Genomic DNA, 57671 nt, shown 5'->3' with positions numbered 1-57671 from the left:
CAATCGCCAGGTTCAGCGGCAGCCCGTACTTGTAGTTTTCGTACATGATGTCGGCGCTGTCGCAGGTTGGGCCGGCGATGACCACTTCTTCCATCTCGCCTTTCTTCTCGGTCCAGATCGGGAACTTGATGGCTTCGTCCATGGTTTCGATCAGGCCGGAGAATTTGCCCACGTCCGTATACACCCAACGCTCGACGGCGGTGCGCGATTTGCGTGCAACCAGTACCACTTCGCTGACCAGGATACCGGCGTTGGCGATCAACGAACGGCCCGGTTCCAGGATGATTTCCGGCAGGTCGTCGCCGAAATCTTCCTTGAGGAAGCGGATGATTTCTTCGGCGTAGGTTTCCAGGCTGTTGGTGCGGGTGATGTAGTTGGCCGGGAAGCCGCCGCCCATGTTGATCAGCTTGAGATGAATGCCGTCTTCTTCCTTCAGGCGCTCGAAGATCACTTTGACCTTGGCGATCGCCGCGTCCCACACGCTGATGTCGCGCTGTTGCGAGCCGACGTGGAAGGAGATGCCGTAAGGCACCAGGCCCAGGTCACGGGCGAGGATCAGCAGGTCCATGGCCATGTCGGTCTGGCAGCCGAATTTGCGCGACAACGGCCAGTCGGCCGTGGTTGAGCCTTCGGTGAGGATACGCACATACACTTTCGAACCCGGCGCGGCTTTGGCGATGTTGCGCAGATCGGCTTCGGAGTCGGTGGAGAACAGACGCACGCCCTTCTCGTAGAAGTAGCGGATGTCCTTGGATTTCTTGATGGTGTTGCCGTAGCTGATACGGTCCGGGCTGACGCCACGGTCCATCACTTTATCCAGCTCATAGATAGACGCGATGTCGAAGCTCGAACCCTTGTCTTTCAACAGGTCGATGATCTCGACGGCCGGGTTGGCCTTGACCGCGTAATAGACTTTGGCGAATTCGAAACCGGCGCGCAGGTCATCGTAGGCCTGGCTGATCATCGCGGTGTCGATCACCACGAACGGGGTTTCTTGCTTGTCGGCGAACGCCTTCATTTTGTCAAAAGTGGCGCGCGCGAAATAATCTTCGACGTTGATCGACATGCTGGGGACTCCTAAGGGCAAACTAAATTGATCAATGGGTGCAAATGAACGTCCTCCGTATCCCCACTTTGGTTCGCCTACTTCCCAAGGCATGTCGCCGAAAGCAAAAAGGCCATGGGAATAACCGCTTCCCTTGGCCTTGCTGTCTCGTCGTCAGTACTTGAGCCGGATGGATCGTTTCCAGCATGGACGTTCGGCGCGAACTTTAGGACGTGAGGGGACATAGATCAACTAAAAATGTCGCGTTTTTGCACGCGTTCGTCGCGAGGTCGCGTGCAGCTACTTATGTAACCGACAGGTGTGACGGATTGATGTTCCCCGGATGGGGCAATTTGAGGTGTTTCAGGCACAGTGAAGATCCAATGTGGGAGCGGGCTTGCTCGCGAATGCGGTGTATCAGCCAATGCATCCTGTGACTGACACTCCGCCTTCGCGAGCAAGCCCGCTCCCACATTTTGACCGCAGCGCGTCAGGTCATGCGAGTGCAGTCTCGGCCGGCGACACGATGCTGGTCTTGCCCCCACGCGACTTACCGGAGCTCAGGTACTCGGCGATCGACTCCTGGGTCACTTCACCGAGGAACACCCGCTCAGCGTCCATCACCGGCAACCACGAACGGTTGAACTCGTACATACGCGACAACAGGATGCGCAAATGCTCGTCATACGCCGCCGTGGCGTTGAACTCGCGCAGGTATTGGCCGCACGTACCGGTCTGACGGTGCAGGTCGCGGCGTCGTACATACCCCAGTGCCTTGTTCTCGGCGCAGGTGACCACCACATAACGGCGGTCCGTCTCGTCCATCAACTCCAGCGCTTCGGCCACCGGGGTTTCCGGGCTTACCGACGGGGCGTTGTCCGCCGCGTCTTCGGCTTTCACCAGGAGCAGGCGCTTGAGGGTGCTGTCCTGGCCGACAAAGTTGCTCACGAACTCGTCAGCCGGGTGTGCCAGTAGCGTGTCCGGGTGGTCGATCTGCAGCAGCTTGCCGGCACGGAAAATCGCAATCTTGTCGCCCAGCTTGATCGCTTCGTCGATGTCGTGGCTGACCATGATCACGGTCTTGTTCAGCGCCCGTTGCATCTCGAAAAACTCGTTCTGGATCATTTCGCGGTTGATCGGGTCGACCGCACCGAACGGCTCGTCCATCAGCAGCAACGGCGCATCCGCCGCCAGCGCGCGGATCACGCCGATGCGCTGCTGCTGGCCGCCCGACAATTCGCGTGGGTAGCGATGCAGGTACTGCTTGGGTTCGAGCTTGATCATGCTCATCAACTCGCGAGCACGGTCATGGCATTTCTGCTTGTCCCAGCCGAGCAGCTTGGGCACCACCACGATGTTTTCTTCGATGGTCATGTTCGGGAACAGGCCGATCTGCTGGATCACATAGCCGATGTTGCGGCGCAGGGTCACTTCGTCGAGGTCGGTGGTGTCTTCGCCATTGATCAAAATCTTGCCCGAAGTGGGCTTGATCAAGCGGTTGATCATTTTCAGCGTGGTGCTCTTGCCGCAGCCCGACGGGCCGAGGAATACGCAAATCTCGCCTTCGTTGACGGTCAGGCTTACGTCGTTCACGGCGGATACGGTTTTGCCGTTGCTTTGAAAAGTCTTGGTCAGGTTTTGAAGTTCGATCATTTGAGCAGTCCTTTTGGAGTCAGCGAGCGTTGCAGCCATTGCAGAAGCAGGTCGGCGAAGATGGCCAGGAGACTGACCAGTACGGCGCCAACGATCAGCATCGACATGTCACTGCGGCTGATGGAAGCCAGAATAAGTACACCCAGGCCACCGGCGCCGATGGTGGCGGCGATGGTCATCACACCAATGTTCATCACCACGGCGGTGCGTACACCGGCGAGGATCACCGGCACGGCGATCGGCAGTTCGACCATGCGCAGGCGCTGGCCGAAGGTCATGCCGATGCCTTTGGCGGCTTCGCGAATGCCCGGCTCAACGCCGGTCAGTGCCAGGTAGGTGTTACGCATGATCGGCAGCAGCGAGTAGAGGAACACGGCGGTGATCGCCGGCATCGGCCCCAGGCCCTGGCCGAACTTGGAGTAGAACGGCAGCAGCAGGCCGAACAAGGCAATCGACGGCACGGTGAGCAGCACCGTGGCGCTGGCTTGCAACGGGCCGGCAAGTGACGGGAAACGGGTCATCAGCACGCCCAGGGGCACGCCCACGACGATTGCCAGGATGACCGCAATGCCGACCAGCGTGATGTGCTGCCAGGTCAGGTGCAGGACCTGGGCCCAATCAAGATGGGAAAAGGCGTTTAAAAATTCCATGTCTTCTCCTCTTATTGGCTGATGGGATGCTGGCGCAGAAAATCTGCGGCCACGGCGGATGGGCTTTCATGGTCGACGTCGACCCGCGCGTTCAGCTGGCGCATGGTTTCGTCGTCGAACAGCGCGGCCAGTGGTTTCAGGTCGGCGGCCAATTGCGGGTGCGCGTCGAGATAAACCTGACGCACCACCGGCGCGGCGGTGTAGTCCGGGAAGTAGTGCTTGTCGTCTTCCAGCAGCTTCAATTTGAAGGCATTCAGGCGACCGTCGGTGGTGTAGACCAAACCCGCAAACACCTGGCCATTACGCAGCGCGGTGTAGACCAGGCCGGCGTCCATCTGCCGAGTGTTTTTGCGCGTGAGGTTCATGTCGTACAGCTTGACCATGCCGGCCAGGCCGTCGGAGCGGTTGGCGAACTCGGTGTCCAGGGCGACCAGGCGGTTTTCCTGGGTGTGTTGCGCCATGGCCTGGGTGAGGTCGCTGATGCTGTTGATCTCAGGGTGTTCCTTGGCCACTTTTTCAGGCAGTGCCAGGGCGTAGGTATTGCTGAAGTGCGACGGAGAGAGCCAGACCAGGCCTTTTTTTGCGTCGAGTTCTTTCACCCGAGCGTAGGACTGTTCGCTGTCGAGCTTCTCGTCGATATGGTTGTAGGCCACCAGCGACACGCCGGTGTACTCCCAAATTAAATCCAGCTGCCCGCTTTCCTGGGCACTGCGCGCCAGGTTACTGCCCAGGCCGCCGGTCACGCGGGTGTCGTAGCCTTTGGTGCGCAGGTATTGGGAGGTGATTTCGGCGAGCAGGGTCTGTTCGGTGAACACCCGGGCGCCGATGCGAATTACTGGTTTTTCGGCGGCTTGCGCAATGCCTGCAAACAGCAGGACGCAGCTCAATATCAAGGTCAGTTTTTTCATGTGATTTCCTTTGCCAAGCCTTAAGACGCACGCACTCCGCGTTCCAGCCAGAGGCGGCTGGCCATGGTCACCAGACCGTCGAGCAGCAAGGCCAGCAGCGCGGTGCACGCGGCGCCGAGCAGCAGTTGCGGCTGATTGTTCAGGGCGATGCCGGGGAAAATCAGGCTGCCCAAGCTGTTGGCGCCAATCAGGAACGCCAGCGGTGCGGTGCCGACGTTGATCGCCAGGGCCACACGCACGCCGCCGATGATGATCGGCACGGCGTTGGGCAGTTCCACCCGAAACAGCACCTGGCGCGGCGTCATGCCGATGCCGGTGGCGGCTTCTTTGAGTGAGCCTTGAACGTTTTTGAGGCCCTCGTAGGTGTTGCGCACGATGGGCAGCAACGAGGCGAGGAACAACGCGAAGATGGCCGGGCCACTGCCGATGCCGAGGACGCCGAGGGCGATGGCCAGTACGGCCAGGGGAGGGACGGTGTTGCCGATGTTGAAGATCTGCATGAAGCGTTCTGCGCGCCCGACCATGTTCGGTCGGCTGAGCAGGATACCGGCGGGGATGCCCACAACAAGGGCGGCCAGCATGGAGACTAGAACGAGGATCAGGTGTGCTTGCAGGTAAAACAACAAATCGTCGCGGTACATCTCGATCGTGTTGATGCCGATCCAGTGGACCAGCAGGGCCAGGAGTGCGACGACAACCGCACCTCCTATCAGCCCTTTGCCATAGCGAATAGCCACAGGCGGACTCCTTTTTTTCTTTTGTCGGCGAACACATTCTCCGGCGGCAATGCCATTGCTGGCTGCCTTCGAATAGGTTCGCGAAAAGCAGCTCGCCGATACCGGCAACGCGGTATGCGATCGAGCCATGAGCGCAGCCTCGTCAGGCTAACTTGCTGATTTTTCAGCCCCTGTTCCGAGTGCGGTAGCAGGGGAGTGGACGTCTCTACCTTTTAAAAGGTTCCATACTTGGCAGCATTTAGCCACCCCCAATCGGGTGAACGGTGGTCCGGCGCCTGGGGTTTGCGCTATACTCGCCGCCCTTTTTTGACTCACCTGCCAGGCGATTTCCCATGACCCACCAGGCCGCCGAAGTCGCGAAACGCCGCACTTTCGCCATTATTTCCCACCCCGATGCCGGTAAAACCACCATCACCGAGAAGCTGTTGCTGATGGGCAAGGCAATCGCTGTGGCCGGCACGGTGAAATCCCGCAAATCCGACCGCCATGCGACATCCGACTGGATGGAGATGGAAAAGCAACGGGGTATTTCCATTACCACGTCGGTCATGCAGTTCCCGTATCGCGATCACATGGTCAACCTGCTCGACACCCCGGGCCACGAAGACTTCTCCGAAGACACCTACCGCACCCTGACTGCGGTGGACTCGGCCTTGATGGTCCTCGACGGCGGTAAAGGCGTTGAGCCACGGACCATCGCGCTGATGGACGTGTGCCGCCTGCGTGACACGCCCATCGTCAGCTTCATCAACAAACTCGACCGCGACATTCGCGACCCGATCGAGCTGCTGGATGAAATCGAAGCGGTCCTGAAGATCAAGGCCGCGCCGATCACCTGGCCGATCGGTTGCTACCGCGACTTCAAGGGCGTGTACCACCTGGCTGATGACTACATCATTGTCTACACCGCCGGCCACGGTCACGAACGCACCGAAACCAAGATCATCGAAAAACTCGACTCGGACGAAGCCCGCGCCCACTTGGGTGACGAGTACGACCGTTTTGTCGACCAGCTCGAATTGGTGCAGGGCGCCTGCCACGAGTTCAATCAGCAGGAATTCCTCGACGGCCAGCTGACGCCGGTGTTCTTCGGTACGGCTCTGGGCAACTTCGGTGTCGACCATGTGCTCGACGCCGTGGTGGATTGGGCGCCGAAGCCCCTGGCCCGGGTTGCCAACGAGCGCACCGTGGAGCCGGTCGAAGAGAAATTCACCGGCTTCGTGTTCAAGATCCAGGCGAACATGGACCCGAAACACCGCGACCGTATTGCCTTCATGCGCATCTGCTCCGGCAAATACGAAAAAGGCATGAAGATGCGCCACGTGCGCACCGGCAAGGACGTGCGCATCGGCGACGCCCTGACGTTCTTCTCCTCCGAGCGTGAACAGCTGGAAGAGGCGTTTGCCGGCGACATCATCGGCCTGCACAACCACGGCACCATCCAGATCGGCGACACCTTCACCGAAGGCGAAGCCCTGGGGTTCACCGGTATCCCGCACTTCGCCCCGGAACTGTTCCGCCGCGTACGCCTGCGTGACCCGCTCAAATCCAAGCAACTGCGCCAAGGTTTGCAGCAGCTGGCGGAAGAGGGCGCCACCCAGGTGTTCTTCCCTGAGCGCAGCAACGACATCATCCTCGGCGCCGTCGGTGTGCTGCAGTTCGATGTGGTCGCCAGCCGCTTGAAAGAGGAATACAAGGTCGAATGCTCCTACGAGCCAATCACCGTGTACTCCGCGCGCTGGATCGATTGCAGCGATAAGAAGAAGCTGGAAGAGTTCTCCAACAAAGCCGTGGAAAACCTGGCGATCGACGGCGGTGGTCACCTGACCTACCTGGCGCCGACGCGGGTCAACCTGGCACTGATGGAAGAGCGCTGGCCGGATGTGAAATTCCGTGCGACGCGCGAACACCACTAAGGTCCGCGCGGTACACCAAAGGGCGTAGCTGTCATGGCTTCGCCCTTTTTTGTGCGCGCGCTGCCGACCTAATGTGGGCGCAGGCAAGCCAGCTCCCACATTTTGATCTTCATCTGTCTGGGCCATTGGCGCGAACCCCGCATCCGGACTAGCGTATTCAAATACTTCACCCATTCACCGACGGATCCGGAGGCGACCTTGCGTATAACTCAACGTGCCGTCCAGCTGATGCTGCTGGCGGCTTTGGGCCTGGCCGGCACAGCGGCGCTGGCGGATACCGGCACGCCACAGTGGAAAGACACTGGCCCGGTCACCAAGAAAAAGCAGAAGGAGGTCAACTCCGGCAGCTGGCAGCCCCAGGCTCAGCCCGCGCCCAAGGAAGATCAAGAAAACCCCTACAACGAAGGTGAGGACAGCGAAACCTACGATGACGGCGATACCTGAGGCCTGATTGGCATAAACCCGAGAACGGAACTAGCTTCATTCACAGCGCCGGTCGAACACTGGCGCACGTGTTTCACTGACTGGACGGAAATCGACCATGACTATCTTTCAACGTTTGGTGCTGTTGCTGAAAGTGTTGGTGATGTTATCGCTGGGCGCTTCATCGGCGTGGGCCAGTACGGCCGTGCAGAGCCAGGCCCCAGGCTATGTGGCGGCGAAGACGGCGCAGGTGGGGGGTTTGCAGTTGGCCAAGAGCGAGGCAGAGCCTGGTGATGAAGACCAGGGCGGTTCCAAGGATGACGATGACCAGCAAGCGCCGTCAGATGACGATGACACCCCTGAAGGTGACAGCGATACCTGAGTCGAGATGAAAAAAGCCCCACCTGCCGGACTGATGCGCAATCCGACGGGTGGGGCGGTAGAACTCCTCTAAGTCGATCGTTCCCGCGCTCCGCGTGGGAATGCATCCTGTGACGCTCTGCGTCACGCCTCAATCGAGCGACGGGACGCAGAGCGTCCTGGGCGGCGTTCCCACGCAGAGCGTGGGAACGATCCAGCGATCTCGTTATGCCACAAACTGCTCCGCGTAGTGGCAAGCCACCTGACGGTTATCCAATGCGCGCAACTGCGGCTCCTCACTGCTGCACCGCGCCGTGGCATACGGGCAGCGCTTGTGGAACGCGCAGCCAGGCGGCGGGTTCAGCGGGTTGGGCAGTTCGCCGACGATCTTGATCTTCGGCTTGTTCGGGTCCGGGTGGATGGTCGGGGTGGCCGACAGCAGCGCCTGGGTGTAGGGGTGCAGCGGGCGGGCGTAGATGTCTTCCTTGGGGCCGACTTCCACCGGGCGGCCGAGGTACATCACCATCACGTCGTCGGCGACGTGCTGCACCACTGCCAGGTTGTGGGAGATGAACACGTAGGCGGTGTTGAATTCCTGCTGCAAATCCATGAACAGGTTGAGTACCTGGGCCTGGATCGACACGTCCAGCGCCGAGGTCGGTTCATCCGCCACCAGCACCTTGGGTTGCAGCATCATGGCGCGCGCCAGGGCGATGCGCTGGCGCTGGCCGCCGGAGAACATGTGCGGATAGCGCTGATAATGCTCAGGGCGCAGGCCCACTTGCTTCATCATTGCCTGCACTTTCTCGCGGCGTTCGGCGGCGGACAGGTTGGTATTGATCAGCAGCGGCTCGCCGAGCTGGTCACCGACCTTCTGGCGCGGGTTCAACGAGGCGTAGGGGCTCTGGAACACCATCTGCACGTCTTTGCGCAATTGCTTGCGCTGGGCCTTGTCGGCGCCGGCCACTTCCTGGCCGGCGATTTTCAAGGAGCCCGAAGACGGCTCTTCGATCAGCGTCAATGCGCGGGCCAGGGTGGATTTGCCGCAACCCGATTCGCCTACCACGGCGAGGGTCTTGCCGGCTTCCAGTTCAAACGACACACCATTGAGCGCGCGTACCAGTGCATGGCCCTTGAACAGGCCACGGGACACTTCGTAGTGACGGGTGAGGTCGCGGGCGGTAAGAACGACGGCCATTACGCCACCTCCTGGTTCAAGGGGTAGAAGCAGCGCGCGAGGCTGTTGCTTTTCGGGTCAAGGCCGGGGCGCTGGGCGCGGCAGGATTCCTGCACGTAAGGGCAGCGCGGCGACAGCAGGCAACCCTGCGGACGGTCATAACGACCGGGCACGATACCCGGCAGCGTGGCCAGGCGCGTGGCGCCCAGGCTGTGCTCGGGAATCGCCTTGAGCAGTGCTTCGCTGTACGGGTGCGCCGGGATGTCGAACAGTTGCGGCACCTGGCCGACTTCCACGGCCTGGCCTGCGTACATCACGCACACGCGCTGGGCGGTTTCAGCCACGACCGCGAGGTCGTGAGTGATCAGCACCAGGCCCATGTTCTGTTCTTTTTGCAGGGCCAGCAGCAGTTCCATGATCTGCGCCTGGATGGTCACGTCCAGTGCCGTGGTCGGCTCATCGGCGATCAGCAGTTTCGGCTCGCCGGCGATTGCCATGGCGATTGCCACACGCTGGCTCATACCACCGGACAGTTGGTGCGGGTAGGCATCCATACGGCTGGCAGCGCCTGGGATCTCTACTTTTTCGAGCAGTTCGATAGCGCGCTTGCGTGCTTGCTTGCCGGACATTTTCAGGTGCAGGCGCAGCACTTCTTCGATCTGGAAACCCACGGTGTAGCTGGGGTTCAGCGCGGTCATCGGGTCCTGGAATACCATCGCCAAGTCTTTGCCGACGATCTGGCGGCGCTGGCGGTTGCTCAGCTTGAGCATGTCCTTGCCGTCAAAGTTCAGCGCGTCGGCTGTGACGATGCCGGGGTGCTCGATCAGGCCCATCAGCGCCATCATGGTCACGGATTTACCCGAGCCCGACTCGCCAACGATCGCCAGTACTTCGCCTTTGTCGACCGAGATGTCGAGGCCATCGACCACCGGTACGGCGGTCTTGTCGCCGAAGCGCACGTTGAGATTCTTGATTTCTAACAGTGACATGGGAATCTCCTCAGGCGGCGTTCTTGAGTTTCGGGTCCAGCGCGTCGCGCAGGCCGTCACCCATCAAGTTGATTGCCAGCACGCTGAGCAAAATGGTCAAACCAGGCAGGCTCACCACCCACCAGGCGCGTTCGATGTAGTCACGGGCCGAAGCCAGCATGGTGCCCCACTCAGGGGTTGGCGGTTGTACGCCAAGGCCGAGGAAGCCCAGGGCCGCGGCATCGAGGATCGCCGAAGAGAAGCTCAAAGTGGCCTGTACGATCAGCGGCGCCATGCAGTTGGGCAGCACAGTGATGAACATCAGGCGTGGCAGGCCGGCGCCGGCGAGGCGGGCGGCGGTCACGTAGTCACGGTTCAACTCGCCCATCACCGCGGCGCGGGTCAAGCGCACATACGAAGGCAGCGACACGATAGCGATGGCGATCACGGTGTTGATCAGGCCAGGGCCGAGGATCGCGACGATGGCTACAGCCAGCAGCAGCGATGGCAGGGCCAGCATGATGTCCATCAAGCGCATGATGGTTGGGCCGAGCAGGCGCGGGAAGAACCCGGCGAACAGACCCAGCAGGATGCCCGGAATCAGCGACATCACCACCGATGACAAACCGATCAGCAACGACAGGCGCGAGCCCTGGATCAGGCGCGAGAGCAGGTCACGGCCCAGTTCATCGGTGCCCAGCAGGAACTGCATCTGGCCACCTTCCAGCCAGGCTGGCGGGGTGAGCAGGAAGTCACGGTATTGCTCGCTCGGGTTATGCGGCGCTACCCACGGGGCAAACAGCGCGCAAAACACCACCAGCAACATGAACAGCAGGCCGGCAACCGCGCCTTTGTTCTTGGAGAAGGCTTGCCAGAATTCTTTGTACGGGGACGGGTACAGCAGGCTTTGATCGACTGCTGACACTTGAGTAGGTGTGGTCATGGTCATGATCTCAGCGCTGGTGACGGATGCGTGGGTTGGCGAAGCCGTAGAGGATATCCACCACGAAGTTCACCAGGATCACCAGGCAGGCGATCAACAGGATGCCGTTTTGCACCACCGGGTAGTCCCGCGCGCCAATGGCTTCGATCAGCCATTTGCCGATGCCGGGCCACGAGAAGATGGTTTCGGTCAGTACCGCACCGGCCAGCAGGGTGCCGACTTGCAGGCCGACAACGGTAAGCACCGGAATCAACGCGTTACGCAGGCCGTGCACGAATACCACGCGCGCCGGCGACAGGCCTTTGGCCTTGGCGGTACGGATGTAGTCTTCGCGCAGCACTTCGAGCATCGACGAACGGGTCATCCGCGCAATCACCGCCAGCGGGATGGTGCCGAGCACGATAGCGGGCAGGATCAGGTGGTGCAGGGCATCCCAGAATGCGTCCGGCTCGTCAGCCAGCAGGGTGTCGATCAGCATGAAGCCGGTGCGCGGCTCGATGTCGTAGAGCAGGTCGATACGCCCGGAAACCGGGGTCCAGCCCAGGCTCACCGAGAAGAACATGATCAGGATCAGGCCCCACCAGAAGATCGGCATCGAATATCCCGCGAGGGAGATGCCCATCACCCCATGGTCGAACAGGGATCCTCGTTTAAGGGCCGCGATCACCCCGGCCAACAGGCCCAGGATACCGGCGAACAACAGGGCGGCCATGGACAGTTCCAGGGTCGCAGGGAAGAGGGCGGTGAATTCGGTCCACACGCTGGTGCGTGTGCGCAGCGATTCGCCGAGGTCGCCGTGGGCGAGCTTGCCTACATAGTCAAAGTATTGCGCATAGAGCGGCTTGTTCAGGCCAAGGCGTTCCATTGCCTGTGCGTGCATCTCGGGGTCGACACGGCGTTCGCCCATCATGACTTCTACGGGGTCGCCGGGAATCATGCGAATTAACGCAAACGTGAGCAACGTGATGCCGAAAAACGTGGGGATCAATAACCCCAATCGGCGGGCAATAAAACTAAACATCTTGTTGTGTACCTCAATCAGCCGGTTAGGCAGGTTCGGCACCGTCAATGTCGACGGTGCCGAGCGTCTTCTCTTATTTACTTCACCTGGGTGGTGGCGAAGTTATTTGTGGTCAGAGGGCTTTGGGTAAAGCCTTCGACGTTTTTGCGCATGGCGGTGAACATTTTCGGGTAAGCCATGGGAATCCACGGTTGGTCTTTTTCGAAGACATCCATGGCTTGTTCGTAGAGTGCGGCCCGTTTCGAGGGTTCCTCGATGGCGCGCGCTTTGTCGATCAAGTCCTGAAACTCTTTGTTACACCAGCGGGCGTAGTTTTCGCCGTTTTTCGCTGCGTCGCAACTCAGGTTTGGCGTGAGGAAGTTATCCGGGTCCCCGTTGTCCCCTGCCCAACCGGCGGAAACCATGTCGTGCTCGCCATTTTTAGCGCGTTTGAGCATCTCGCCCCATTCCATGACCTTGATGTTCACCTTCAGGCCGATCTGCGCCAGATCCGCCTGCATGCGCTGGGCGCCGAGCATCGGGTTCGGGTTGGTCGGGCCGCCGCCATTGCGGGTGAACAGGGTGAACTCGGTGCCTTCCGGTACACCGGCTTCCTTGAGCAGGGCGCGGGCCTTGTCGAGGTCACGCGGCGGGTTTTTCAGCTTGTCGCTGAAACCCAGCAGGGTTGGCGGGTACGGGCCGGTGGCATCGATGGCGTTGCCTTTGCCGTACAGGGATTCGTTGTAGCCTTTTTTGTCGAACGCGATGTTGATCGCGTGACGCACCCGCGCGTCGCTCATGTACTTGTGGGTGGTGTTCAGCGCAGTGTAGGCGGTGGTCATCGCCGCCAGCTCCGCAACCTTCAGGTTCGGGTCGGCCTTCATGCTCGGCACGTCATCCGGTTTCGGATACAGCGCGATCTGGCACTCGTTGGCCTTGAGCTTCTGCAAGCGCACGTTGTTGTCGGTGGTGATCGCCAAAATCAGCGGGTCAGCCGGCGGCTTGCCACGGAAGTAGTCCGGGTTGGCCTTGAAACGCACCTGCGCGTCTTTGGCGTAACGGGTGAAGATGAACGGGCCGGTGCCGATAGGCTTGGCGTTCAGGTCATCGGTCTTGCCGGACTTGAGTAACTGGTCGGCGTATTCGGCGGAGTGAATCGAGGAAAACGCCATGGCCAGGTCGGCCAAAAACGGTGCTTCAGGACGTGTCAGGGTAAAGACGACGGTGTGATCGTCGGTCTTCTCTACGCTCTTGAGCAGTTCCTTGAAGCCCATGCTTTCAAAGTACGGGTAGCCCACGAGGGACTTTTTGTGCCAAGGGTGATTCGGGTCCAGCTGGCGCTGAAAGCTCCAAAGCACGTCGTCGGCATTCATGTTGCGCGTGGGTTTGAAGTAGTCGGTGGTGTGGAACTTTACATCGTCACGCAGGTGGAAGGTGTAGGTCAGGCCGTCAGCGCTGATCTCGGGCAGGGCCTTGGCCAGTGCCGGTACAACTTCGGTGGTGCCGGGCTTGAAGTCCACCAGGCGGTTGAACATGGTTTCAGCGGCGGCGTCAGCGGTGACAGCGGTGGTGTACAGCACCGGGTCAAAACCTTCCGGGCTGGCTTCGGTGCAGACCACCAGCGGTTTGGCCGAAACGCCGATCGCAACGCTCAGCAGCGCAGCGGCAATGGCAGCTTGTAGCGGGAGCATTTTCATTCAGAGCCCTCTGCAATCGATTAAACCAGACAAGCGTAGACGGCGGGCTCGTGATGAGCCCGCCGTCTACCTGGCGCTAATTAAAGAATGTTGAACGGGATGGTGGTGACCAGACGGAACTCACGGATGTTGCCGTCAGCCTGGTTGGCGCTGGCACGGTGAGTCACGTAGGTACCACGGATGGTGGTGGCCTTGAGTGGGCCGCTTTGCAGGGCGTACGAGGTGCCGATGCCGTATTCCTGGTGTTTCTCGCCATCCTGGGACTGGATGCCGTTGTAAGCGAAGCCGGCACGGCCGCCGTCGCCGGTGTAGTGAGTGCCGTCGATGCCCCAGCCGCGAGCCGAGTAGATGTTGAACTTCAGGCCCGGCACGCCGTATTCGGCCATGTTGATGCCGTAAGCGACCTGGAACGATTTCTCGTTCGGACCGTTAAAGTCGGACGTCAGGGAGTTGGCCAGGTAGATGCCGTTGGTTTCGTGCAGGTAGTCGAAGTATTCGTTACCGTTAACTTCCTGGTACGAGAAGGTCAGGCTGTGAGCCTGGTGAGTCAGGCCCAGCGACAGCGAGTAGGTGTCGTTGTCGATCTTGCCCATCAACTTTTTGCCTTCGTCGACGGTTTTGTAGTAGTTCAGGCCGGTGGTCAGGGCCAGGGTCTGAGCATCACCCAGTTCGTGGGTGGCGCCGAAGTAGTACTGGTTCCAGAAGTCTTTGACTTGAGCGCCGAAGAAGCTGGTTTTCAGGCTCTTGAACGGCTGGTAGTTCACACCGGCGGTGTAGACGTGATCCGCTTCCTGACCATTGCCGTATTCACTGCGGAATTTCGACAGGCTCTGTTCGGTACGTGGCGACACGCGGTCGAAGTAAGCGCCCTGGAACGACAGGTTGCTGAATTCTTCGCTGTTCAGGGCGAAACCTTCGAAGCTCGATGGCAGTGCACGGTTGCCGATGGTGTCGACGATGCCGCTGCTGAAGTTCTGGCGACCGGCGGTCAAGGTGGTGTTCGACACACGGAACTTCACGTTGGCCAGGCCCAGTTTGCTCCACTGATCGACTGCATCGCCGTCGGAGTCGGCCAGGGTACGGTTGGAACCACCCTTGATGTCGCGCTTGCTGCGGTCCAGCACGATAGCGTTGTAGGCCGCGACTTCGGTAGCGACGCCCACGGTGCCTTGGGTAAAGCCTGAGCTCAGGTTAAGGATGGTGCCCTGTACCCAGTTGGTACGGTAAGCATCAGTGCGCGCTTCGCCGTGCTTCTGGTAGGTGAACTTGCCGCCACGGAACTTCTGTTCGTTGGAGAACCAGTTACGGGTGGTACCGCCCAGGCTTGCGCCGTCGACAAAGCCCTTGGCCTCGCTTTGGGCGCTGGTGCCGGCCAATGTGGTGGGGACGAAGTCCTGGCTCTGGGTTTCCGCAAATGCGGTGGCCGTGATGCTGCTGATGGCCAGGGCCAGAAGCGCTTTGCTGCTCAGTTTCATGGGTGGAGCTCCTTTGGTTCTCTTTTTAATGCCGGTCTTTTTAGGTGAACCGGCTATTGGGTGTGTAACTCGTTCAAGCTAGTGCAAACGTTTGCCGTAGGATAAATCCCAACAAAAGGCTGCACGTTTGCCACGGAGCCGATTTGGCTCCGCACCATCCGGTTATTTTCTTATGGGTTGAGACTGACGCCCGAAAACACGTTGCGGCCGAAGGGGCTGACTTTGAAACCTTCGACTTTGGCGCTTAACGGCTGGTTGACCGTCGAGTGGGCGACTGGCGTGATCGGCACTTGCTGTTTAAGCAATTGCTGCGCCTGCTTGTACAGAACAGTCCTTTGTTCGCGGTCGGTCACGACCTTGGCTTGCTTGATCAGCTTGTCGTACGCCGGGTCACACCACATGGAGTAGTTGTTCCCGCCGATGGCGTCGCAGCTGTAGAGGGTGCCCAGCCAGTTGTCCGGGTCACCGTTGTCGCCGGTCCAGCCGATCAGGCTGATATCGTGCTCACCGTTCTTGGTGCGCTTGATGTATTCGCCCCATTCATAGCTGACGATCTTGACCTTGAGGCCGATCTTGGCCCAATCGCTTTGCAGCATCTCGGCCATCAGCTTGGCGTTGGGGTTGTACGGGCGCTGCACCGGCATGGCCCACAGGGTGATCTCGGTGCCTTCTTTAACGCCGGCAGCCTTGAGCAGTTGCTTGGCCTTTTCCGGGTTGTAGGCGGCGTCCTTGATGCTGTCGTCATAGGACCACTGGGTCGGCGGCATGGCGTTGACCGCCAGTTGGCCCGCGCCCTGGTACACGGCATTCAGGATGCTCTGCTTGTTCACCGCCATGTCCAGCGCCTGGCGCACTTCGAGCTGGTCGAAGGGTTTGTGGCGCACGTTGTAGGCGATGTAGCCGAGGTTGAAACCTGGCTTGGTCAACAGTTGCAGGTTTGGATCGGCCTTGAGCGCGTCGACGTCAGCGGGGCGCGGATGCAGGGTGATCTGGCACTCGCCGGCCTTGAGCTTCTGCACTCGCACCGAGGCGTCGGTGTTGATGGCAAAAATCAGTTGGTCCAGCTTGACGCGACTTGGGTCCCAGTACTGTTTGTTGCCCACATAACGGATCTGCGAGTCTTTCTGGTAGCGCTGGAATACAAACGGCCCAGTGCCGATCGGCTTCTGGTTGATGTCGCTGGGTTTGCCCTCTTTGAGCAACTGTTCGGCGTACTCGGCCGACAGGATCGAGGCAAAGCTCATCGCGATGTTTTGTACAAACGCGGCGTCGACCGTGTTCAGGGTCATCACCACGGTGTAGGGGCCGGTCTTCTCGACCTTGGCGATGTTCTTGTTCAGGCTCATCCCGTTGAAGTACGGAAACTCGGTGGGGTAGGCCTTGCGAAACGGGTATTCAGGGTCAAGCATGCGGTTGAAGGTGAACAGCACATCGTCGGCATTGAAGTCGCGTGTCGGCTTGAATTCCTTGTTGCTGTGGAACTTCACCCCTTCACGCAGGTGAAAGGTGTAAGTCAGGCCGTCTTCGGAAATATCCCACTTGGTTGCCAGCCCAGGCACCACGTCAGTCGCACCTTTTTCGAATTCAACCAGGCGGTTGTACAAAGGTTCCGCCGCGTCGTTGTCGGTGGCGGTGGTGTACTGCGCGGTGTCGAACCCTGCCGGGCTGCCTTCAGAGCAGAACACCAGGCTCTTCTTTTCGGCAGCTTGGCCCATCGTGGCCACAGCCAGCAGGCTGGTGCCAAAAATTGCGGATAGAACAGTGGTATGGCGCATGACGATCCCGATCCTTGTTTGTTGTTGTCATCAGCGAGCAATCACCCAGGCGTCAGGCCTGGTGGACATCACTGATCCCACACGCAGCAAGTGCCTTTCCTAGGTTGGCGCTTCTGCTGTCCTACGACGGTATGGGTCGCGGAGCTTGCAGTAAATGCGCCAAAACGGATTGACCTTGTAGGTAACGGATGCACAAGTCGCAGTTCATTGCTGTAGGAAGGCAATGTTGCGGTTGTGGTCTGTTTCCTACGGTCTAGGCGGATGCAATAACGGCGACGTTATGAAACGTCGCCGCTACTGAGTCTTACTTGCCGCTTACACTAACGCCGTAGAAGGAGTTCAAGCCAAACGGGCTGATCTTGAAGTCCTGCACGGTGTTGCGCATGGGTTGATACACCGTCGAGTGCGCGATAGGTGTCATCGGGACTGCATCTTTGAGGATATGTTGCGCCTGCTTGTACAGCTCGGTGCGTTTGGCGACGTCCGATGTGGCTTTGGCTTCTTTGACGATGCCGTCGAATTTCTTGTCGCACCATTTGGAGAAGTTGTTACCGGCCAGCGAGTCGCAGCCGAACAGCACGTTCAGCCAGTTGTCCGGGTCACCATTGTCGCCGCTCCAGCCAATGATCATGGCCTGGTTCTCGCCGCCTTTGGAGCGCTTGAGGTACTCGCCCCACTCGTAACTGACGATGTTGACCTTCAGGCCGATCTGTTTCCAGTCGTTCTGCAGCATCTCGGCCATCAGTTTGGCGTTCGGGTTGTACGGCCGTTGAACCGGCATGGCCCACAGGGTGATCTCGGTGCCTTCTTTAATGCCGGCTTCCTTGAGCAGTTCCTTGGCCTTGGCTGGGTCGAACTTCGTATCCTTGATGGTGGTGTCGTAGGACCACTGGGTCGGCGGCATGGCGTTGACGGCCAGTTGGCCTGCGCCCTGGTACACGGAGTCGATGATCTGCTGCTTGTTCACCGACATGTCCAACGCTTCACGTACACGCAGGTCGGCCAGTGGGTTGGCGGCGGTCTGCCCCTTGATCACCGGCATGACGTTGTAAGCGATGTAGCCCAGGTTGAAACCGGCCTGGTGCGGCAGTTTCAGGTCCTTGTCTTCGCCCAGCGCCTTGAGGTCGGCCGGACGTGGGAACAAGGTGATCTGGCATTCGTTTTTCTTGAGCTTCTGGATGCGCACCGACGGGTCGGTGGTGATGGCGAAGATCAGGTTATCGATCTTCACATCCTCAGGTTTCCAGTAGTCCTTGTTGCCGGTGTAACGAATGTTCGAATCTTTCTGATAGCTCTTGAACACGAACGGACCAGTGCCGATTGGCTTCTGGTTGATGTCCGCGGGCTTGCCTTCCTTCAACAGTTGAGCGGCGTATTCGGCCGACTGGATGGAGGCGAAACTCATCGCCAGGTTCTGGATGAAGGCGGCGTCCACAGTGCCAAGGGTGAACTTGACGGTGTGGTCATCGACTTTCTCGATGTTCTTGATGTTGGTGTCCATCCCCATGTCCGTGAAGTACGGGAACTCGGTGGGGTAGGCTTTACGGAACGGATCGTCCTTGTTGATCATGCGGTTGAACGTGAACAGAACGTCATCGGCATTGAAGGTACGGGTCGGCTTGAAGTACGAAGTGGTGTGGAATTTCACGCCATCACGCAGGTGGAAGGTGTACGTCAGGCCATCCGGGGCCACGTCCCAGCTGGTGGCCAGCCCAGGAATCACAGCGGTGCCGCCGCGTTCGAACTGGGTCAGACGGTTGAACATGGTTTCGGCCGAGGCATCGAAGTCTGTTCCGGCGGTGTACTGGCCTGGGTCGAAACCGGCCGGGCTCCCTTCGGAGCAGAACACCAGGTTACTCGCCGCATGGGCGAAAGGAGCAGCGGCCATAAGGCCAGCACTCACTAAAAGCGGAAGGACTGCGTGTTTAAGCATGTTGGCCTCATGATTTGTTGTCATTTTTGGTGGTGAGGGCGACCTCGTGAGTCGGCCTGCGGATACTTATGCAGGGGCCATACCCATTGCAAGATGCTGAACCGTTGCAAGAGGCAAACTGTGGTACGAACGTACAGGAATGTCGCATTTATGAAAGTTTGTACATAAATGCATATATATAGAGGGTTTTTTCGGTGCATCGAGCGCACCAAAAAAGCCCAGCCGAGGCGTCTGGCGCACTCGGTTGGGGCGCTCTTGTTACTTATCTAGACTGACACCGTAGAACGGCGTCAGCCCAAACGGACTGATTTTGAAGTCATGCACTTCTTTACGCAGTGGCTGGAAAACCGTCGAGTTCGCAATAGGCGTTATAGGTACCTGTTCTTTAAGAATTTTCTGTGCCTGTTGATACCACTTGATGCGTTGCTCGCGGTCGTTGCTGACCTTGGCCTGCTGCACCAGTTTGTCGTAGGCCGGGTTACACCATTTGGCGTAGTTGCTGCCCTTCACGGCGGCACAACTGTAGAGCACGCCGAGCCAGTTATCGGGGTCGCCATTGTCACCGGTCCAGCCGTAAATCATCGCGTCATGCTCGCCATTTTTGGCGCGTTTGATGTATTCGCCCCATTCGTAGCTGATGATGTTGGCTTTGATACCGACCTTCGCCCAGTCTTGCTGGATCATTTGCGCCGACATGCGCGCGTTGGGGTTGGAAGCCCGCTGGACGGTCATGGCCCACAAATTGATGGTGGTACCTGGTGCAACCCCTGCTTCTTTTAGTAGCGCCCGGGCCTTGGTCGGATCGTAGGGCGCATCCTTGATAGTCGGGTCATAAGACCACTGCGCGGGTGGCAGTGCGTTTTGCGCCAATTGTCCGGCGCTTTGGTAAACAGCCTTGATAATTGCCGGCTTATCGATGGCCATGTCCAGCGCCTGGCGCACCTTGAGCTGGTCCAGCGGAGGATGCGTCACGTTGTAGGCCAGGAAACCCAAATTGAAACCGGCCTGTTGCAGCACGCGCAGGTTGGGGTCTTGTTTCATTATTTCAATGTCGGACGGGCGCGGGTAACCGCTGACCTGGCATTCCCCGGCCTTGAGCTTTTGCAGGCGCGCGGCGGCGTCCGGGGTGATGGCGAATACCAGGTTATCGAGCTTCACATCCTCAGGTTTCCAATACTGTTTATTGGCCACGTAGCGAATCTGCGAGTCTTTCTGGTAGCGCTTGAACACAAATGGCCCGGTGCCTACGGGCTTTTGGTTGATTTGCTCGGCCTTGCCCTCTTTCAGCAAGTGGGCGGCGTACTCGGCCGATTGCACCGAGGCGAAGCTCATGGCCAGGTTCTGCACAAACGAGGCGTCGACGTTGTTCAGGTTGAACTGCACGGTGTGCTCGTCGAGTTTTTCGACACTTTTGATCGTGGTGTTCAAACCCATGTCGGTGAAGTACGGCGATTCGGATGGATAAGCCTTGCGAAACGGGCTATCGGCATCCAGCAGGCGATTGAAGGTAAACAGCACGTCATCTGCGTTGAAGTCGCGGCTCGGGGTGAAGTAGTCAGTGGTGTGGAACTTGACCCCGTCGCGCAGGTGGAAAGTGTAGGTCAGACCGTCTTTGGAGACATCCCAGCTTGTTGCCAGGCCAGGTTCTACCTCGGTACCGCCGCGCTTGAACTGGGTCAGGCGGTTAAAGACGGTTTCAGCGGAGGCATCAAAGTCGGTGCCGCTGGTGTACTGGCTGGGGTCGAAGCCGGCGGGGCTGGCTTCGGAGCAGTAGACCAGGGTGCTCGCGGCGTGAGCCATGGGCATGCAGGCCAAGAGGCCGGCGGCGAGTAGCAACGGTTTTAAGGTGATTCTGTCCATTAAAGACCCCTGAAGTGGCAAGCCTGTAAAAGCTGCCCGAACGAAAACGGCGGTCACCGAGGTTACCGCCGTTCAGGGGATCAGGTAAGGGCTGGTTTATTCACCGGCTCCGGTTGGGGTTTGACGGTTACTTCAATGCTGGATGGAGCATTGCTGTCGATCGTATAGGAGCTGTCCAACTCGTTACCCTCTCGTATCGTGAACGTTCTCTTGATCGTTACCTCTACGCCGGGAACGTGTTCTATATCCAGGTCCCCGTTATTGAGGTGCCCTCTGGAAATGATCTGAACCTTGGCCTCGTTCTTGGAACTGTCGTATTCAATGTGATACTGAGTGTCGTCGGCGCCGAAGCGGTAGCCCTCTTGCAGCATCGAGCCATCCGTATTCAACTCGATGATAGCGGGTGCTATGGAGCCCTGATGGGCTACCTCGGAAATGCGGGCGCGCAAGTCGGCGTCAGGGATGGCATCCTCAAACTGTTTCAGCCGTGCTTTCCTGATATTTTCAGCCGAGTCTGCCACGGCATCCAACGGTGCGGTACTCAGCAGCCCGTTTTCGGTGCGTGTGACGATGTAAGTATTACGATTTACATCCAGGACAAAGTTGGGTGAGTACTCGCTGGTACTGTGTTCCGTAACGCGTGCTTTTTCTCCTGGCTCAACGGAAAAATCAGTCTCGTCGATTTTCCAGGACACATTGAAGTTCGATTTGATTTTCCCGTTCTCTTCGTAGTTTCGGGTGGCAAACTCATAGTGCGTCCGTTCATTTATTTTCAAGAATTCATCGACTCTTTCAGCCGCGTTAATTTTTTTTCCCTCCAGATCGAGGAATTGATTGGCAAACGAAGGTGGCGACTTCAGGTCATCACTGAGCGTGGGTGAAGGTGTACGATCCCAGAACCATTTTCCACCACCCTCCACCCCGATTTTTTTCCACACGCCCGCTGCATCAGGCTTGGCAACAATCCCGCTACTCACCAGTTTTGTTGGATCCTTTGGATCTTGCACGCGTAACAAGTAACTTGTGCCGTCCAGGGCATCGGGCTCATCGGCTGCGAAATACGCCTTGCCCCTGAACTCCACTTCACGCATCCCCGCAAAGGTCAGGGAAGGCTTATCGGCTGCCGGGACGCTGGGTGCACTCGCTGGTATAGCTGAGCCGGTATCAACATCGTTAGATGTTTGTGATTTTCGCACCAGTTCAAAATCTGTTGTCAGCTCGTTGTAGTTCCAGCTGTAGTGCCCGGATGATGAGGGATTAACGGCTGTCGGGATGTCGCCAAGGCCGGCCTCTACCACGGCAGGTGTGATTTCGTGCACCAGCTGCAGGCTCGATATCACCGCAGCAGCGGTGCCGCCAACGCGATCTTCGGCGGTCTTGCCATAAATGGAGTCATGAATACCGAAGAAAATGTTGCCCGCATTACCAAGGACGGGCACGTAGCCGAAGGTGCGTCCCCACAACTCTTTGGCTTCCTTCCACGTTTGCTGCGAAGAACCAAATACCTGGGTTTGATCGGCCCACTTTGCATTGTTGGCGTTAATCTCCTGATAATCCCTTGCAATGCCGGATTTCAGGTCTCCAAAATTTAAGTAATAACTTTCTTTGCGCGACTGGGTGTAATTAAATGTCTCCCTGACGGAGACTTGTTTATCGCTGAGAAGGTTATGACGTCCGGGGTAGTGCGCATGATTACCCGCAATCAAGTTGTCGAGGACGGTGCTCGCCGGTGGCCAATGAGCATCTTTCCCACCTTGTTTGTCTTCGCCATTGAAGCTGGCCAGTAGTGCTTCACGATTGTTTTTGGCCCAGCGCGCAAATTCATCATCTCCCTTCAGCTCACTGACCGTACCGTTTTTCAAGTCAATCATCAGGCCTTGATTGGGGCGGGTGTCATAATCGCCGTGATAATTGACATAAGGGATAAACGCATAACCGGCCAGTGGGTAGCCGTATATATTTGGGATGACCACATTGCCGTTCTTGTCGAGCGTGCGATCAATCGCTGCTCGACCTTCAGGTGTCAGCGCTTTATAAATAGCCTTGTCGTTTCGCAGGCTTTGTAAGGTGCCCTTGACGACATAGGCATCGGCTTTGCCCGAGCGCTTTGCCAATGCACCCGACTTGTCGCTCATGGGTTTGGCGATGTCATCTTTCCAGTGGTCTTGAAGCTTTTTGCCCAGGGCCTCCAAATCGTTAATTTTGCTCCGGTCTTCTGGCTTGATTTCCATTGTTTGGAAGTTGAGTAGGCCGCCGGCGGCCGGCCTATCGTGCTTTAGAGCGCCCGCTGCAATCTCCCAAGCAAAATAAGTGCGTGTGTCGGTGTTGGTCTTGACTTCCGGCTTCCATTTTCCAACGTATGAGTTAAATGTTACCGTTATTTTCTCATGTGGATCCAAGCCGGCAGCCAGTAACCCGCCGCTAAAGTAACCGGCAGGTTCCATGAACTGACGAGTCTTCTGGAACCGGATATTGCTTTCACCTTCTTCGCCACTTTCTATGTTCTTGATTTGCGTTACTACACGACCGGCGAAGGCGTCGACCCGCTGTAGGCGCTCCTGTTGCGTATAGCTTGCCGTGGGCGGGGGAACGGTGATTGACCCATAAATCACCCCTTTGGCGAAATCAAGCTCATGGTTGGGGGTTGGGGCGGTGCTCGGTTTTTGCCCCGGGCCTGAAGTTTCCGCTCCTGGACCGGTCAGCGCACTTGGGCGTGTATTTTCCGCTGGCGGCGTGACGACAGGTTTCGGATGTGTATTGGCAGGGTTGGTATAGGGCGACAGCACGGGCGGGCGTATATTCATGATCGGGGCGCTTTACTCATGAGTTATCAACAATAGTTGCATGACGCGAAATATCAGGGCCGGCATTACGCACGCCGCGACATTACGATATGTCATGACTTATGTGGGTTCTGAACACGCTTGTTTTACCTCTGATCGACTTATGTGCTTACGGTTGCGTAATGGCATAAGCCAAAGAGGAAAACTGATTTACTCGTACATCCGCTAAATGGAATTTACGGGTTAGAGTTTGAAAGCATCAGTTGCTTGTAACTGGGTGGTTTAATACTTGCGCAGGGTTCCACGGCAGGCGGGTACGTTGTACGAAAATAACCTCTATAAGGCGCGGCCTACGGCGTTTGGGAAAAAACTGACAGCTCGCCGTCCTCCAAATTAAACAATCAAAAAAAAACGGTGCGAGCCATCAAGGCTGCACCGTTTTTTAATCGTAAGACTTACTGCAGGACTTCAATCACCCCATCAGCACTCATGCTGACCTGGCTGGTGCCCGCTTCCACTTCCGGTGTGGGGGCCGAATCCGCCATGGCTGCCTTCATCATCATGCCGCCACGGGCGTAAGGCATCGGGTAACCGTTGGTGTTGAAGTTAAGGTTGACGATCTTGTAGCCCTTGCCGCCCAGTGCATCGGTGGCCAGTTGCGCGCGGGCCTTGAATGCGGCAACCGCTTCTTTAAGCAACGCGTCTTCGCTGGACTTGCGCGTGGCATCCGCGATGGCGAAGTCCATATTCTCCATTTTCAAGGTATTGAGCAGCTCGCCGGTGAGCTTGGACAGGGCAGGGAAGTCGGCACTTTCCAGGCGCAGTTCGGCGCGCTCACGCCAGCCGGTAATCTTCTGGTTCTTGTTGTCGTAGATCGGGTAGCTGTTACGGCTGCCTTGACGCAGGGTCACAGCCTTGACTTCGCGCGCCTGGCCCAGCGCCTTGTTCATGGTGGTGGTGATTTCTGCGGCGAGTTTGGCCGGGTCGGCGTTTTGCGACTCGGTGTAAAGCGTCACGATCATCTTGTCGCGAGCAACCTCCTGGCTGACCTCGGCGCGCAGGGAAATCTGGTTGTAGTTCAGCCCTTCGGCTGCCAGCGCAGGCAGGCTGGCCAGGGTGGCGACGCCGAGGGTGATAACAGCTGCACTGCGAGTGAAACGAGACATGGAAGCTCCTTGAGGTAGTCGTGTTGGTTAAGACTGTAGACGGTGGCATCGGGTTCTTCGGGTTTACACATTCGCTACAAGTGGTGGTGGTGCCGACGAACGGTCATTTGGCCGGCCTGCGTCAAAGAGCCACACGCGCCGTGCCAGCGGGTCTGCTTCGTTTATACTCGTGCCGATCCGCCTGCAGCGCTCACCGGGAGAGCTCATGCTCGCCGCCGTAAAACTGACTTCCGCCACACGCCAGAACCTCTGGCGCCTGACGTTCATCCGTACCCTGGTACTGGCCGCACAGGCCGGCTCCGTCGGGCTTGCCTATTGGTTCGACCTGCTGCCGCTGCCGTGGCTGCAACTGGGTGTGACCCTGGCGTTTTCCACGGTGCTGTGCGCGTTCACCGCCATCCGTTTGCGCACTACGTGGCCGGTGACCGAGTTGGAATATGCGCTCCAGTTGGCCTGCGACCTGTTTATCCACAGTGTGTTGCTTTATTTCTCCGGTGGTTCCACCAACCCGTTCGTTTCTTATTACCTGGTGCCACTGACCATCGCCGCCGTGACCTTGCCATGGCGCTACTCGGTGGTGCTGTCGGGAATTGCGCTGACGCTCTATACCTTGCTGCTGGCGCAGTTCTATCCGCTGCAAACCTTTCCCATCGCCCGCGAAAACCTGCAGATCTACGGGATGTGGCTGAGCTTCGCGCTGTCTGCTGCGGTGATCACGTTTTTCGCTGCACGCATGGCCGAAGAACTGCGCCGTCAGGAAGAACTGCGCGCTATTCGCCGCGAAGAAGGCCTGCGCGACCAGCAATTGCTGGCCGTCGCCACTCAAGCCGCCGGCGCCGCCCACGAATTGGGCACACCATTGGCGACCATGAGCGTGCTGCTTAACGAAATGACCCAGGACCATCACGACCCGGTGCTGCAAGAAGACCTCGGTGTGTTGCGCGAACAGGTCAAGCAGTGCAAGCAGACCTTGCAGCAACTGGTGCGCGCGGCCGAAGCCAATCGCCGCCTGGCGGTAGAGATGCAGGACGTGACCCAGTGGCTCGACGAAGCCCTGAACCGCTGGCACCTGATGCGTCCCGAAGCCAGTTACCGTTTTCATCTATTAGGGCAGGGCAGTGTGCCGCGCATGGCGCCGCCGCCGGACCTGACCCAGGCCTTGCTCAACCTGCTGAACAACGCCGCCGACGCTTGCCCCGAAGGCCTGGGCGTACAGCTGGACTGGGACGCGGAAAACGTCACCATCAGTATTCGTGACCACGGCGCGGGCGTGCCGCTGGCCATTGCCGAACAGATCGGCAAACCGTTCTTTACCACCAAGGGCAAAGGCTTCGGCCTCGGCCTGTTTTTGAGCAAGGCCAGCGTGACCCGCGCGGGCGGCTCAGTGAAGCTCTATAGTCATGAGGAAGGTGGCACGCTCACCGAGCTGCGCCTGCCCCGTGTCGCACGAGGAGATATCGATGAGTGACGAGATCCAAGTCGAAGGCGAAGAACTGCCGCACCTGTTGCTGGTAGATGACGACGCCACCTTTACCCGCGTGATGGCGCGCGCCATGAGCCGTCGTGGCTTTCGCGTGAGCACCGCAGGTTCGGCTGAAGAAGGCCTGACCATCGCCCAGGCCGACCTGCCGGACTACGCCGCGCTCGACCTGAAAATGGACGGTGACTCCGGCCTGGTGTTGCTGCCCAAGCTGCTGGAGCTGGACCCGGAAATGCGCGTGGTGATCCTCACCGGTTACTCCAGCATCGCCACCGCCGTCGAGGCCATCAAGCGCGGTGCCTGCAATTACCTGTGCAAGCCGGCCGACGCCGACGACGTGCTGGCTGCCTTGCTCTCCGAGCACGCCGACCTCGACACCCTGGTGCCGGAAAACCCGATGTCGGTGGACCGCCTGCAGTGGGAACACATCCAGCGCGTGCTGACCGAACACGAAGGCAATATCTCCGCTACCGCCCGCGCGTTGGGCATGCACCGACGTACGCTGCAACGCAAGTTGCAGAAACGCCCGGTACGGCGCTGAACAAAGTCTGAACAATCCGCTTCAGGCTGCACGGAGCCCTGAACCGATCGTCTATGATCGGTTCAAACGCCTGTCACATTTTCTTACAGAGCCTGAACGATGAATCAGAACGCTGAGTATTCCGCGGTCAACGACGCGGTGCGTGGGCATTTTTTTCGCCGAACCTGGGCGCTGATAGCGCCTTACTGGCGCAGCGAAGAGAAGGGCAAAGCCTGGGTATTGCTGGCAGCAGTGATTGCTCTTTCGCTGTTCAGTGTGGCCTTTTCGGTCTGGATCAACCATTGGTACAAGGACTTCTACAACGCCCTGGAGAAGAAGGACACGGCCGCCTTCTGGCAACTGATCGGCTATTTCTGCATGCTCGCCGCCGTGGCGATTGTCGCTGCGGTCTACCGCCTGTACTTGACTCAGATGCTGACGATTCGTTGGCGTGCCTGGCTCACCGAAAAGTATTTCGCGCGCTGGCTTAGCCACAAGAACTACTACCAGCTGGAACAGGGCGGTTATACCGATAACCCGGACCAACGTATTTCCGAAGACCTCAATAACTTCACGTCGACGACGTTGAGCTTGAGTCTGGGGCTGCTGCGCAACGTCGTCAGCCTGGTGTCGTTTTCGATCATTCTGTGGGGCGTGTCGGGCAGCATCGAAGTGTTCGGTATCACCATCCCCGGCTACATGTTCTGGTGCGCATTGCTGTATGCCGCCGTCGGCAGTTGGCTGACGCACCTGATCGGTCGTCGTTTGATCGGTCTTAGCAACCAGCAGCAACGTTTCGAAGCAGACTTGCGCTTCTCCATGGTGCGCGTGCGGGAAAATGCCGAAAGCATTGCTTTGTACAATGGCGAGCCAAACGAAAATCAGCGTTTGAGTGCGCGGTTCGGCAAGGTTTGGCACAACTATTGGGACATCATGAAAGTGTCCAAGCGCCTGACCTTCTTCACCGCCGGTTATGAGCAGATCGCAATCGTCTTTGCGTTTATCGTGGCGGCACCGCGCTATTTCTCCGGCAAGATCGAACTGGGCGAGCTGATGCAAATCAACTCCGCATTCGGCAATGTGCAGGGCAATTTCAGCTGGTTTATCACCGCTTACTCCGATTTGGCCAGCTGGCGCGCGACCAGTGACCGTTTGCTGAGCTTCCACCAGGCCATGAGCGAAAACGAGCAACGTGCTCCGGCCATTGATGTGCGCCCGCAAGGCGAGCAACTGGTGGTCAAAGACCTGGGCATGGACCTGGTCGACGGCCGCCATCTGCTCACCGACGCCGACATGACCGTAGAGCCTGGCCAGCGCGTGATGCTCAGTGGGCGTTCCGGTAGCGGCAAAAGTACGTTGCTGCGCGCCATGGGCAACTTGTGGCCGGCGGGCCACGGCAGCATTCGCCTGCCGGCGGCGCGTTATCTGTTCCTGCCGCAAAAGCCTTACTTGCCGATTGGCAGCCTGAAGGCCGTGTTGAGTTATCCACAAGACGACAGCACCTACCCGGCCGAACGTTATGCACAGGTCCTGGAAACCTGCCGCTTGCCCCATCTGGTCAGCCGCCTGGATGAGGCCAACCACTGGCAGCGGATGCTCTCACCCGGTGAGCAGCAGCGTCTGGCCTTTGCCCGTGCCTTGTTGTTCGCGCCGCAGTGGATGTACATGGACGAAGCCACCTCGGCCATGGATGAAGAGGATGAGGCGAGCTTGTATCAAGCGTTGATCGATGAGCTGCCGGGGTTGAGTATCGTCAGTGTCGGCCATCGCAGCAGCCTCAAGCGTTTTCATGGGCGGCATGTGCGGATTGAGGGGGGGCTGTTGCAGGAGCAACCCGTCTCCTGAGGCGAGCTCGATCAAAATGTGGGAGCGGGCTTGCTCGCGAATGCGGTCTGTCAGTTGCAGTTGTTTTGACTGATCCACCGCTTTCGCGAGCAAGCCCGCTCTCACAGTGGATCTCCACTGTTCTTGAGAATAAGCACCCACAAAAAAGCCCGGCTGATCATCGATCAGCCGGGCTTTTTATTGCTTGAAAATAACTTACTTCTTCAAGCCGTAATGCTCGTCCAGCATGCCTGGGGCGTTCGGCGTTTTTGGCGCGTAGTCCCGTGGTGGCTCCTGATTTTCCCGCGGTGGCGTCAAGCGCTCCCGTGGGGCTTGCGGTGCATCGGAATGCAACGCGGCCAGCAGGCGCTGGCGGGTGATGTCGTCGAGGGCGAGGCGGTTGGCGCCATCGGCGAGATGATCCTGTACTTCCTGGTAGCTCTGAGTGAGCTTCTTGACCAGGGTCGCGGTGCTGTTGAAGTGGGTAACAACCTCGTTCTGATAACTGTCAAAACGTTCCTGAATGTCATCCAACTGACGCTGCGTGCGGTTAGGCGCGGCATTCGGCAGCAAGCGGGCAACCAGGAATCCAATGGCGACACCGGCAACCAGGGCAAGAGTCGGCAACAACCAAACTAAGAGCGAGTGTTCCACGAGTCCTTCCTCTATAAACGGCTTTGCTTTACGTTAACGGCTCAAACCTGCGCTGTATACCGCGATTAAGCTCGCAATGATGCCATGCACAGACTTTTAGCTAGACGAGTCGACCCTTTGAGAGGTCACGGAGTTCATTCCTTGCTCATGCGTGAAACCCCCGTTTTGATCGCTGGCCCGGTAGGCCAATTGGAAGCCTTGTACCTGGATCACCCCGAGCCACGTGGCCTGGCGCTGATCTGCCACCCTAACCCGGTGCAAGGTGGCACCATGCTCAATAAAGTCGTTTCGACCCTGCAGCGTACTGCCCGCGATGCTGGTTTGATTACTTTACGTTTCAATTACCGTGGCGTCGGCGCGAGCGCCGGTACTCACGACATGGCCAACGGTGAAGTGGACGATGCCGAAGCGGCGGCTACCTGGCTGCGGGAAAAACACCCCGAGCTGCCGATTACCCTGCTCGGCTTTTCCTTCGGCGGCTATGTCGCGGCCAGCCTCGGTGGCCGCCTGGAAGCCAAGGGCGAAAAGCTTGCGCACCTGTTTATGGTCGCCGCTGCGGTGATGCGCCTGCGTGATAGCGATGTGCTGCCCCAAGGTTGCCCACTGACCCTGATCCAGCCGGAAACCGACGAAGTGGTCGACCCTCAACTGGTCTACGACTGGTCCGCCGCCCTCAAACGCCCCCATGAGCTGCTGAAAGTGGCAGAATGCGGACACTTTTTTCATGGCAAGCTCACCGATCTCAAGGATCTGGTGCTGCCGCGCCTCTCGAATTGATAGCAGTCTGATAAGCGATTACCCATGACGACTCGTACCCGTATCCTCACCGGCATCACCACCACCGGCACGCCGCACCTGGGCAACTACGCCGGTGCGATCCGCCCGGCGATCCTCGCCAGCCAGGACGCGAATGCCGATTCCTTCTACTTCCTGGCCGACTACCACGCCCTGATCAAGTGCGATGACCCGCAGCGCATCCAGCGCTCGCGCATGGAAATCGCCGCGACCTGGCTGGCCGGTGGCCTGGATGTGAACCGGGTGACCTTCTATCGCCAGTCCGACATCCCGGAAATCCCCGAGCTGACCTGGCTGCTGACTTGTGTTGCCGCCAAGGGCCTGCTCAACCGTGCCCACGCCTACAAGGCCTCGGTGGACAAGAACGTCGAAAGCGGTGAAGACCCGGACGCGGGCATCAGCATGGGCCTGTACAGCTACCCGGTGCTGATGGCGGCGGACATCCTGATGTTCAACGCGCACAAGGTGCCGGTGGGCCGTGACCAGATCCAGCACGTGGAAATGGCCCGCGACATCGGCCAGCGTTTCAACCACCTGTTCGGCAACGGTAAAGAATTCTTCACCATGCCCGAGGCGTTGATCGAAGAAAGCGTCGCCACCTTGCCGGGCCTGGATGGCCGCAAGATGTCCAAGAGCTACGACAACACCATCCCGTTGTTCACCAGCGCCAAGGACATGAAGGACGCCATCTCGCGGATCGTCACCGACTCGCGCGCGCCCGGCGAAGCCAAGGACCCGGACAACTCGCACCTGTTCACCTTGTTCCAGGCATTTGCCAGCAAGGCTCAGGAACAAGAGTTCCGCGCCGAGCTGCTGCAAGGCCTGGGCTGGGGCGAAGCGAAGAACCGCCTGTTCCAACTGCTCGACAGCCAACTGAGCGAGCCGCGCGAGCGTTACCACCAGTTGATGTCGCGCCCCTCGGACATGGAAGACCTGTTGCTGATCGGCGCCAAGAAAGCCCGCGCCGTGGCCGCACCGTTCCTTGCCGAGCTGCGTGAAGCCGTGGGCCTGCGCTCGTTCGTCAACCAGGGCGCCGCGCCGGTGGCGGCCAAGAAGAAAGCCGCGAAAGCTGCGCGATTTGTAAGCTTTCGTGAAGACGACGGTAGTTTCCGCTTCCGCCTGCTGTCGGCCGAGGGCGAGCAATTGCTGTTGTCGCGCAATTTTGCCGATGGCAAAACAGCGGGCGCAGTGACCAAGCAACTGCAAAACGGCGACGCGCTTGATCTACGTACTGAGGCCACAGGCTTCAGCGTATGGCTGGACGGTGCGGCCGTGGCCGATAGCGCTGACTTTGCCGACGAAACGTCGCGCGATGCAGCCATCGCCGCCTTGCGCGTTGCGTTGACCCCCATCGAGGATTAACCCGACCAAGGGTTGATTGCCATTATCCAGGGCCGTCGTTACAGTGACGGCCCGTTTTTGTTGCCTTGCTAACGAAATTATGACGCCCCTAGAACGATATCAAGCTGATCTGAAACGCCCTGAGTTCTTCCATGACGCGGCCCAGGAAAATGCGGTGCGTCATTTGCAGCGCCTGTACGACGACCTGGTCGCGGCCTCGCACAACAAGCCAGGGATGTTCAGCAAGCTGTTTGGCAAGAAAGACCACACGCCGGTCAAAGGCCTGTACTTCTGGGGTGGCGTGGGCCGTGGCAAGACCTACCTGGTCGACACCTTCTTCGAAGCACTGCCCTTTAAGGAAAAGGTGCGTACGCACTTCCACCGCTTCATGAAGCGTGTGCACGAAGAAATGAAGACGCTGCCGGGCGAGAAAAACCCGCTGACCATCATCGCCAAGCGCTTCTCCGACGAGGCGCGGGTCATCTGCTTCGATGAGTTCTTCGTCTCCGACATCACCGACGCCATGATCCTCGGTACCCTGATGGAAGAGCTGTTCAAGAACGGCGTGACCCTGGTCGCCACCTCGAACATCGTGCCTGACGGCTTGTACAAGGACGGCCTGCAACGTGCGCGCTTTCTGCCGGCCATCGCGCTGATCAAGCAGAACACCGAGATCGTCAACGTCGACAGCGGTGTCGACTACCGTCTGCGTCACCTTGAGCAGGCTGAACTGTTCCACTTCCCGCTGAACGAAGCGGCGCATGAAAGCCTGAAAAAAAGCTTCCGCGCGCTGACGCCGGAATGCACCCAGGCGGTGGAAAACGACAAGCTGATGATCGAGAACCGCGAAATCATCGCCCTGCGTACCTGCGATGACGTGGCCTGGTTCGAATTTCGCCAGCTGTGCGACGGCCCGCGTAGCCAGAACGACTACATCGAGTTGGGCAAGATCTTCCACGCGGTGATCTTGAGCGGCGTGGAGCAGATGAGCGTTACTACCGATGACATCGCGCGGCGGTTCATCAACATGGTCGATGAGTTCTACGACCGTAACGTCAAGCTGATCATCTCGGCGGAAGTCGAGCTCAAGGACCTCTACACGGGCGGTCGCTTGAACTTCGAATTCCAGCGCACCCTGAGCCGCTTGCTGGAAATGCAATCCCACGAGTTCCTGTCGCGTGGGCACAAGCCGTAAGCGATGGGCATGAGATGACCAAGGCCTGCAGTGATGCAGGCCTTTTTTATGGGGGTGTCCAGAGCAATGGAGATCGCTTGTGGGAGCCGGGCTTGCCCGCGATGGCGGTGTGTCAGTAGCAAGTGTATCCGCTGATATACCGCTATCGCAGGCAAGCCAGCTCCCACATGGGACTGTGTACACCCGGGCTCAAGCGGCTTGCTGGAACTGCTGCCGATACTGGTTTGGCGACAGCTCGGTATGCTGCCGGAACAGCCGCGCAAAGAAGCTCGCATCGTCGTATCCCACCTCATAGCTGATGGTCTTGATGCTCTTGCGGCTGCCCGAGAGCAAGCCTTTGGCCGTCTCGATGCGCAGCCGTTGCAGGTAATGCAGCGGCTTGTCACCCGTGGCCGTCTGGAAGCGGCGCATGAAGTTGCGAATGCTCATGCCGTGCTCCCGGGCGACGTCTTCGAAGCGGAACTTGTCGGCAAAGTGCTCTTCCAGCCAGTGCTGGATCTGCAGGATGATCACGTCCTGGTGCAGCTTCTGCCCGCCAAAACCGATGCGCCCTGGCGCGTAGTTGCGCTGCACTTCGTAAAGGATGTCGCGGGCCACCGCCTGGGCGATGTTGGCGCCGCAGAAGCGCTCGATCAGATAGATGTAAAGGTCGCACGCCGAGGTGGTGCCGCCGGCGCAGTACAGGTTGTCGGCGTCGGTGAGGTGCTTGTCCTGGTTGAGCTGCACCTTGGGGAAACGCTCGCTGAAGGCGTTGAAGAAGCGCCAGTAAGTGGTCGCCTCTTTACCATCGAGCAGTCCGGCTTCGGCCAGCCAGAACACGCCGGTGGCTTCGCCGCACAGCACCGCGCCACGCGCATGTTGTTCGCGCAACCAGGGCAGCACTTGCGGGTAGCGGGTGCACAGGGCTTCGAAGTCATCCCAGAAGGCCGGCAACACGATGATGTCGGCGTTTTCCAGGCCGCCGTCCACCGGCATGATCACATCGCTGAAGCTGCGTACCGACTGCCCGTCGGGGCTGACCAGGCGCGTTTCGAATGCCGGAGTCAGGCCCAGGCCTTGCTGTTTGCCATAACGCAGGCTGGCGAGGTGGAAGAAATCCTTGGCTTGCATGAGGGTGGAAGCGAATACCCGATCAATGGCCAAAATGCTGACGCGCCGCAGGGGCGTGGAGATTTGGTTAGACATAATTTCATTTATTCTTATAGGGGAAAGTGGTCACCAGACGGCTGGATCGTCTTATTTTTTGTCGCATGTGTCCAGTGTCCTGTGACGCCTTCGCGGCATAGGCTCTGTGGTCTGGTCTTTGTCCGACAATCCACGCAGGTGACCCATGATCCCCAGAACCTTGTTCAGCTCGGAGCACGAACTCTTCCGCGAGAGCGTGCGCACCTTCCTCGAAAAACACGCTGCGCCGTTCCATGGGCGGTGGGAAAAGCAGGGTTATATCGACCGTAACCTGTGGAGCATGGCGGGGGAGGCGGGGATGCTGTGCTCCCATCTGCCCGAAGAATACGGCGGGCTGGGCGCAGACTTCTTGTACAGCGCAGTAGTGATCGAAGAGATCAGCCGCCTGGGCCTCACCGGCATTGGTTTTTCCCTGCATTCGGACATCGTCGCGCCCTACATCCTGCATTACGGCAGTGAGGCGCTGAAGCAAAAGTACCTGCCAAAATTGATCTCCGGCGAGATGGTCACGGCCATCGCCATGACCGAGCCGGGTGCCGGTTCGGACCTGCAAGGTGTGAAGACCACCGCCGTGCCGGATGGTGATGAGTACGTGATCAACGGCTCCAAAACCTTTATCACCAATGGCTACCTCGCCGAGTTGGTGATCGTGGTGGCCAAGACCGACCCCAAGGCCGGCGCCAAGGGCACCAGCCTGTTTCTGGTGGAAGCCGATACGCCAGGCTTCGACAAGGGCAAGCGCCTGGAGAAGGTCGGTATGAAGGCCCAGGACACCTCGGAGCTGTTCTTTCAGGATGTACGCGTGCCCAAGGAAAACCTGCTCGGCCAGGCAGGCATGGGCTTCGCGTATTTGATGCAGGAACTGCCGCAGGAGCGCCTGACGGTGGCGATTGGCGCGCTGTCATCCGCCGAAGCTGCGCTGGCGTGGACCCTGGACTACACCCGCGAGCGCAAGGCGTTCGGCAAGGCGATTGCCGACTTTCAGAATACCCGCTTCAAGCTGGCGGAGATGGCCACCGAGATTCAGATCGGCCGCGTGTTTGTCGATAAATGCATGGCGCTGCACCTGGAAGGCAAGCTCGACGTGCCCACCGCTGCGATGGCCAAGTACTGGGCCACCGACCTGCAATGCAAAGTGCTCGACGAGTGCGTGCAGTTGCACGGTGGCTACGGCTTCATGTGGGAATACCCAATTGCGCGGGCCTGGGCGGATGCGCGGGTGCAGCGCATTTATGCGGGGACCAATGAGATCATGAAGGAGATTATTGCGCGGGCGCTTTGACGCCCACCGGATCGTTCCCACGCTCTGCGTGGGAATGCACCCAGTGACGCTCTGCGTCATACCTTCAAGCGCGGACGCGGAGCGTCCAGGGCGGCATTCCCACGCAGAGCGTGGGAACGATCATTGCGGGTCAATCAAGGCGCTGGGTTCGGATGATCCTTCTGAATCGCCTCAATCCCGTCCAGCACTTCCTTGGACAGCTTCAAGTCAGCACTGGCAATGTTGCTGTCCAATTGCTCCAGGCTCGTGGCGCCAATAATATTGCTGGTCACAAACGGCTGCTGCGTCACAAACGCCAGGGCCATCTGCGCCGGGTCCAGGCCATGTTCCCGCGCCAGGGCCACATAACGGCTGCACGCGGCTTCCGACTGCGGGTTGAAGTAGCGGCTGAAGCGGCTGTACTCGGTCAGGCGCGCCTTGGCCGGGCGTGCGCCGTTTTCGTATTTGCCGCTGAGCATGCCGAAGGCCAGCGGTGAATAGGCCAGCAAGCCGCATTGCTCGCGAATCGCCACTTCCGCCAAACCCACCTCAAAGCTGCGGTTGAGCAGGTTGTAGGGGTTCTGGATCGACACGGCGCGGGTCCAGCCACGGGCTTCGGCCAGGGCCAGGAACTTCATGGTGCCCCACGGGGTTTCATTGGACAGGCCGATATGGCGGATCTTGCCGGCCTTGACCTGTTCGTCCAGCGCTTCGAGGGTTTCTTCCAGCGGGGTCAGGTCGTCTTCGTCCTTGTGCTTGTAGCTCAGTTGGCCAAAGAAGTTGGTGCTGCGCTCCGGCCAGTGCAGCTGGTAGAGGTCGATCCAATCGGTTTGCAGGCGCTTGAGGCTGGCATCCAGGGCGTCGACGATGTGCTTGCGGTTGTGGCGCAGGTGGCCGTCGCGGATGTAGTCGATGGTATTGCCGGGGCCGGCGATCTTGCTGGCGAGGATCCAGTCGGCACGGTCGCCGCGGCTCTTGAAGTAATTACCGATATAACGCTCGGTGGTGGCATAGGTGTCGGCTTTAGGCGGCACCGGGTACATTTCGGCGGTGTCGAGGAAGTTGATCCCTGCGGCCTTGGCCCGTTCGATCTGTGCGAAGGCCTCTGCCTCGCTGTTCTGCTCACCCCAGGTCATGGTGCCCAAGGCGATCGCGCTTACGTTCAGATCGGTGCGGCCCAGCTGTCGATAATCCATCGGGTACTCCTTCGGGGAAAACAATCATAAAAGCAGGTTGAATTTTTTTTCGCAATCTGCATAATTGCCCACCTCTTTCTGCAGTGGAAGTGATGCGCCGCCTGCCGAAGAATCTTGCCGTTGAACGGACGCGCCGACCCGAGCCCCCGATAGCGTCTGTATCCGGCTGCCTTTGACTTGTCAAAGTACGCACTATTCAGTAAGATCCGCCGTCTAATTTACAGGGCGGCCCCTGAGGCTATTAAAGAATGACAACTTTTACTGCAAAACCGGAAACAGTTCAGCGCGACTGGTTTGTCGTCGACGCCGCTGGTCAGACCCTGGGTCGTCTGGCCACTGAAGTCGCCAGCCGTCTGCGTGGCAAGCACAAGCCTGAGTACACCCCTCACGTTGACACCGGTGACTACATTGTCATCATCAACGCCGAGCAGGTACGTGTTACCGGCAACAAAGCGCAAGACAAAATGTACTACCGTCACTCCGGTTTCCCAGGCGGTATCAAGTCTTCGAACTTCGAAGGCCTGATCTCCAAGAAGCCTGAAGCCCCGATCGAAATCGCGGTCAAAGGTATGCTGCCTAAGGGCCCACTGGGTCGCGATATGTTTCGCAAGCTGAAAGTCTATGCGGGCGCTGTACACCCTCATGCTGCTCAGCAGCCCCAAGAACTGAAGTTTTAACGGAATAGTTCATTATGTCGGCGACTCAAAATTACGGCACTGGCCGTCGCAAAACCGCTACCGCTCGCGTTTTCCTGCGTCCGGGTACTGGTAACATCTCGATCAACAACCGCACTCTGGAAAATTTCTTCGGTCGCGAAACTGCCCGCATGGTAGTTCGTCAGCCGCTGGAACTGACCGAGACTGTTGAAAAGTTCGACATCTACGTCACCGTTATCGGTGGCGGTGTAAGTGGTCAAGCTGGCGCAATCCGCCACGGTATCACTCGCGCTCTGATGCAGTACGACGAAACCCTGCGTGGCGCTCTGCGCAAAGCTGGCTTCGTAACTCGCGATGCTCGTGAAGTAGAACGTAAGAAAGTCGGTCTGCGTAAAGCGCGTAAGCGTCCGCAGTACTCGAAGCGTTAATTCGCTTTACGTTCCACAAAAACGCCCAACTCCTCACGGAGCTGGGCGTTTTTTATTGCCTGCGATTTATGCATAAATTTCGCCGTGACAACTTGCCACATCCGTAGACCCCCTATACTACAAGGCCTGGAGGCTGAGCCCAGGGCAATTCCCTTGTCATACGTGGGGCTTTTCATTACCATCCGACAAAATTTTTATAAGTAAAGATTCAACACTTAGTAGACGCCTGATTTAACAGGCCAAAAAGCTGATGGGAGAGGACTGAATGAGCAATGACGGCGTGAATGCAGGCCGGCGTCGCTTCTTGGTAGCAGCCACATCCGTGGTGGGTGCTGCAGGAGCGGTGGGGGCTGCGGTCCCGTTCGTGGGGTCATGGTTTCCCAGTGCCAAGGCGAAAGCCGCAGGTGCACCGGTGAAGGTGAATGTCAGCAAGATCGACCCAGGCCAGCAGATGATTGCTGAGTGGCGCGGTCAGCCGGTCTTCATCGTTCGTCGTACTGAGGAGATCCTGGGGAATCTGAAGAAAATCGAAGGTCAGCTGTCTGACCCCGACTCTAAGAACTCCGACCAGCCCGCCTACGTCGATAAGGAAATCCGTTCGATCAAGCCAGAGATCCTGCTGCTGATCGGTATCTGCACCCACTTGGGTTGCTCGCCTACCTTCCGCCCGGAAGTTGCTCCTGCCGACCTTGGCAAGGATTGGGTCGGTGGCTACTTCTGCCCTTGCCACGGCTCCCATTACGACCTCGCCGGTCGCGTCTACAAGTCACAACCCGCACCACTGAACCTGCCAGTGCCGCCACATCACTACGAGACTGACAGTGTCATTGTCATTGGCGTCGACGAGGGGGAGAAAGCCTGATGAGCAAGTTCATGGATTGGGTGGATGCGCGTTTCCCCGCCACTAAAATGTGGGAAGACCATCTCAGCAAATATTACGCGCCAAAAAACTTCAACTTCTTCTACTTCTTCGGCTCGCTGGCCTTGCTGGTGCTGGTCAACCAGATCGTCACCGGTGTGTGGCTGACGATGAGCTACACGCCGTCGGCGGAAGAGGCGTTCGCCTCCGTCGAATACATCATGCGTGACGTCGAGTACGGCTCGATCCTGCGTCTGTTGCACTCCACCGGCGCATCAGCGTTCTTCATCGTCGTGTATATGCACATGTTCCGTGGCCTGCTCTACGGTTCGTACCAGAAGCCACGCGAGCTGGTGTGGGTGTTTGGCATGCTGATCTACCTGGCGCTGATGGCCGAGGCCTTCATGGGCTACCTGCTGCCGTGGGGCCAGATGTCGTACTGGGGCGCCCAGGTGATCATCTCGCTGTTTGGTGCTATCCCGGTGATCGGCAACGACCTGACCCAGTGGATTCGTGGTGACTACCTGATCTCCGGCATCACTCTGAACCGCTTCTTTGCGTTGCATGTCGTTGCATTGCCTATCGTGATTCTGGGCCTGGTAGTACTGCACATCCTGGCGCTGCACGAAGTGGGTTCCAACAACCCCGATGGCGTGGACATCAAAAAGCACAAAGACGAAAACGGCATCCCGCTGGATGGCATTCCATTCCATCCGTACTACACCGTCAAAGACATCGTCGGCGTAGTGGTTTTCCTGTTCATCTTCTGCTCGATCGTGTTCTTTTTCCCGGAGATGGGCGGTTATTTCCTCGAGAAGCCTAACTTCGAACAGGCCAACGCTTTCAAGACGCCTGAGCACATTGCGCCGGTCTGGTACTTCACGCCGTTCTACGCGATCTTGCGGGCGATCCCCGACAAGCTCATGGGCGTAATGGCCATGGGCGCGTCGATTGCGCTGCTGTTCGTACTGCCGTGGCTCGACCGCAGCCCGGTCAAGTCGATGCGCTACAAAGGCTGGCTGAGCAAGATCTGGCTGTGGGTGTTCTGCATTGCATTCGTGATCCTGGGCGTATTGGGCGTATTGGCGCCGACCCCTGAGCGCACGCTGCTGTCGCAGGTCTGCACCTTCCTGTACTTCGCCTACTTCATTCTGATGCCGTTCTACACCCGGCTCGAGAAGACCAAACCGGTTCCGGAAAGGGTGACTGGCTGATGAAAAAGTTATTCGTTGCTTTGATCCTTGCGGCGCTGCCGCTACTGTCCTTCGCGGCCGAGCACGGCGCGGAGCTGGAAAAAGTCGATATCGACGTGTCCGACAAGGCCGCCATGCAAGATGGCCTGCGTACGTTCACCAACTACTGCATGGGCTGCCACAGCGCCAAGTTCCAGCGGTACGAGCGGGTTGCCGATGACCTCGGCATCCCCCATGACGTGATGCTCAGCCATGCGGTGTTCACCGGTGCGAAGATCGGCGACCACATGAATATCGGCATGCAGCCGGCAGATGCCAAGGCCTGGTTCGGCGCTGCGCCGCCCGACCTGACCCTGGTGGCGCGTGTGCGCGGTACCGATTGGCTGTATGGCTACCTCAAATCCTTCTACGAAGACCCGGCGCGCCCTTACGGCGTGAACAACAAAGTCTTCCCGAACGTCGGTATGCCTAACGTTCTGGTCGGCCTGCAGGGTCGCCAAGTGGTAGGATGCAAGCAGGTTCAGGTCGTTGAAGACGGCAAGAAGCAATATGATCCGCTGACCGGCACGCCTCTGACACACGAAGCGTGCGATCAACTGACCATCGTGCCCAAGACCGGTACGCTGAACGAAGAGCAGTTCGACGAGAAGGTCAAGAATCTGGTGACCTTCCTGGCCTACTCGGCCAACCCGGTCAAATTGCAGCATCAGCGCATCGGTACGTATGTGTTGCTGTACCTGGCCTTCTTCTTCGTGTTCGCTTATCTGCTTAAACGCGAATACTGGAAGGATGTGCATTGATCCAACCGTAAGCAATTGCTGTTAATCTTGCGCGCCCAGCGGCATCTCAACACGTAGCGGTCTGGTTGAACCAGGCACTACAGGGATGCTCTCTGGGCGCGCTCGTTTTTGAGCTTTCCATAATTTCAACAAGCGAGGAGGACCGCCATGGGCGTGACCAATCGGTTGGCCTGTTACTCCGACCCCGCCGACCACTATTCCCACCGAGTACGCATCGTGCTCGCAGAGAAGGGTGTCAGCGCCGAGATCATCAGTGTGGAGGTAGGTCGTCATCCGCCGAAACTGATCGAAGTGAACCCTTACGGCAGCTTGCCCACCCTGGTCGATCGTGACCTGGCGTTGTGGGAGTCAACCGTGGTGATGGAATACCTGGATGAGCGTTACCCGCATCCGCCTTTGCTGCCGGTGTATCCGGTGGCGCGTGCCAACAGCCGCCTGCTGATCCATCGGATCCAGCGTGACTGGTGCGGGCTGGTGGATGTGATCCTGGATACACGCAGTAAAGAAGCCGTTCGTGTGCAAGCGCGCAAGGAATTGCGCGAGAGCCTGACCGGCGTTTCGCCGCTGTTCGCCGACAAGCCTTTTTTCCTCAGTGAGGAACAAAGCTTGGTGGATTGCTGCCTATTACCCATACTCTGGCGCTTGCCGATCCTGGGCATTGAACTGCCACGGCCGGCCAAGCCGTTGCTTGATTACATGGAGCGCCAGTTTGCGCGTGAGGCTTTCCAGGCGAGTCTGTCTGGTGTCGAACGCGACATGCGCTAAGGCTTAAGGAGCCGCTGATGAACTCCAGTCGACCCTATTTGGTCCGCGCGCTCTATGAGTGGATTGTGGACAACGATTGCACCCCGCACATGCTGGTCAACTCTGAATTTCCCAAGGTTGACGTGCCGCAGGGTTTTGCCAGTGACGGGCAGATCGTACTGAACGTTTCGCCAAGTGCTGTGCGCCACCTGCACATGGACAATGAAGCCGTCAGCTTCGAAGGGCGTTTTGGCGGCGTGCCGCATACGCTGTTCGTGCCGATTGGTGCCATCCTCGGGATCTATGCCCGGGAAAATGGCCAGGGCATGGTGTTTGATCTGGAGTCGCCTTTCGAGGATGACGAAGCGATCGAAGGCGAAGACGGTGATGATGTACCGCCACCAGACGCCGAGCCGCCGCGTCCAAGCGGTCGGCCGAGCCTGAAAGTGGTGAAGTAAGCGGCGTTCACCTTCGTGTGAGCCCTGAAAATGCCTCGGCCTGTGCCGGGGCATTTTTTTGCGTAAAGGATATGGATGAAAGTCGTGTCAGAACGGTGATCGTACAACCGCCATGGGCTATGATGCGGGCTCAAGTTCGCCGAGAAAGATCATTCGTCATGGAAAACGCCAACACCGCCCCTCGTCTTCCCCGCAAGCGCCGCAGCCTTGCCCAGGAATTGGTCACGGTGTTGTCCGAGCAGATCCGTGACGGCCAGCTCAAACGCGGCGACAAGTTGCCCACCGAGTCGGCCATCATGGAAGCCCATGGGGTCAGCCGCACCGTGGTGCGTGAGGCCATCTCGCGCTTGCAGGCGGCGGGCCAAGTGGAAACTCGCCACGGTATCGGCACCTTTGTGCTGGACACACCCAGCCCGAGCGGTTTCCGGATCGACCCGGCCACGGTAGTAACGCTGCGTGATGTGCTGGCGATTCTGGAGTTGCGTATCAGCCTGGAAGTGGAATCCGCCGGCCTTGCCGCGTTGCGCCGCAGTGACGAACAATTGGCCGCGATGCGCGCAGCCCTCGATGCGTTGAATGAAAGCGCGGCCCACGCAGGGGACGCGGTGGCGTCAGACTTCGCGTTCCACCTGGAAATCGCGCTGTCCACCGGCAACCGCTACTTCACCGACATCATGACCCACCTGGGTACCAGCATCATTCCGCGTACCCGCCTGAATTCGGCGCGCCTGGCCCATGATGATCAGCAGCACTACATGGGCCGCCTGAGCCGCGAACACGAAGAGATTTATGAGGCGATTGCCCGCCAGGATTCGGACGCGGCGCGCGCAGCCATGCGCCTGCATTTGACCAACAGCCGTGAGCGGCTGCGCCATGCCCATGAAGAGGCGCAGGCGCAGCGCGGTTAACCGGACAACCGAGCGGTGTCGGGAGTAAATCGATCCAAGTGTGGGAGCGGGCTTAACTGAAAAAACGCCTTCGCGAGCAAGCCCGCTCCCACATTTTGACCTCTTTGGCCTGGAGTTTTGTGTTTACTTAATTGGCCGGTTGGTTGGGCTTGTAGTCCTTGAGCAGCAGGTAAGTGCTCCAACCCCACCAATCATTGGTCCAGTGCTTGTCGTTCAGGTCATTCACGTCCTTGCGGCGCAGCACCTTGTCACCCTCCATCTTGAACAGCGGCGAAAAGTTGTTCGCCGGGTTCTGCGCAGCATTCAGGTCCGGCACATATAACGGTGCCTTGAAGCTGGCCGGGGAGGGCGCGATACCGCTGATAAAGGTCTCGAAGATCTCATCGGCCGACGCCTGTACCGCACGTTTGACCATGGCCCGATTGTCCGCGTCGATCGCATCGAAGTAGCGCTTGTCCCCATAGGCGTGCCATTGATCACCTTTGGCATTGCGTACCTTGAGCCCGAACTTGCTGTCTTCGTCGTGCATGAAGCGGCTGATCAGCGAGCCCAATTCTCCGGGTGTGACCACCGCCGCCAATTGCTTGCGCGGCACGCGCAGGTGGCCAGCTGAAAACAGATCGGTCAAAAAGTGATCGGCAAAGCTGTTCATTGCATACGCCAGTTCCAGTGCCTGGTCGGTGCCGGTCTGGTGCGCGATGACCGCCTGTTGCAGCGCCGCCGTATGGCCGGCCAGGTACGCCGACAGCGCCCATTCGCCAAAGTGGTCGGCGTTGTCTGCGGCCAGCTTCAAGTAACGCCCCAGTGGAATCAGCGCCGAAACCGCACTGCCGCCGCCGGTGATGCGGTTCCATTCCTCGGACAACGTATCACCCAGCGCGTCATAGGCTTCATGGGGTTGTTTGCCGTCACGGATTGCCTGGTTGACTGCGTTGATTTCCTTTTGCATGACCGCGAGGATTTTCCCGGCTTCTTCACGCGAGGCCGGCAGCACCGCCAGCGAGTTGAAGGCGGCGGTAAAGCGTTGCACACGCTCGGTCGGGGAGGCGCCTTCGCTGATGGCCTGGCCGGGAATGCCATAGAAGTCGCCGCCCAGGGCGATTACCTGGCCGTAGGTCAGCGCCAGGCCGTTGGGCAGGTGCAGTTCAACGTGTCGCGCAGGGATCGCCGGGGCCTCCTTGACGAAACGCAGCAGCGTGTCATCGCCGATGGCAGTGTGTTCACCGCCTTCAAAACGTAGGGTGGGTGGTGTTTTTTCGGGGGCTGCGAGTTCAAGACCTGACATGTTAGCTCCTTGCTATGTCGTAGGAATCTTCCGTAATAACTGTATGTATATACAGTTGTTCGGAGCATAGAGGAATAATTTCCTACGTCAAGAAGCTGCGTTTAAACACGTGGTTACGAATGAAGCCGGATGAATTGCTGTTGACGAATCTTTTTATAGTTGTACGATGACGTACGACATCACCAAAACCAACAACAACCTTTCGACAGAAAGTCTTCATCCAGGGTGTTCGAATAATGAATCCACAAGAACTGAAGTCCATCCTCTCCCACGGTCTGCTGTCTTTTCCGGTAACCGATTTCAATGCCCAGGGTGACTTCCACCAGGCGGGCTACATCAAGCGTCTGGAATGGCTGGCCCCTTACGGCGCCACCGCCTTGTTCGCCGCCGGCGGCACCGGTGAGTTTTTCTCCCTGGCCGCCAGCGAATATTCCCAAGTGGTGAAGACTGCTGTTGATACCTGCGCCACCAGCGTGCCGATTCTGGCCGGTGTCGGCGGTTCGACCCGCCAGGCCATCGAATACGCCCAGGAAGCCGAGCGCCTTGGCGCCAAAGGCTTGCTGCTGCTGCCGCACTACCTGACCGAAGCCAGCCAGGACGGCGTCGCCGCCCACGTTGAGGCCGTGTGCAAGTCGGTCAAGATCGGCGTAGTGGTCTACAACCGCAACGTTTGCCGCCTGACTGCGCCCTTGCTCGAACGCCTGGCCGAACGCTGCCCGAACCTGATCGGCTACAAAGACGGCCTGGGCGATATCGAGCTGATGGTGTCGATCCGCCGCCGTCTCGGCGACCGTTTCAGCTACCTCGGCGGCCTGCCGACTGCAGAGGTTTACGCCGCAGCCTACAAGGCCCTGGGCGTGCCGGTGTACTCCTCGGCGGTGTTCAACTTCATCCCGAAAACCGCGATGGACTTCTACCACGCGATTGCCCAGGACGATCACGCCACTGTTGCCAAGATTATCGACAACTTCTTCCTGCCTTACCTCGATATCCGCAACCGTAAAGCCGGTTACGCGGTGAGCATCGTCAAGGCCGGCGCCAAGATTGCTGGTTACGACGCAGGCCCGGTGCGTACGCCACTGACCGACCTGCTGCCGGAAGAATACGAAGCCCTGGCCGCGCTGATCGACAAGCAAGGTCCGCAGTAACTTATCCACAAGGCCGCTGAGCAATCAGCGGCCTTTTGCGTCAGGAGAGAATGTGTGTCCCAAGCCAAACGTTTTGAAAACTACATCAACGGCGAGTGGGTGGCCGGTGCCGACTACTGCAACAACATCAACCCGTCGGAGTTGTCCGATGTCATTGGCGAATACGCCAAGGCTGACGTAGCCCAAGTCAACGCTGCTATCGATGCCGCCCGCGCCGCGTTCCCGGGCTGGTCCACATCCGGCATCCAGGCGCGCCACGATGCACTGGATAAAGTCGGCAGCGAAATCCTCGCCCGCCGCGAAGAGCTCGGCACTTTGCTGGCCCGTGAAGAGGGCAAGACCCTGCCCGAAGCCATCGGCGAAGTGACCCGCGCCGGTAACATCTTCAAATTCTTCGCCGGCGAATGCCTGCGCTTGTCTGGCGATTACGTGCCTTCGGTGCGCCCGGGCGTGAACGTGGAAGTCACCCGCGAAGCCCTCGGTGTGGTCGGCCTGATCACGCCGTGGAACTTCCCGATTGCCATTCCCGCGTGGAAAATCGCCCCGGCCCTGGCCTACGGCAACTGTGTGGTGATCAAACCGGCCGAACTGGTGCCGGGCTGCGCCTGGGCCTTGGCCGAGATCATTTCCCGCGCCGGTTTCCCGGCCGGTGTGTTCAACCTGGTGATGGGCAGCGGCCGTGTGGTCGGCGATGTGTTGGTCAACAGCCCGAAAGTCGACGGCATCAGCTTTACCGGTTCGGTGGGCGTGGGCCGGCAGATCGCGGTCAGCTGCGTGTCGCGCCAGGCCAAAGTGCAGTTGGAGATGGGCGGTAAGAACCCGCAGATCATCCTCGATGACGCCGACCTCAAGCAGGCCGTCGAACTGTCGGTACAGAGCGCGTTCTACTCCACCGGCCAGCGTTGCACGGCCTCCAGCCGTTTGATCGTCACTGCCGGTATCCACGACCGGTTCGTCGCAGCCATGGCCGAGCGCATGAAGTCGATCAAAGTCGGCCACGCGCTCAAAAGCGGCACTGACATTGGCCCGGTGGTCTCCCAGGCCCAGTTGGACCAGGACATGAAGTACATCGACATCGGCCAAAGCGAAGGCGCGCGGCTGGTCAGCGGTGGCGGCCTGGTGACCTGTGACACCGAAGGCTACTACCTGGCGCCGACGCTGTTTGCCGACAGCGAAGCCGCCATGCGTATCAGCCGTGAAGAGATCTTCGGCCCGGTGGCCAACGTGGTGCGTGTCGCCGATTACGAGGCGGCGCTGGCCATGGCCAATGACACCGAGTTCGGCCTGTCGGCGGGCATCGCCACCACCTCGCTCAAATACGCCAACCACTTCAAACGTCACTCCCAGGCCGGGATGGTGATGGTCAACCTGCCGACCGCCGGCGTGGATTATCACGTGCCGTTCGGTGGCCGCAAGGGTTCGTCCTATGGTTCGCGTGAGCAAGGTCGCTATGCGCAAGAGTTCTACACAGTGGTGAAAACCAGCTACATCGGGTCGTAGGAAATGGCCCGGTAGGCACCGGCTTATGTGGGAGCAGGCAAGCCAGCTCCCACACAAAGCGGTTCCTGCACTTAAAACAGAAATGATTACCCGCAAAAAAAATAATTAGTGGGAGTACTTCTTCATGCAAGCGACCAAGCCGACTCACGTCCGCTATTTGATCCTGCTCATGCTGTTTCTGGTGACCACGATCAACTACGCCGACCGAGCCACTATCGCCATCGCCGGCTCCAGCCTGCAAAAAGACCTCGGCATTGACGCGGTCACCCTCGGTTACATCTTCTCTGCATTCGGTTGGGCCTACGTGGCCGGGCAAATTCCCGGTGGCTGGCTGCTGGACCGGTTCGGCTCGAAAAAAATCTATGCGCTGAGCATTTTCACCTGGTCGCTGTTCACCGTGCTGCAAGGCTATGTGGGTGAATTTGGGGTCTCCACCGCGATTGTGGCGCTGTTCATGCTGCGCTTTTTGGTGGGCCTGGCTGAGGCGCCTTCGTTTCCCGGAAACGCCCGTATTGTGGCGGCGTGGTTTCCTACGGCTGAACGCGGCACAGCGTCGGCGATTTTCAACTCGGCGCAGTACTTCGCCACGGTGCTGTTTGCACCGCTGATGGGCTGGATCGTCTACACCTTCGGCTGGCAGCACGTGTTTATTGTGATGGGCGGCATCGGCATCCTGTTCTCGCTGATCTGGCTCAAACTTATCCACAGCCCGCGCCAGCATCCGATGATCAACGAGGCCGAGTTCAACCACATCGCGGCCAACGGTGCGATGGTCGACATGGACCAGGACAAAACCAAAGGCCAGAAAACCGACGGGCCGAAGTGGGACTACATCCGCCAACTGCTCACCAACCGCATGATGCTCGGCGTGTACCTGGGCCAGTACTGCATCAATGGCATCACCTATTTTTTCCTGACCTGGTTTCCGGTGTACCTGGTTCAAGAGCGCGGCATGACCATCCTCAAGGCGGGTTTCATTGCCTCGTTGCCGGCGATCTGCGGCTTTATCGGCGGCGTACTCGGCGGCGTGATTTCCGACTACCTGCTGCGCAAAGGCCATTCGCTGACTTTTGCGCGCAAGGCGCCGATCATTGCCGGCTTGTTGGTCTCCAGCAGTATCATCGCGTGTAACTACGTTGACGTTGAATGGATGGTGGTGGGCTTCATGGCTTTGGCCTTCTTCGGCAAAGGCGTTGGCGCACTGGGTTGGGCGGTGGTGTCCGACACCTCACCGAAACAAATCGCCGGGCTCAGTGGCGGCTTGTTCAATATGTTCGGCAACCTGGCGTCCATCAGCACGCCGATCGTGATTGGTTACATCATCGCCACCACCGGCTCGTTCAAATGGGCCTTGGTGTTCGTCGGCGCCAACGCGCTGCTGGCGGTGTTCAGCTATTTGGTGATTGTCGGCCCGATCAAGCGCGTGGTGCTCAAAGAGCCGCCAAGCAAAGGGCCGGAACTGACTAACCTTACCCAAGCGCACTCCTGAGGGGCGATGTAATGCAGTTGATTGAACATGCCGACTCGCCGCGCTCGATCCGTTTGCACGCGCGCGATAACGTGGTGATCGTGGTGAACGACCAGGGCGTGCCGGCCGGCACCGAGTTTCCGGACGGCCTGGTCACCGTGGATTTCATTCCGCAGAGCCATAAGGTCACCCTGGAAGACATCCCCGAAGGCGGTGAGATTATTCGCTACGGCCAGACCATCGGCTACGCGCTGGCGCCGATTCCGCGCGGCAGTTGGGTGCAGGAAGACCAGTTGCGCATGCCCACTGCGCCGCCGCTGGACAGCTTGCCGCTGTCGACCGAGGTGCCTGCCACCCAGGCGCCGTTGGAAGGCTTCACGTTTGAGGGTTACCGCAACGCCGACGGCACCGTCGGCACGCGCAATATCCTTGGCATTACCACCACGGTGCAGTGCGTCACCGGTGTGCTGGACCATGCGGTCAAGCGCATCAAGGACGAGTTGCTGCCCAAGTACCCGCACGTTGACGACGTGGTGGCGCTGACCCACAGCTACGGCTGTGGCGTGGCCATCACTGCCACCGATGCCTATATTCCGATTCGCACCGTGCGCAACCTGGCGCGCAATCCCAACCTGGGCGGCGAAGCGCTGGTGATCAGCCTGGGCTGCGAGAAGTTGCAGGCCGGGCAGGTGATGCACGACAACGACAGTTCCGTCGACCTCAGTGAGCCTTGGCTGTACCGCTTGCAGGACTCCAGCCACGGGTTTACCGAAATGATCGAGCAGATCATGGCGCTGGCCGAAACCCGCTTGAAGAAACTCGACCAGCGCCGCCGGGAAACCGTGCCGGCGTCCGAGTTGATCCTGGGCATGCAATGCGGCGGCAGTGATGCGTTTTCCGGTATCACCGCCAACCCGGCGTTGGGCTATGCCTCGGATTTGCTGTTGCGCGCCGGGGCGACGGTGATGTTTTCCGAAGTCACGGAAGTACGCGATGCCATCTACCTGCTGACGTCGCGCGCCGAGAACAAGGAAGTTGCCCAGGAACTCGTCAGGGAAATGGACTGGTACGACCGTTACCTGGCCAAGGGTGAGGCGGATCGCAGCGCCAACACCACGCCGGGTAACAAGAAGGGCGGGTTGTCGAACATTGTCGAGAAGTCCCTGGGCTCCATCGTCAAATCGGGCAGCAGCGCGATCAATGGCGTGCTTGGCCCGGGTGAGCGGTTCAAGGGCAAGGGCCTGATCTTTTGCGCCACGCCGGCCAGCGACTTTGTGTGTGGCACCCTGCAACTGGCGGCCGGGATGAACCTGCATGTGTTCACCACCGGGCGTGGTACGCCGTATGGGCTGGCGATGGCGCCGGTGGTGAAGGTGTCGACACGCACGGAATTGGCGCAGCGCTGGCCGGACTTGATTGATATCGACGCCGGGCGCATCGCCACCGGGCGCGCGAGCATCGAGGAGTTGGGCTGGGAGCTGTTCCACTTCTACCTGGAGGTGGCCAGCGGCAAGAAACAGACGTGGGCGGAGCAACATAAGCTGCATAACGACATCACCCTGTTCAACCCTGCACCCATTACCTGAGACCGACGACTGATCGTTCCCACGCTCTGCGTGGGAATGCCTCTTTGGACGCTCTGCGTCCGCTGTGAATGGGACGCGGAGCGTCCTGGGCTGCATTCCCACGCAGAGCGTGGGAACGATCCAGGTGAATCTGGCTTATCATTAGCCACCTGACGACACCCACCAAGGTTTTCCCCGGCATGCTGGCTATCTTCCTCACCACCCTGACCATCACCGCGCCGGTGTTTGCCATGCTGTTTTTGGGGGTGCTGCTCAAGCGCATCAACTGGATCAACGACAACTTCATCCACGTTGCATCGTCGCTGGTGTTCAACGTCACCATGCCGGCGCTGCTGTTTCTCGGCATCCTCCACGCCGACCTGCATTCGGCGCTCAAGCCCGGTTTGCTGATCTACTTTGCCGTCGCCACGCTGCTGAGCTTTGCCCTGGCCTGGGGCTGGGCGATCTTTCGCTGCCCGCGTGAAGACCGTGGCATTTATGCCCAGGGCGCGTTTCGCGGCAATAACGGCGTGATCGGCCTGGCGCTGGCGGCCAGCATGTACGGCGACTACGGCATCTCCCTGGGCGCGATTCTCGCGGCGCTGGTGATTCTGTTTTACAACACGCTGTCGACCATCGTGCTGGCGGTGTACAGCCCGGTGATCAAGTCCGACCCGTGGAGCATCTTCAAAAGCGTGATAGCCAACCCGCTGATCATCAGCGTGATCGTCGCTGCGCCGTTCGCGATCTTCAAGATCGGCTTGCCGGGCTGGTTGGAGTCATCCGGGCAGTACCTGGCGGACATGACTTTGCCGCTGGCACTGATCTGCATTGGCGGCACCTTGTCATTGGCGGCCTTGCGCAAAAGCGGCAGCATGGCCTTGAGTGCCAGCCTGGTGAAGATGATCGGCCTGCCGCTATTCGCGACGCTGGGCGCGTGGCTGCTGGGCTTTCGCGGGCCGGAGTTGGGGATTTTGTTCCTGTATTTCGGTGCGCCGACGGCGGCGGCGAGTTTTGTCATGGCCAGGGCTGCCGAGGGTAACCATGAATTGGCGGCGGCGATTATTGTGATCACCACCTTGATGGCGGCGGTGACCACCAATATCGGGATTTTTGTGTTGCAGGCGGGTGGGTGGATCTAAGGTTTGTGGTGTGCTTGCCTGCGATGGCTATCTAACAGTCACTACCGGTCTGCCTGATACGCCTCAATCACTTCCTGCGCCGCCCGAAACGCATCAATCGCCGCCGGCACACCCGCATACACCGCGCAATGCAGCAGCGCTTCGCGAATCTCTTCCACCGTGCAGCCATTGTTCAGTGCGCCGCGCACGTGGCCCTTGAGTTCCTGTGGGCACTTGAGTGCGGTCAGGGCCGCGAGGGTGATCAGGCTGCGGGTCTTCAAGGGCAAGCCTTCGCGATTCCACACGCTGCCCCAGGCATGTTCGTTGACAAAATCCTGCAGCGGCTGGGTGAATTCGGTGGCGTTGCCCAGGGCGCGATCGACGAACACGTCGCCCATTACCTGGCGACGCATCTCAACTCCGGGCTTTTTCGGATCGGTCATTGCGCTTCCCTCTTGTGTTGGCGGCGCCAGGCGCGCAGCGTGCTGAGTAGCAGAAACGCCACCAGCGCCGGCAGGACGTAATACAGCATCAGTTTTTCAAGCCGGGTAGCCAGGGGCATGCCGAACGTGAACGAGACCACATGCAACGCGTACACCAGGTACAGGCCCAGCAATACCAGGCCTTCGGCGCGGGTGACCCGGTAACCGGTGTAGAACACCGGCAGGCACAGCGCCACCACGGCGAGCATCACCGGCAAGTCGAAATCGAGGGCGTTGGGCGATACCGACAGCGGTGACGGCGCTACCAATGCAGTAAACCCCAACACACCGAGCAGGTTGAACAGGCTGCTGCCGATCACATTGCCCACAGCAATCTCGCGCTCGCCGCGCACGGCGGCAATCAATGAGGTGGCCAGGCACGGTAACGAAGTGCCGACGCCGATCAAGGTCAGGCCAACGATGCGTTCCGACAAGCCCAGGTCGCTCGCCACGTCCACCGCCGCGCCCAGCAGCAAGTGCCCGGCCAGCACCAGAATCAGCAGCCCGCCGAGCATCAGCAACACGCTGCTCAACCACGGCGCCCTGGCCACGGTGTCCAGCGTGCGCGGGCGCCGGGAATGGCGGGTCTGGTAATGCAGCACACCCAGGTAGGCCACCAGCGCCGCGAGCAGTACCAGCCCGTCAGCGGGCGTCAGCTCTTCATTGGCCGACAGGGTAAACACCAGCAGCGCGGCGCAAATCATCACCGGGATGTCCAGGCGCACCAGTTGCCGCGATACCCGCAGCGGGATGATCAACGCAGACAGGCCCAGGGTGACGAGGATGTTGAAAATGCTGCTGCCGATCACGCTGCCCACGGCGATATCGGTATTGCCGGCCAGGGTGGCTTGCAGGCTGACGGTCATCTGCGGCGCGCTGCTGCCGAAGGCGACGATGCTCAAGCCGATGATCAGCGGCCGCACCTTGAGGCTGGCCGCCAGGCGCACGGCGGCGCGCACCAGGATTTCGGCGCCGAGGATCAGCAGCAGCAGGCCGCTGACCAATTCGAGCAGGCTGAAGGGCGAGAGGGCGGTGAGTGCGGAAATAGCCAAGGCTCCTGTCAGTTGCTCAGCGCTTGCACGCGAACCCGCGCGGTGCCACGGCCCAGCATACCGAGCTGCTCAGCCGCTTTGCGGGAAACATCGATCAGGCGACCACGGGTGTGCGGCCCGCGATCATTCACACGCAGCACCACGGATCTGTTGTTGTCGAGATTGGTCACCTTGACCCGCGTGCCGAAGGGCAAGCGCCGATGGGCGGCGGTCAGGGCGTTTTGGTTGAAGGGTTCACCGCTGGCGGTTTTATTGCCATGGTGCTTGGCGCCGTAATAGGAGGCGGTGCCGGTTTCGTCGTAGCCGTTGGGGTCGATGAGGCCGCTGGCGCAACCGGCCAGCAGAGAGAACAGGGCCAGGAGGCCGAGTAGACGCTTCATGTTCAACAACCCCCCAATTGATCGTTCCCACGCTCTGCGTGGGAATGCAGCCCGTGACGCTGCGCGTCACAAAAGCGGACGCGGGGCGTCCAGTGAGGCGTTCCCACGCGGAGCGTGGGAACGATCAAGTGTCAGCCTTCGAGCTTGCTTTTGAGCAGTTCGTTCACCTGTTGCGGGTTGGCTTTGCCTTTGGAGGCTTTCATCGCCTGGCCGACAAAGAAGCCGAACATCTTGCCGCGCTTGGCTTCGTCTGCCCCACGGTATTGTTCAACTTGCTCGGCATTGGCGGCGAGCATCTCATCGAGCACGGCCGAAATAGCGCCGCTGTCGGTGACTTGCTTGAGGCCACGCTTCTCGATGATGTCGTCGGCGCTGCCTTCGCCTGCGGCCATCGCTTCAAACACGGTCTTGGCGATTTTGCCGGAGATGGTGTTGTCCTTGATGCGCAGCAGCATGCCGCCCAACTGCTCGGCGGTCACCGGGGCTTCGTCGATCTCCAGGCCCTGTTTGTTCAACAGGCTGCCCAGCTCAACCATCACCCAGTTGGCCGCCAGCTTGGCGTCGCCGGCAATGCTCACGACTTTTTCGAAGTAGTCGGCTTGTTCACGGCTGGAGGCCAGTACGCTGGCATCGTAGACCGACAGGCCGAACTGTTCCTGGAAACGCTCGCGTTTTTGCGGCGGCAATTCCGGCAGGGTGGCACGCACGTCATTCAGGAACGAGTCTTCGATGATCACCGGCAACAGGTCCGGGTCGGGGAAGTAACGGTAGTCGTTGGCTTCCTCTTTGCTGCGCATGGCGCGGGTTTCGTCTTTGTTCGGGTCATACAGGCGCGTTTGCTGGATCACCTTGCCGCCGTCTTCGATCAGCTCGATCTGGCGACGCACTTCGGTGTTGATCGCCTTCTCGATGAAACGGAACGAGTTGACGTTCTTGATCTCGCAGCGTGTGCCGTACTCGGCCTGGCCTTTTGGCCGTACCGACACGTTGCAGTCGCAACGCAGCGAGCCTTCGGCCATGTTGCCGTCGCAGATACCCAGGTAACGCACCAGCGCATGGATAGTCTTGACGTAAGCCACGGCTTCCTTGGCGCTGCGCATGTCCGGCTCGGAGACGATCTCCAGCAGCGGCGTGCCGGCGCGGTTCAGGTCGATGCCGGTGGCGCCGTTGAATTCTTCATGCAGGCTCTTGCCGGCATCTTCTTCCAGGTGCGCACGGGTCACGCCGACACGCTTGATGGTGCCGTCTTCCAGGGGGATGTCCAGGTAGCCCTTGCCGACGATCGGCAATTCCATCTGGCTGATCTGGTAGCCCTTGGGCAGGTCCGGGTAGAAGTAGTTTTTGCGCGCAAACACGTTGTGTTGGCCGATCTCGGCGTCAATCGCCAGGCCGAACATCACCGCCATGCGCACCGCTTCCTCGTTCAGCACCGGCAGTACGCCGGGCATGCCCAGGTCTACCAGGCTGGCCTGGGTATTGGGTTCTGCGCCGAACGTGGTGGCGCTACCGGAGAAAATCTTCGATTGGGTGGCGAGCTGGGTATGAATCTCCAGCCCGATCACAACTTCCCATTGCATAGTGTTCTCCTCAGAAGCCGGTAGGGGTGCGAGTGTGCCAGTCGGTGTTCAACTGGTACTGGTGCGCCACATTGAGCAGGCGGCCTTCCTGGAAATACGGGGCGAGCAATTGCACGCCGACCGGCAGGCCATCGACGAAACCTGCGGGCATGGACAAGCCCGGCAAGCCCGCGAGGTTGGCGGTGATGGTGTAGAGGTCTTCCAGGTACTCGGCGATCGGGTCGCCGGTCTTGGCGCCGATCTTCCAGGCCGGGTTAGGCGTGGTCGGGCCGAGGATCACGTCGACTTCTTCAAAGGCGGCCATGAAGTCGTTCTTGATCAGGCGGCGGATCTTTTGCGCCTTGAGGTAGTACGCGTCGTAGTAACCGGCGGACAGTGCGTAGGCACCGACCATGATCCGGCGTTGCACTTCGGCGCCGAAGCCTTCGCCACGGGAGCGTTTGTACAGGTCGGTGAGGTCTTTCGGGTTTTCGCAGCGGTAGCCGAAACGCACGCCGTCGAAACGCGACAGGTTCGAGGAGGCTTCTGCCGGCGCGATCACGTAGTACGCAGGAATCGCGTGCTGGTTGTTCGGCAGGCTGATTTCCTTGATCACGGCGCCGAGCTTTTCCAGCTCTTTGATGCTGTTGTGCACCAATTCGGCGATACGCGGGTCGAGACCGGCACTGAAATACTCTTTCGGCACGCCGATACGCAGGCCTTTAAGCGAGGTATTAAGGCTGGCGCTGTAGTCCGGCACCGGCTCATCGATGCTGGTGGAGTCCTGTTTATCGAACCCGGCCATACCTTGTAACAATATTGCGCAGTCTTCTGCCGTGCGTGCCAGCGGGCCGCCCTGATCGAGGCTGGAGGCGTAGGCAATCATGCCCCAGCGGGAAACGCGACCGTAGGTCGGCTTCAAACCGGTGAGGTTGGTGAAGGCTGCGGGCTGGCGGATCGAGCCGCCGGTGTCGGTGGCGGTCGCGGCCGGCAGGAAGCGCGCAGCAACGGCGGCAGCCGAACCGCCCGATGAACCGCCGGGCACGTGTTCCAGGTTCCACGGGTTTTTAACTGCGCCGTAGTAGCTCGACTCGTTGGCCGAACCCATGGCGAATTCGTCCATGTTGGTCTTGCCCAGAGTCACGGCCCCGGCGGCAGCCAGCTTGGACACCACGGTGGCGTCGTAGGGCGCCTTGAAGTTATCGAGCATCTTCGAGCCGCAGCTGGTGCGAATGCCCTGGGTGCAGAACAGGTCTTTGTGGGCGATCGGTGCGCCCAGCAGTGCGCCGTTTTCACCGTTGGCGCGACGTGCGTCGGCGGCCTTGGCCTGGCTCAGGGCCAGCTCCTCGGTGAGGCTGATAAAGCTGTTGACCTTGGGGTCCAGCGCGGCGATACGCGCCAGCAGGGTCTGGGTCAGCTCTTCGGAAGAAAACTTTTTATCGGCGAGACCGCGGGCGATCTCGGCCAGAGTCATGTGATGCATGAAAGGCTCTTTCCCTTTAGTCGATGACTTTCGGAACCAGGTACAGGCCGTTTTCGACCGCTGGCGCGATGGACTGGTAGGCCTCGCGATTATTTCGCTCGGTCACAACGTCTGCGCGCAGGCGCTGGCTGGCTTCCAGCGGGTGAGCCAGGGGCTCGATGCCGTCAGTATTCACGGCCTGCATTTGGTCGACCAGCCCGAGAATGCTGTTCAGGGCTGCGGTGGTCTGTGGAAGATCGGCGTCATTCAGGCCAAGCGAGGCCAGATGCGCGATTTTTTCCACGTCGGAGCGTTCAAGCGCCATGGGTTTCTCCAGTGGAAAACAGAACGGAGGGCATCCGTGTGTTAGATTGTCGGAACACTACCGCATTTCTACGGTCATAAGGCCGCGATTGTGGGGGTTGGTGCACAGAAAGTCGGCCAATTTAGCACATTGGCGCCTTGCCCAAAATCCCTGTCGTTGTTAGAGTTTGCCGCACTTTTTTACCCACGCGTTGCCTAGGGTCCTTTCCCCATGTTCAAGAAACTGCGTGGCATGTTTTCCAGCGATCTTTCCATTGACCTGGGCACTGCCAACACCCTTATTTACGTGCGCGAGCGCGGTATCGTTCTGAATGAGCCATCGGTTGTGGCCATTCGGACCCATGGTAATCAGAAAAGTGTCGTTGCCGTAGGCACCGAGGCCAAGCGCATGCTCGGCCGTACACCAGGCAATATTGCTGCCATTCGTCCGATGAAAGACGGCGTGATCGCCGACTTCAGCGTCTGCGAAAAGATGCTGCAGTACTTCATCAACAAAGTTCACGAAAACAGTTTTCTGCAGCCCAGCCCTCGTGTGCTGATCTGCGTTCCGTGCAAGTCCACCCAGGTGGAGCGTCGAGCCATCCGTGAATCGGCCCTTGGCGCCGGTGCCCGCGAAGTGTTCCTGATCGAAGAGCCTATGGCTGCCGCAATCGGCGCCGGCCTGCCGGTTGAGGAAGCGCGCGGTTCGATGGTGGTGGATATCGGTGGTGGTACTACCGAGATCGCCCTGATTTCCCTGAACGGTGTGGTGTATGCCGAATCCGTGCGTGTAGGCGGCGACCGTTTCGACGAAGCGATCATCACGTATGTGCGTCGTAACTACGGCAGCCTGATCGGCGAATCTACCGCTGAGCGCATCAAGCAGGAAATCGGCACCGCTTACCCGGGCGGCGAAGTTCGCGAAGTGGATGTTCGCGGTCGCAACCTGGCCGAAGGCGTTCCACGTGCCTTCACCCTGAACTCCAATGAAGTGCTGGAAGCTCTGCAAGAGTCCCTGGCCACCATCGTTCAGGCTGTGAAAAGCGCTCTGGAGCAATCGCCGCCGGAACTGGCTTCCGATATCGCCGAGCGTGGCCTGGTGCTGACCGGTGGTGGCGCCTTGCTGCGCGACCTCGACAAGCTGCTGGCCCAGGAAACCGGCCTGCCGGTGATAGTCGCCGAAGACCCGCTGACCTGCGTTGCCCGTGGCGGTGGTCGTGCACTGGAAATGATGGATAAACACACCATGGACCTGCTCTCCAGCGAATAAGATCGTTGGTTGCACCATGCTTCGCCCGCAGGCAGCACTTTGCAGTGCTGCCTGTTGGCGTTTATCTTCTTCAATCTGCATCCAGGCCGGTTTGATGCCGTATGAATAAAGAGAACATTTGCCTGGGAGGAGCGGCTTATTAAACCGCTTTTCGCCAAAGGCCCCTCATTGGGCGTGCGCTTATTGGTGCTGGTCGTGCTTTCGGTCGCGCTGATGGTGGTCGATGCCCGTTTTGCACTGCTCAAGCCCGTGCGTAGCCAGATGTCGCTGGTGTTGATGCAGACTTACTGGATCACCGACCTGCCGCAGCGTCTCTACCAGGGTGTGGCCAGCCAATTCGGCAGCCGTACCGAGCTGGTCGCCGAGAACGAAAAACTCAAGACTGAAAACCTGCTGTTGCAGGGGCGCATGCAAAAGCTCGCGGCCCTCACCGAGCAGAACGTTCGGCTGCGCGAGTTGCTCAATTCTTCGGCACTGGTCAACGAGAAGGTCGAAGTGGCCGAGTTGATCGGCATGGACCCCAACCCCTTTACCCACCGTATCATCATCAACAAGGGTGAACGCGACGGTGTCGTGCTGGGCCAGCCGGTGCTCGATGCCCGAGGCCTGATGGGCCAGGTAGTGGAGCTTATGCCCTACACCTCGCGGGTATTGTTGCTGACGGACACCACCCACAGCATTCCGGTACAGGTCAACCGTAACGGCCTTCGCGCCATTGCCAGCGGCACCGGTAACCCGGAACGCCTGGAATTGCGGCATGTGGCCGACACCGCCGACATCAAGGAAGGCGACCTGCTGGTCAGCTCCGGTTTGGGCCAGCGCTTCCCGGCGGGTTACCCGGTGGCGACGGTCAAGGAAGTGATCCACGATTCCGGCCAGCCGTTTGCCATTGTGCGTGCAGTTCCGACCGCTGCCTTGAACCGCAGCCGCTACCTGCTGCTGGTGTTCAGCGACAACCGCACCCCGGAAGAGCGCGTCAACGACGCCGCTCAAGCCCAGGAAGCGGAAGACAAGCAGAACGGTACAACGCCGATCGTTCCCGCAACGGTGCCCAAGCCAGCCTTTGTTGGGCCGCCTGCACCGGTGGCAACTCCGGCAGCGCCGGTGGCGACG

51 protein-coding genes (1 of these 51 running past the window's edge) are annotated in these 57671 nt (G+C 59.3%); 25 read left to right on the top strand and 26 right to left on the bottom strand.

The window, feature by feature from the left end:
• From BFP92_RS02820 to BFP92_RS02800, 5 genes are all read right to left on the bottom strand, one after another.
• Nucleotides 1–1066, bottom strand: the 5' portion of a protein-coding gene (locus BFP92_RS02820; protein WP_053254366.1) for a type III PLP-dependent enzyme. 98 nt of this gene lie to the left of the window's left edge; only the first 1066 of its 1164 coding nucleotides appear in the window; it begins with the start codon at nt 1064–1066; the stop codon falls past the left edge of the window.
• A 474-nt stretch (nt 1067–1540) separates the two neighbouring features.
• Nucleotides 1541–2698: an osmoprotectant ABC transporter ATP-binding protein OsmV gene (locus BFP92_RS02815; RefSeq protein ID WP_053131666.1), complete on the bottom strand. Its 1158-nt coding sequence runs from the start codon at nt 2696–2698 to the stop codon at nt 1541–1543.
• Nucleotides 2695–3348: an ABC transporter permease gene (locus tag BFP92_RS02810; protein ID WP_017845447.1), complete on the bottom strand. Its 654-nt coding sequence runs from the start codon at nt 3346–3348 to the stop codon at nt 2695–2697. The genes BFP92_RS02815 and BFP92_RS02810 overlap by 4 nt, the downstream gene beginning before the upstream one ends.
• An 11-nt stretch (nt 3349–3359) precedes the next feature.
• Nucleotides 3360–4256, bottom strand: coding sequence for a glycine betaine ABC transporter substrate-binding protein (locus BFP92_RS02805; RefSeq protein WP_065911611.1), 897 nt, complete (start codon nt 4254–4256; stop codon nt 3360–3362).
• Nucleotides 4257–4276: 20 nt separating this feature from the next.
• Nucleotides 4277–4993, bottom strand: coding sequence for an ABC transporter permease (locus tag BFP92_RS02800; RefSeq protein WP_065911609.1), 717 nt, complete (start codon nt 4991–4993; stop codon nt 4277–4279).
• A 332-nt stretch (nt 4994–5325) separates the two neighbouring features.
• Between BFP92_RS02800 and BFP92_RS02795 the strand changes: the two genes are divergently transcribed.
• The 3 genes from BFP92_RS02795 (at nt 5326) to BFP92_RS02785 (ending at nt 7714) form a co-directional block, all read left to right on the top strand.
• Nucleotides 5326–6909, top strand: coding sequence for a peptide chain release factor 3 (locus tag BFP92_RS02795; RefSeq protein ID WP_017138290.1), 1584 nt, complete (start codon nt 5326–5328; stop codon nt 6907–6909).
• A 198-nt stretch (nt 6910–7107) separates the two neighbouring features.
• The gene (locus BFP92_RS02790; RefSeq protein WP_065911606.1) at nt 7108–7353 is read left to right on the top strand and encodes a hypothetical protein; all 246 of its coding nucleotides are present in this window, start codon (nt 7108–7110) and stop codon (nt 7351–7353) included.
• A gap of 97 nt (nt 7354–7450) precedes the next feature.
• Complete coding sequence (locus BFP92_RS02785) at nt 7451–7714, top strand: hypothetical protein (RefSeq protein WP_065911604.1); 264 nt, start codon at nt 7451–7453, stop codon at nt 7712–7714.
• A gap of 204 nt (nt 7715–7918) precedes the next feature.
• Here BFP92_RS02785 and BFP92_RS02780 read toward each other — a convergent pair whose 3' ends face one another.
• The 11 genes from BFP92_RS02780 to BFP92_RS02730 all read right to left on the bottom strand — a co-directional run bounded on the left by BFP92_RS02780 (nt 7919) and on the right by BFP92_RS02730 (nt 24469).
• Entirely contained in the window at nt 7919–8890 is a 972-nt protein-coding gene (locus BFP92_RS02780) for a peptide ABC transporter ATP-binding protein (RefSeq protein ID WP_017138288.1), read from the bottom strand.
• Nucleotides 8890–9858: an ABC transporter ATP-binding protein gene (locus BFP92_RS02775; RefSeq protein ID WP_017138287.1), complete on the bottom strand. Its 969-nt coding sequence runs from the start codon at nt 9856–9858 to the stop codon at nt 8890–8892. The genes BFP92_RS02780 and BFP92_RS02775 overlap by 1 nt, the downstream gene beginning before the upstream one ends.
• 10 nt (nt 9859–9868) lie before the next feature.
• A complete protein-coding gene (locus tag BFP92_RS02770) occupies nt 9869–10780 on the bottom strand; it encodes an ABC transporter permease subunit (RefSeq protein WP_065911602.1) in 912 nt (303 codons plus the stop codon).
• 10 nt (nt 10781–10790) lie between these two features.
• On the bottom strand, nt 10791–11801 hold the full coding sequence (locus BFP92_RS02765; RefSeq protein ID WP_056859204.1) for an ABC transporter permease subunit: 1011 nt from the start codon (nt 11799–11801) through the stop codon (nt 10791–10793).
• A 77-nt stretch (nt 11802–11878) separates the two neighbouring features.
• The gene (locus BFP92_RS02760; RefSeq protein ID WP_065911600.1) at nt 11879–13477 is read right to left on the bottom strand and encodes an ABC transporter substrate-binding protein; all 1599 of its coding nucleotides are present in this window, start codon (nt 13475–13477) and stop codon (nt 11879–11881) included.
• An 80-nt stretch (nt 13478–13557) separates the two neighbouring features.
• Nucleotides 13558–14952, bottom strand: a complete 1395-nt coding sequence (locus BFP92_RS02755; RefSeq protein ID WP_065911599.1) for an OprD family porin — start codon at nt 14950–14952, stop codon at nt 13558–13560.
• Nucleotides 14953–15122: 170 nt separating this feature from the next.
• On the bottom strand, nt 15123–16727 hold the full coding sequence (locus BFP92_RS02750) for an ABC transporter substrate-binding protein (protein WP_065911598.1): 1605 nt from the start codon (nt 16725–16727) through the stop codon (nt 15123–15125).
• A 304-nt stretch (nt 16728–17031) separates the two neighbouring features.
• A complete protein-coding gene (locus BFP92_RS02745; RefSeq protein ID WP_065911597.1) occupies nt 17032–18660 on the bottom strand; it encodes an ABC transporter substrate-binding protein in 1629 nt (542 codons plus the stop codon).
• 258 nt (nt 18661–18918) lie between these two features.
• Entirely contained in the window at nt 18919–20520 is a 1602-nt protein-coding gene (locus tag BFP92_RS02740) for an ABC transporter substrate-binding protein (RefSeq protein WP_065911595.1), read from the bottom strand.
• A gap of 80 nt (nt 20521–20600) precedes the next feature.
• Complete coding sequence (locus BFP92_RS02735; protein ID WP_239694233.1) at nt 20601–23324, bottom strand: hypothetical protein; 2724 nt, start codon at nt 23322–23324, stop codon at nt 20601–20603.
• Between the two features lie 434 nt (nt 23325–23758).
• On the bottom strand, nt 23759–24469 hold the full coding sequence (locus BFP92_RS02730) for an SIMPL domain-containing protein (protein WP_065911593.1): 711 nt from the start codon (nt 24467–24469) through the stop codon (nt 23759–23761).
• 205 nt (nt 24470–24674) lie between these two features.
• Between BFP92_RS02730 and BFP92_RS02725 the strand changes: the two genes are divergently transcribed.
• From BFP92_RS02725 to BFP92_RS02715, 3 genes are all read left to right on the top strand, one after another.
• Nucleotides 24675–25937: an ATP-binding protein gene (locus tag BFP92_RS02725; protein WP_017138277.1), complete on the top strand. Its 1263-nt coding sequence runs from the start codon at nt 24675–24677 to the stop codon at nt 25935–25937.
• Nucleotides 25930–26490 (top strand): response regulator transcription factor, encoded by a 561-nt coding sequence (locus tag BFP92_RS02720; protein ID WP_003171731.1) that lies wholly within the window; start codon nt 25930–25932, stop codon nt 26488–26490. Before BFP92_RS02725 ends, BFP92_RS02720 begins: the two co-directional genes overlap by 8 nt.
• A gap of 99 nt (nt 26491–26589) precedes the next feature.
• The gene (locus BFP92_RS02715) at nt 26590–28314 is read left to right on the top strand and encodes an ABC transporter ATP-binding protein/permease (protein WP_065911591.1); all 1725 of its coding nucleotides are present in this window, start codon (nt 26590–26592) and stop codon (nt 28312–28314) included.
• Nucleotides 28315–28509: 195 nt separating this feature from the next.
• Here the strand turns inward: BFP92_RS02715 and BFP92_RS02710 are convergent, their stop codons facing one another.
• Nucleotides 28510–28947: a Z-ring associated ZapG family protein gene (locus BFP92_RS02710; RefSeq protein WP_017138275.1), complete on the bottom strand. Its 438-nt coding sequence runs from the start codon at nt 28945–28947 to the stop codon at nt 28510–28512.
• Nucleotides 28948–29094: 147 nt separating this feature from the next.
• Between BFP92_RS02710 and BFP92_RS02705 the strand changes: the two genes are divergently transcribed.
• The 3 genes from BFP92_RS02705 (at nt 29095) to zapE (ending at nt 32278) form a co-directional block, all read left to right on the top strand.
• On the top strand, nt 29095–29724 hold the full coding sequence (locus tag BFP92_RS02705; RefSeq protein ID WP_065911589.1) for an alpha/beta hydrolase: 630 nt from the start codon (nt 29095–29097) through the stop codon (nt 29722–29724).
• A gap of 24 nt (nt 29725–29748) precedes the next feature.
• A complete protein-coding gene (locus BFP92_RS02700; RefSeq protein ID WP_065911587.1) occupies nt 29749–31104 on the top strand; it encodes a tryptophan--tRNA ligase in 1356 nt (451 codons plus the stop codon).
• Nucleotides 31105–31183: 79 nt separating this feature from the next.
• Nucleotides 31184–32278: a cell division protein ZapE gene (gene zapE, locus BFP92_RS02695; protein WP_065911585.1), complete on the top strand. Its 1095-nt coding sequence runs from the start codon at nt 31184–31186 to the stop codon at nt 32276–32278.
• A 189-nt stretch (nt 32279–32467) separates the two neighbouring features.
• Here the strand turns inward: zapE and BFP92_RS02690 are convergent, their stop codons facing one another.
• The gene (locus BFP92_RS02690; protein WP_170875816.1) at nt 32468–33388 is read right to left on the bottom strand and encodes a GlxA family transcriptional regulator; all 921 of its coding nucleotides are present in this window, start codon (nt 33386–33388) and stop codon (nt 32468–32470) included.
• Between the two features lie 220 nt (nt 33389–33608).
• Here BFP92_RS02690 and BFP92_RS02685 point away from each other — a divergent pair, with 220 nt between their 5' ends.
• Complete coding sequence (locus BFP92_RS02685; RefSeq protein ID WP_065911580.1) at nt 33609–34745, top strand: acyl-CoA dehydrogenase family protein; 1137 nt, start codon at nt 33609–33611, stop codon at nt 34743–34745.
• A gap of 134 nt (nt 34746–34879) precedes the next feature.
• On the opposite strand, the gene BFP92_RS02680 is transcribed toward BFP92_RS02685, so the two are convergent.
• On the bottom strand, nt 34880–35920 hold the full coding sequence (locus tag BFP92_RS02680; protein ID WP_065911578.1) for an NADP(H)-dependent aldo-keto reductase: 1041 nt from the start codon (nt 35918–35920) through the stop codon (nt 34880–34882).
• A gap of 248 nt (nt 35921–36168) precedes the next feature.
• Here BFP92_RS02680 and rplM point away from each other — a divergent pair, with 248 nt between their 5' ends.
• The 8 genes from rplM to BFP92_RS02640 all read left to right on the top strand — a co-directional run bounded on the left by rplM (nt 36169) and on the right by BFP92_RS02640 (nt 41966).
• Nucleotides 36169–36597, top strand: coding sequence for a 50S ribosomal protein L13 (gene rplM, locus BFP92_RS02675; RefSeq protein WP_003171742.1), 429 nt, complete (start codon nt 36169–36171; stop codon nt 36595–36597).
• A gap of 14 nt (nt 36598–36611) precedes the next feature.
• Complete coding sequence (rpsI, locus tag BFP92_RS02670; protein ID WP_003216038.1) at nt 36612–37004, top strand: 30S ribosomal protein S9; 393 nt, start codon at nt 36612–36614, stop codon at nt 37002–37004.
• Nucleotides 37005–37269: 265 nt separating this feature from the next.
• Nucleotides 37270–37866, top strand: coding sequence for a ubiquinol-cytochrome c reductase iron-sulfur subunit (gene petA, locus BFP92_RS02665; RefSeq protein ID WP_003216040.1), 597 nt, complete (start codon nt 37270–37272; stop codon nt 37864–37866).
• Nucleotides 37866–39077: a cytochrome b gene (locus tag BFP92_RS02660; protein WP_017138268.1), complete on the top strand. Its 1212-nt coding sequence runs from the start codon at nt 37866–37868 to the stop codon at nt 39075–39077. The genes petA and BFP92_RS02660 overlap by 1 nt, the downstream gene beginning before the upstream one ends.
• Nucleotides 39077–39856 carry a cytochrome c1 gene (locus BFP92_RS02655; protein ID WP_017138267.1) on the top strand — a complete coding sequence of 260 codons (780 nt, stop codon included), beginning with the start codon at nt 39077–39079 and terminating at the stop codon, nt 39854–39856. Before BFP92_RS02660 ends, BFP92_RS02655 begins: the two co-directional genes overlap by 1 nt.
• Before the next feature lie 147 nt (nt 39857–40003).
• Complete coding sequence (locus BFP92_RS02650; protein ID WP_065911577.1) at nt 40004–40621, top strand: glutathione S-transferase N-terminal domain-containing protein; 618 nt, start codon at nt 40004–40006, stop codon at nt 40619–40621.
• Between the two features lie 17 nt (nt 40622–40638).
• Complete coding sequence (locus tag BFP92_RS02645; RefSeq protein WP_065911576.1) at nt 40639–41058, top strand: ClpXP protease specificity-enhancing factor; 420 nt, start codon at nt 40639–40641, stop codon at nt 41056–41058.
• Nucleotides 41059–41216: 158 nt separating this feature from the next.
• Nucleotides 41217–41966, top strand: a complete 750-nt coding sequence (locus tag BFP92_RS02640) for a FadR/GntR family transcriptional regulator (RefSeq protein WP_038844908.1) — start codon at nt 41217–41219, stop codon at nt 41964–41966.
• A 127-nt stretch (nt 41967–42093) separates the two neighbouring features.
• On the opposite strand, the gene BFP92_RS02635 is transcribed toward BFP92_RS02640, so the two are convergent.
• Complete coding sequence (locus BFP92_RS02635; RefSeq protein ID WP_065911575.1) at nt 42094–43251, bottom strand: phospholipase; 1158 nt, start codon at nt 43249–43251, stop codon at nt 42094–42096.
• Between the two features lie 236 nt (nt 43252–43487).
• Between BFP92_RS02635 and kdgD the strand changes: the two genes are divergently transcribed.
• The 5 genes from kdgD to BFP92_RS02610 all read left to right on the top strand — a co-directional run bounded on the left by kdgD (nt 43488) and on the right by BFP92_RS02610 (nt 50074).
• Nucleotides 43488–44399 carry a 5-dehydro-4-deoxyglucarate dehydratase gene (gene kdgD / locus BFP92_RS02630; RefSeq protein WP_017138261.1) on the top strand — a complete coding sequence of 304 codons (912 nt, stop codon included), beginning with the start codon at nt 43488–43490 and terminating at the stop codon, nt 44397–44399.
• A 54-nt stretch (nt 44400–44453) separates the two neighbouring features.
• Entirely contained in the window at nt 44454–45899 is a 1446-nt protein-coding gene (locus BFP92_RS02625; protein WP_065911573.1) for an aldehyde dehydrogenase family protein, read from the top strand.
• Between the two features lie 124 nt (nt 45900–46023).
• Nucleotides 46024–47388 carry an MFS transporter gene (locus BFP92_RS02620; RefSeq protein ID WP_056859043.1) on the top strand — a complete coding sequence of 455 codons (1365 nt, stop codon included), beginning with the start codon at nt 46024–46026 and terminating at the stop codon, nt 47386–47388.
• 11 nt (nt 47389–47399) lie between these two features.
• On the top strand, nt 47400–48953 hold the full coding sequence (garD, locus tag BFP92_RS02615; protein ID WP_065911571.1) for a galactarate dehydratase: 1554 nt from the start codon (nt 47400–47402) through the stop codon (nt 48951–48953).
• A 179-nt stretch (nt 48954–49132) separates the two neighbouring features.
• On the top strand, nt 49133–50074 hold the full coding sequence (locus BFP92_RS02610) for an AEC family transporter (protein WP_017138257.1): 942 nt from the start codon (nt 49133–49135) through the stop codon (nt 50072–50074).
• A 41-nt stretch (nt 50075–50115) separates the two neighbouring features.
• Here BFP92_RS02610 and BFP92_RS02605 read toward each other — a convergent pair whose 3' ends face one another.
• The 6 genes from BFP92_RS02605 to gatC all read right to left on the bottom strand — a co-directional run bounded on the left by BFP92_RS02605 (nt 50116) and on the right by gatC (nt 55310).
• On the bottom strand, nt 50116–50496 hold the full coding sequence (locus tag BFP92_RS02605; protein ID WP_065911569.1) for a carboxymuconolactone decarboxylase family protein: 381 nt from the start codon (nt 50494–50496) through the stop codon (nt 50116–50118).
• Nucleotides 50493–51539, bottom strand: coding sequence for a calcium/sodium antiporter (locus BFP92_RS02600; RefSeq protein ID WP_074854412.1), 1047 nt, complete (start codon nt 51537–51539; stop codon nt 50493–50495). The genes BFP92_RS02605 and BFP92_RS02600 overlap by 4 nt, the downstream gene beginning before the upstream one ends.
• A gap of 56 nt (nt 51540–51595) precedes the next feature.
• Nucleotides 51596–51967, bottom strand: a complete 372-nt coding sequence (locus BFP92_RS02595) for a septal ring lytic transglycosylase RlpA family protein (protein ID WP_065911567.1) — start codon at nt 51965–51967, stop codon at nt 51596–51598.
• A 131-nt stretch (nt 51968–52098) separates the two neighbouring features.
• Nucleotides 52099–53544: an Asp-tRNA(Asn)/Glu-tRNA(Gln) amidotransferase subunit GatB gene (gatB, locus tag BFP92_RS02590; protein ID WP_065911566.1), complete on the bottom strand. Its 1446-nt coding sequence runs from the start codon at nt 53542–53544 to the stop codon at nt 52099–52101.
• Between the two features lie 10 nt (nt 53545–53554).
• Nucleotides 53555–55006 carry an Asp-tRNA(Asn)/Glu-tRNA(Gln) amidotransferase subunit GatA gene (gene gatA / locus BFP92_RS02585; RefSeq protein ID WP_065911562.1) on the bottom strand — a complete coding sequence of 484 codons (1452 nt, stop codon included), beginning with the start codon at nt 55004–55006 and terminating at the stop codon, nt 53555–53557.
• 16 nt (nt 55007–55022) lie between these two features.
• Nucleotides 55023–55310, bottom strand: coding sequence for an Asp-tRNA(Asn)/Glu-tRNA(Gln) amidotransferase subunit GatC (gatC, locus tag BFP92_RS02580; RefSeq protein WP_003188556.1), 288 nt, complete (start codon nt 55308–55310; stop codon nt 55023–55025).
• 210 nt (nt 55311–55520) lie between these two features.
• On the opposite strand from gatC, the gene mreB reads away from it, so the two are divergent.
• A complete protein-coding gene (gene mreB / locus BFP92_RS02575; protein ID WP_002555108.1) occupies nt 55521–56558 on the top strand; it encodes a rod shape-determining protein MreB in 1038 nt (345 codons plus the stop codon).
• 138 nt (nt 56559–56696) lie between these two features.
• Nucleotides 56697–57671, top strand: a 975-nt coding sequence (gene mreC / locus BFP92_RS02570) for a rod shape-determining protein MreC (RefSeq protein WP_083221686.1), incomplete at its 3' end; no start/stop codon positions are given.

Origin of the sequence: Pseudomonas sp. 58 R 3, assembly GCF_900006605.1 — a bacterium.
GTDB lineage: Bacteria > Pseudomonadota > Gammaproteobacteria > Pseudomonadales > Pseudomonadaceae > Aquipseudomonas > Aquipseudomonas salomonii.
Note: the sequence above shows the minus strand (reverse complement) of the source record. Positions and strands in the feature narration are given on the sequence as shown.

Bases quoted from the DNA above. Each gene is read 5' to 3' on its own strand.
- petA (WP_003216040.1), top strand. From the start codon at position 37,270: ATGAGCAATGACGGCGTGAATGCAGGCCGGCGTCGCTTCTTGGTAGCA.
- BFP92_RS02745 (WP_065911597.1), bottom strand. From the start codon at position 18,660: ATGCTTAAACACGCAGTCCTTCCGCTTTTAGTGAGTGCTGGCCTTATG.
- BFP92_RS02680 (WP_065911578.1), bottom strand. From the start codon at position 35,920: ATGGATTATCGACAGCTGGGCCGCACCGATCTGAACGTAAGCGCGATC.
- BFP92_RS02810 (WP_017845447.1), bottom strand. From the start codon at position 3,348: ATGGAATTTTTAAACGCCTTTTCCCATCTTGATTGGGCCCAGGTCCTG.
- BFP92_RS02595 (WP_065911567.1), bottom strand. From the start codon at position 51,967: ATGAAGCGTCTACTCGGCCTCCTGGCCCTGTTCTCTCTGCTGGCCGGT.
- BFP92_RS02645 (WP_065911576.1), top strand. From the start codon at position 40,639: ATGAACTCCAGTCGACCCTATTTGGTCCGCGCGCTCTATGAGTGGATT.
- BFP92_RS02805 (WP_065911611.1), bottom strand. From the start codon at position 4,256: ATGAAAAAACTGACCTTGATATTGAGCTGCGTCCTGCTGTTTGCAGGC.
- BFP92_RS02605 (WP_065911569.1), bottom strand. From the start codon at position 50,496: ATGACCGATCCGAAAAAGCCCGGAGTTGAGATGCGTCGCCAGGTAATG.
- zapE (WP_065911585.1), top strand. From the start codon at position 31,184: ATGACGCCCCTAGAACGATATCAAGCTGATCTGAAACGCCCTGAGTTC.
- BFP92_RS02795 (WP_017138290.1), top strand. From the start codon at position 5,326: ATGACCCACCAGGCCGCCGAAGTCGCGAAACGCCGCACTTTCGCCATT.
- rpsI (WP_003216038.1), top strand. From the start codon at position 36,612: ATGTCGGCGACTCAAAATTACGGCACTGGCCGTCGCAAAACCGCTACC.
- BFP92_RS02725 (WP_017138277.1), top strand. From the start codon at position 24,675: ATGCTCGCCGCCGTAAAACTGACTTCCGCCACACGCCAGAACCTCTGG.
- BFP92_RS02610 (WP_017138257.1), top strand. From the start codon at position 49,133: ATGCTGGCTATCTTCCTCACCACCCTGACCATCACCGCGCCGGTGTTT.
- gatB (WP_065911566.1), bottom strand. From the start codon at position 53,544: ATGCAATGGGAAGTTGTGATCGGGCTGGAGATTCATACCCAGCTCGCC.
- BFP92_RS02655 (WP_017138267.1), top strand. From the start codon at position 39,077: ATGAAAAAGTTATTCGTTGCTTTGATCCTTGCGGCGCTGCCGCTACTG.
- BFP92_RS02765 (WP_056859204.1), bottom strand. From the start codon at position 11,801: ATGTTTAGTTTTATTGCCCGCCGATTGGGGTTATTGATCCCCACGTTT.
- rplM (WP_003171742.1), top strand. From the start codon at position 36,169: ATGACAACTTTTACTGCAAAACCGGAAACAGTTCAGCGCGACTGGTTT.
- BFP92_RS02750 (WP_065911598.1), bottom strand. From the start codon at position 16,727: ATGCGCCATACCACTGTTCTATCCGCAATTTTTGGCACCAGCCTGCTG.
- BFP92_RS02770 (WP_065911602.1), bottom strand. From the start codon at position 10,780: ATGACCACACCTACTCAAGTGTCAGCAGTCGATCAAAGCCTGCTGTAC.
- BFP92_RS02775 (WP_017138287.1), bottom strand. From the start codon at position 9,858: ATGTCACTGTTAGAAATCAAGAATCTCAACGTGCGCTTCGGCGACAAG.
- BFP92_RS02755 (WP_065911599.1), bottom strand. From the start codon at position 14,952: ATGAAACTGAGCAGCAAAGCGCTTCTGGCCCTGGCCATCAGCAGCATC.
- gatA (WP_065911562.1), bottom strand. From the start codon at position 55,006: ATGCATCACATGACTCTGGCCGAGATCGCCCGCGGTCTCGCCGATAAA.
- BFP92_RS02730 (WP_065911593.1), bottom strand. From the start codon at position 24,469: ATGTCTCGTTTCACTCGCAGTGCAGCTGTTATCACCCTCGGCGTCGCC.
- BFP92_RS02715 (WP_065911591.1), top strand. From the start codon at position 26,590: ATGAATCAGAACGCTGAGTATTCCGCGGTCAACGACGCGGTGCGTGGG.
- garD (WP_065911571.1), top strand. From the start codon at position 47,400: ATGCAGTTGATTGAACATGCCGACTCGCCGCGCTCGATCCGTTTGCAC.
- BFP92_RS02780 (WP_017138288.1), bottom strand. From the start codon at position 8,890: ATGGCCGTCGTTCTTACCGCCCGCGACCTCACCCGTCACTACGAAGTG.
- mreB (WP_002555108.1), top strand. From the start codon at position 55,521: ATGTTCAAGAAACTGCGTGGCATGTTTTCCAGCGATCTTTCCATTGAC.
- BFP92_RS02620 (WP_056859043.1), top strand. From the start codon at position 46,024: ATGCAAGCGACCAAGCCGACTCACGTCCGCTATTTGATCCTGCTCATG.
- BFP92_RS02720 (WP_003171731.1), top strand. From the start codon at position 25,930: ATGAGTGACGAGATCCAAGTCGAAGGCGAAGAACTGCCGCACCTGTTG.
- BFP92_RS02700 (WP_065911587.1), top strand. From the start codon at position 29,749: ATGACGACTCGTACCCGTATCCTCACCGGCATCACCACCACCGGCACG.
- BFP92_RS02650 (WP_065911577.1), top strand. From the start codon at position 40,004: ATGGGCGTGACCAATCGGTTGGCCTGTTACTCCGACCCCGCCGACCAC.
- kdgD (WP_017138261.1), top strand. From the start codon at position 43,488: ATGAATCCACAAGAACTGAAGTCCATCCTCTCCCACGGTCTGCTGTCT.
- BFP92_RS02815 (WP_053131666.1), bottom strand. From the start codon at position 2,698: ATGATCGAACTTCAAAACCTGACCAAGACTTTTCAAAGCAACGGCAAA.
- BFP92_RS02635 (WP_065911575.1), bottom strand. From the start codon at position 43,251: ATGTCAGGTCTTGAACTCGCAGCCCCCGAAAAAACACCACCCACCCTA.
- BFP92_RS02785 (WP_065911604.1), top strand. From the start codon at position 7,451: ATGACTATCTTTCAACGTTTGGTGCTGTTGCTGAAAGTGTTGGTGATG.
- gatC (WP_003188556.1), bottom strand. From the start codon at position 55,310: ATGGCGCTTGAACGCTCCGACGTGGAAAAAATCGCGCATCTGGCCTCG.
- BFP92_RS02760 (WP_065911600.1), bottom strand. From the start codon at position 13,477: ATGAAAATGCTCCCGCTACAAGCTGCCATTGCCGCTGCGCTGCTGAGC.
- BFP92_RS02690 (WP_170875816.1), bottom strand. From the start codon at position 33,388: ATGCAAGCCAAGGATTTCTTCCACCTCGCCAGCCTGCGTTATGGCAAA.
- BFP92_RS02735 (WP_239694233.1), bottom strand. From the start codon at position 23,324: ATGAATATACGCCCGCCCGTGCTGTCGCCCTATACCAACCCTGCCAAT.
- BFP92_RS02740 (WP_065911595.1), bottom strand. From the start codon at position 20,520: ATGGACAGAATCACCTTAAAACCGTTGCTACTCGCCGCCGGCCTCTTG.
- BFP92_RS02640 (WP_038844908.1), top strand. From the start codon at position 41,217: ATGGAAAACGCCAACACCGCCCCTCGTCTTCCCCGCAAGCGCCGCAGC.
- BFP92_RS02685 (WP_065911580.1), top strand. From the start codon at position 33,609: ATGATCCCCAGAACCTTGTTCAGCTCGGAGCACGAACTCTTCCGCGAG.
- BFP92_RS02660 (WP_017138268.1), top strand. From the start codon at position 37,866: ATGAGCAAGTTCATGGATTGGGTGGATGCGCGTTTCCCCGCCACTAAA.
- BFP92_RS02705 (WP_065911589.1), top strand. From the start codon at position 29,095: ATGCGTGAAACCCCCGTTTTGATCGCTGGCCCGGTAGGCCAATTGGAA.